We start from the raw sequence: 53,486 nt of genomic DNA, 5'->3' as shown, positions 1-53,486 counted from the left end.
GTATGGATCTTTGCAAAATTGGAAGCCCTCAAGCTAGGCAGCAGCGCACTCGCGGCTGCTGCCAGGGCTGCGCGTGCCCGGATGCCTCGCTGCCAGTTATCTGACCACCTCGCTCCATCTCACAACTGCCTGAAAGCAAGTGCATGGATCATTCCCCATCGCTCAATAGAACGGTGCGTGCCGAACAGTACTGGCAAGAGTGCCCGCATCACTTACTTCTTCTCGGCGTCCGATTTACCGCCTTTGATTTTCAGCAGCTCGTTTTCGATGCGCTTGCGGGCTTTTACGTCGGGGGTCTTGAGGGCTTCGGCGCGTTCGAGGTAGTTGAGGGCTTTGGCTTTGTCACCGAGGGCCTGGTGGGTGAGGCCGATGTGTTCGAGGATTTCGGCGTCTTCCGGAGTGACGGGCTGGATGAGGGCTTCGGCGCGCTGCAGTTCCTTGAGGGCGCCGGGGTAGTTGCCCTTCTTGTAGTGGAACCAGCCGAGGCTGTCGATGTAGGCGGGCTGGTCGGGCAGCAGTTCGTTGGCCTTGGTGATGAGTTCGCCCGCTTTGTCGAGGTGCGTGCCGACATCCAGCCACATGTAGCCGAGGAAGTTCATGGTGTTGGCTGCGGCCCTGGCTTCTTCGCGCGGAGTCAGGGTGATGGATTTTTCCAGCATGCGTGAGGCGTCCTCGTAGCGTGCCAGGCTTTCGAGCGTGATGCCTTACTGAAAGAAGAACAGGTGGTCCAGCAGTTCGCTCTGGGTGGAGCTGGCGAACTGCTCGGCTTCGGCGAAATGCTGCACCGACGGGCCCCATTCCTCGCGCGCACGATGGGCGATGGCGAGCTGGTAGTGGACGAGGGGATGATCGGGAAACAGGCGTGCGCTGCGCTGGCCGACACGCACCATGTCATCGAACTTTTGCGTCTGGTAGAGCTCCCAGCCGAGCTTGACGTAGTCGCCGATCTCGCCGCCGCCGTTTTGAATGGCGGCCTGGAGGTGGGTGATGGCCTTTTCGGGCTGCTTGAGTTTGTCGTACTCAGTTGCCAGCAGGCGCTGCATCTCGGCGTCGTCCGGTGCTTGTTTGACGATTTGTTCCAGACTGGTAAGCGCCTTTTCTTTTTGTTCGGAGGCAACGTAGAGGCGGTAGAGCAGTTTGCGGGCGTCGAGGTTGTTGTATTCGGCCGCGAGTTTTTCACAGAGCTGCCGGGCGCGATCGAGATCGTTGGTCAGGAGATACTGACGGGCGACTTCGAGAGTGACCTGCTCGGCTTCGGCTTTGGAGGCGGTTTTGAGGGCGTTTTCAAAAAACGGGGCCACGCGCTGGCGGTACTCCGTGGCGAACTCGGCCTGACCGAGCGGCCAGACGCGTTCGGCGGTGTGGCCTGTGGCCAGCCAGTACTGCGGATCGCGGCTGTTCTGATTGGCGGCCTGCGTCATGACGGCGATGGCCTTGTCACGCTCGTTGTGGGTGAGGTGCAGCATGACGGCCGTCTCGTAGACCTCGGCATGAGAGGGGAACTTGGCCAGGGCTTCGGCCACGGCTTTGGAAGGGACGTCGTCTTTGACGAACAAGTCCTCCGGCGGGTAGGTGCTGGCGAAGCGCGCGAGATTGAGCAGCGGCGCGGGAGTGCGCGGGCTGGCACGCACGGCATCCTCGAGGATTTTGACGGCAGCTTCGCGCCCTTGGAACTGCATGGCAATCCCGGCGGTATGCGCTGCCAGATCCGAGTTGCCCGGGTCTGCTTTGAAAACGGCCAGATAATGGTCCAGCGCCTGCCTTAGTTTCCCAGAAGCTTCGAACTGGAGCGCGGCAGTGTAATGCGCCAAGACATCTGCCCGGGAGGCAGATGCTGGAGAGAGGTGGAGGTCTGATGTGTCTGCCGCTCTGGCTCCCAAGGACAGGTCCGCTGATGTTGCAGCGTGACCTGAGAGGAGGGAGCCAAAGAAGGCGGCAAGACCCATCGTGAGACAGGGCCGCAGAGCCCTGCCAACCGAGCCGTACCCGGGCATGACAAAGCTTCCTGCGTCTCGAAAAGATCGAATCGCACTGCGGAGAGGAGCCATGCCGGGAAGGCTAGCGGTTACGACTTGTAGCGCAAACGCTTCTTGTGACGGTTCGCGCGCATGCGCTTCTTGCGCTTGTGCTTGTTGATCTTCGTTTTTCTCCGCTTTTTGAGCGATCCCATGTTCGTGTTCTCCTGTTTGTTGGCGTTGATCTAGTGGACGACTTTATTGAGGGGGTATTCCACAATACCCTCGGCCCCCAGCGACTTCAGTCGTGGGATGATGACCCGCACGGTGGCTTCGTCGATGACCGTTTCCACGGCCACCCAATCCTGGCTGGCGAGTGTAGAAACGGTAGGCGAGCGCTGGGACGGCAGGCATGCGACCACCTCCTGCAGCTGTTTCGAGGGGACGTTCATTTTGAGACCGACCTTGTGGCGGGCCTCGAGCGCACCTTTGAGCAGCAGCACGAGTGTCTCCATCTTCTGCCGCTTCCATTCATCACGGGCGGCAGGTTTGCTGGAGACAAATTGGGGGTAGCTTTCCATCAGCGTGTCCACGATGCGCAGCTTGTTCGCGCGCAGGGACGAGCCGGTTTCGGTGATGTCCACGATGGCATCCACCATTTCGGGCACCTTCACTTCGGTGGCGCCCCAGCTAAATTCGACTTCGGCCTCGACGCCATGGGCGGCGAGGTATTTTTTGGTCATCTCCACGGCTTCGGTGGCGATGCGCTTGCCCTGCAGGTCCTTGACGGACTGCACCGGGGAGTCATTCGGCACCACGAGCACCCAGCGGGTGGGCCAGGAAGTGGCCTTGCTGTAGCGCAGGTCGGTGATGACTTCGACATCCGCGCCGTTTTCCACGATCCAGTCGCGGCCGGTGATGCCGCAGTCGAGGAAACCGTGATCGACATAGCGGCCGATTTCCTGGGCGCGCAGCAGGCGGAGCTCCAGTTCGGAGTCATCCACCGAAGGGCGGTAGGAGCGGGAGGAGACGACTATGTTGAACCCCGCGCGCTTGAATAGTTCAAGCGTCGGCTCCTGCAGGCTGCCTTTGGGCAGTCCCAGGCGGAGGATATTCTTGGGTTCGGACATGGTTGGGGGAAGGGGGCGCGCATCCTAGTGGCATTTTTTCGGCTGGCGAGGGGAAATTTCACGGCAAAGCCTTCCGCCAGCCCAAAGCGGCGTTTTTTAGGCGTTCGGCGGTGTCTTTTTCGGTCTCGGCGAGGTTGATGGTTTCGTTGGGGTCGCGAATGAGATGGTACAGCTCGATTTGGGTGCCGTCTGCGTTAACGAGGAGCTTCCAGTCGCCGTCGCGGATGGCAACGTTGGGAGATTTGGAATCTGGTTCTTTGGGGTAGGGAAAGCCGCTCTTCACCTTGCCTGCCTCGCCGGGTTTACGACCGTATTCCCAGAGGAGGGATTTGTGGCGGACAGTTTTTTCGCCGCGCAAGGCGGTGCTCATATCTTCGCCGTCCTGATCGGACGTGGAGGCTTTGATCTGAGTCAGGGCGCAGAGGGTGGGCATGAAATCGACGCTGCTGACGACGGTGGACTCATTCACGGTGCCTGCGGGCACTACGCCGGGCCAGCGGACGATGAGGGGCGTGCGGATGCCGCCTTCGTAAAGACTCCATTTCATGCCGCGCAGGCCTTTGGTGCGGGTATGCTCCAGGGTGGGCTCAGGGCCGTTGTCACCGCAGAGAAGAATGAGAGTGTTCGGGGGCAGTGCGTCGATGAGGCGGCCGATCTGGTGGTCTGTTTCGACGAGCACGTCGCGGTATTTCGCTGGCAGTGGACGATCATCCCTGGCCTCGCTGGGACGATAGGGGGTGTGAACGTCATCGAGCCACAGATTCACGAAGCATGGCTGACTTGAGTGCTGCTGCATGAACTTCAGTGTTTCATCGACCATCCAGCGCGTGCGCTCATGCCGGGGCACCTGCTGGGGTTCGCGTTTGGTGTCCCAGGGCATCGTTTTCAAGCCGAGGGCTGCGGCGGGTTCCGGGCTTTCATAGGTGCCCAGGCCCAGATCGTAGCCATAGGCGGCGAATTTGGGGGCGTCGGTCACATCGCGCCCGCCGCCGAGGTGCCATTTGCCGATGTGGGCGGTGGCGTAGCCGGCGTCATGGAAGGCGCGGGGCAGAGAGGGGGCCTGCGGATCGAGGTAGTCGGCCTGTTCACATTCGCGATTGCCCGCCCGCGTTTGCAGATAGCTGGTGATCCGCCAGCGAGCCGGAAACTGCCCGGTGATCATGCCGCAGCGTGAAGCGGAGCAGATGGGAGAGGCGACATAGAACTGCCGGAACTGCATGCCTTCTTTGGCCAGCCGGTCCATGTTCGGCGTGGGTACCTGCCCACCAAAACAGGAGACATCTCCCCAGCCCATGTCATCGACGACGAGGCAGAGGACGTTGGGTCTTTCGGCGGCGGCAGAGCCGAGGAGAGAACCCAGGAGTGTCAGGAGCAAAATGGTACGCATGCGAGGTAAACGAGGTCCTGGGACGGCCTTATCTGGGACAAATCCGCCTGCACCTATCGAGATCGCACTCTGTCGTGAGCGTGAAATCCACATTGACGCCCCCGGTTTGGGGAATACTCTCCCCGCTTCACAAGACGCATCATCAAATCATGATTCGTCCATATAACCCACACGACCACCATCATGTCCCGTAGCTACATCTTCTCGTCCGAGTCCGTCGGCGAAGGCCATCCTGACAAAGTTTGCGACACCATTTCTGACGCCATCCTCGACGCATGCCTTGCGATCGACCCGAAGAGCCGCGTTGCCTGCGAGACCTTTGCGAAGAGCAACGTGGTCGTCGTCGGTGGTGAAATCACCATTCCGAAGCTGCAGAACAAGAAGCTTGGCACCACCAAGCCGATCGACGAAGTCATCAACGTCGGCAAAGTCATCCGTGACGCTGTGCGCGGCATTGGCTACACCAATGACGACGATGTGTTCCACGCCGACAAGCTTTTCATCAACAACTACCTCACCATCCAGAGCCCGGACATCGCGCAGGGCGTGGACGCCGCTGAAGCCGAAGGCAAGAAGCACGGTGAGCAGGGCGCTGGTGACCAGGGCATCATGTTTGGTTTTGCCTGTGACGACACGCCGGAACTCATGCCTGCGCCGATCATGTATGCTCATCGCCTCGGCCGTGAGCTGACCCGCATCCGCAAGGCTGGCAAGCTGGCCAAGTGGCTGCGCCCTGACGCGAAGAGCCAGGTGTCCGTGGAATACGTGGACGGCAAGCCGACACGCATCGTGAACGTCGTCATCTCCACGCAGCACGCTGCGGATGTGAGCCACGCGGAGATCGAGAAGTTCTGCATCGAGCAGGTGATCAAGAAGGTGCTGCCGAAGAACATGCTCACCAAGGACACCGAGTATCTCATCAATCCGACCGGCAAGTTCGTCGTCGGTGGTCCTCAGGGCGACAGCGGCCTGACCGGACGTAAGATCATTGTGGACAGCTACGGCGGCATGGGCCGTCACGGCGGTGGTGCCTTCTCCGGCAAAGACCCGTCCAAAGTGGACCGCAGCGCCGCCTACATGGGCCGCTGGGTGGCCAAGAACGTGGTGGCCTCCGGCCTTGCCACCCGCTGCGAAGTGCAGTTCGCCTACGCCATCGGTCATCCTGAGCCTGTGAGCGTGCACATCGACACCTTCGGCACCGGCACGATCGGTGATGAGAAGATCCTCGACGCCGTCTTGAAGGTGTTCTCCTTCAAGCCTGCGGACATCGTCAAGCAGCTCAACCTGCTGCGTCCGATCTATTCGAAGAGCACCAACTACGGTCACTTCGGCAAGATCGACGATCCAGACCTTACCTGGGAACTGACCAACAAGGCCGAGGCGCTCAAGAAGGCTGCGAAGTAAGCTGACATTAGGCCTTTGCCCCAGCATCAATAAAGACCAAGCCGCGCAGGGAAGCCTGCGCGGCTTTTTTTTGCCAGCTTAGAGAAATCCGTGCGTAAGATGAGATCCAATCCATCTGTGCCCCATGTCTGAAATGCGTTTCAATCCCATCACCCTGGACTGGGTGGTCATGGCTCCGGGGCGCATGCTGAGGCCGGATGATTTTCATCCGCAGGTGGTGTCGCATCCAACGCGGCCCGTGCATCGTGACGACTGCCCTTTCTGCACCGGCAATGAAGCGATGACTCCGACGGAGATCGCCCGCGTGACAGCCCCGGATGGCTCCTGGCTGGTGCGTGTGGTGCCCAACAAGTATTCCGTCTTTGATGCCACGCTGAATATGCAGCGGAAGAGGCATGGGACGTTTCGCTCCATGTCCGCCTCCGGGGGGCATGAGGTGGTGGTGGAGCATCCGCGGCATGATCTGGACCTCGGAGAGATGGATCCGGCGCATCTGGTGCTGGTGCTGCGAATGTACCGGGAACGCTATCAGATGCTGCGTGAGCATCCGATGGTGGAGAGCATTGTGATTTTCAAAAACCAGGGGCAGCGCGCGGGCAGCTCCCTGGAGCACTCACATTCGCAGATCACTGCGGCTCCGGTGCTGTCCTCGCAGGTGTGCATGCGTTTGCAGGAGGCGCGGCGTTTTCATGAACTGGAGGGCGGGTGCTTGTATTGCGCGGTGCTGCACGAGGAGCTGCTGGCCGAAGAGCGCATCCTCGAAACCGGCGAGGCGTTTGTCGCCTTCATGCCCTACGCAGCGCTGTCGCCCTATCACACCTGGATTTTTCCGCGCAAGCATCAGGCGGCCTATGATGAGATCAGCGATGCGGACATCGAGGAACTGGCGGGCTTGCTGAGCCGCCTGCTGCGCCGTCTCAAGGCCGCCGCAGGTGCGCCGGACTACAACATTACGTTTCGTTCCACACCCGTGGGAGAAGTGTCCGGGTGCTTCCACTGGTACATTTCCATCGTGGTACGCATCTCCCAGATTGCCGGCTTTGAACTCGGCAGCGGCACCTACATCAACAGCATGCGGCCTGAGCGCTGTGCTGAACGTGTGCGGGGCATCGTGCTCTAACAGGGCACCAGCCAGGTGTGTGCCAGACGGTCATGCAAACCGCGACCACGCGTGGCGATGGTGTGAAACTCACGTGCGCCGGGGGCGATGGAGTCATTCATGCTGATTCATACCACGCCGGACAGGCTCAGCAGAAGACGATCACCAATATTTGCCATTTTTTTGAATCCAGAAGAAAGGGCCAGACGCAATAGGAGGCGTGAATAGAGAAAGCACTGTCAATCAACCCCAAAACCGGAACCTCCTCTGGCAGATTGCCGTGATGATGAGGCAGTGGTTTGACTCCGACTACCGCCCGCCGGGGTGGGAGGGGGATGACAAGCTGACAGACGGGATCGACTGGCGGCGCTGCCTGCCGTTCATCGTGCTGCATGTGGGGTGTCTGAGCGTGCTGTGGGTGGGATTTAGCTGGGCGGCGCTGGTGGCGGCGCTGCTGCTCTATGTGGTGCGCATGTTTGCCATCACGGCCTTTTACCATCGCTATTTTTCGCACCGGAGCTACCGCACCTCACGCGGAATGCAGTTCCTGTTTGCGGTGCTGGGGAACACCTCCTGCCAGCGCGGGGCTTTGTGGTGGGCCTCGGTGCACCGCCACCACCATCAGCATTCGGATGAAGCGCCGGATACGCATTCGCCACGGGTGCGTGGCTTCATCTGGTCTCACATCGGCTGGCTGACGAGCCCCAAGAACTTCCCCACGGACTACAGCCGCATTCGGGATCTGGAGCAGTTCCCGGAACTGGTGTTTCTCAACCGGCATGACCAGCTGGTGCCGATTTTGTATGGTGCGTTTTTGTGGCTCGCAGGCTGGCTGCTGGAGCGCCATGCGCCTGGACTCGGGACGAATGGAGCGCAGATGTTTGTCTGGGGATTTTTCATCAGCACGGTGATCCTGCTGCATGCGACGTTTTTCATCAATTCGCTGGCCCATGTGTTTGGCTCGAAGCGGTTCAAGACCAATGACGACAGCCGCAACAGTCTGCTGCTGGCGCTGCTGACACTGGGAGAAGGCTGGCACAACAATCACCACCGTTATGCGGGCTCTGCGCGGCAGGGTTTCTTCTGGTGGGAGATCGATGTGTCCTACTACCTGCTCAAGATGCTTTCATGGATGGGCCTGATCTGGGACCTCAAGGGGGTGCCGCCGAGTGTGTATCGTGAGGCGGCACAGCTTAAACAATCAGCCCAAAATCCTGGCGTATGAAACGACCACGTCTTGCCATCATTGGAACGGGTGTCGCTGGCCTGGGCTGCGCCCACTTTCTGCATCCGCATTTTGATCTGACGATCTTTGAGCAGAACGATTACGCCGGTGGACACACCAACACGGTGACGGTGAAGGAAGCGGGGCGCGAGCTGCCGGTGGACACGGGATTCATGGTGTTCAACTACGTGACGTATCCGCTGCTGAGCCGCTTGTTTAAAGAGCTGGACGTGGCGACGAAGCCGACCTCGATGTCCTTCAGCGTGTCGCATCTGCAGAGCGGCATTGAATACAACGGCACCTCGTTGAATCATTTGTTTGGGCAGCGTCGCAATCTGATCAGTCCGCGATTTTGGAGATTCATTCTCCAGATCAATCGATTCAATGCCGAGGCTGTGGCGGCGCTGGACGATCCGCGCTTTGCCCGCATGACTCTGCGTGAATACGTGGAGGCGCGGGGGTATGGCAGTGACTTCCTCAATCTCTACATCATCCCAATGGGGTCTGCCGTGTGGTCCACGCCACCGGAGCTGATGCTGGAGTTTCCCGCGCTGACGTTGATCCACTTCTGGCACAATCATGGATTCCTCGGACTGAACACGCAGCACCCGTGGCGGACGGTGACGGACGGGGCGCGTTCATATGTGAAAAAACTGACCGCGCCGTTCAAGGATCGCATTCGGCTGGGGGCGCCTATTGTCAGTGTCGAGCGGGATGCGGAAGGCGTGAAGGTGTTTCCTCGTGATGGAGCGGCTGAGGTTTTCGACAAAGTCATCTTTGCGAGCCATGCGGATCAAACGCTGCGCATGCTGGCGAAACCGACGGATCTCGAAAGCGAGTTGCTGGGCTGTTTCAAATATCAGCCCAACATCGCCACGCTGCACACGGACGAGAGCTTCATGCCCAAGTCGAAGAAGTGCTGGGCCTCGTGGAACTACCGCATCAAGCCCACGGCGGGCGGCGGCATCGAGCCGAGCACGCATTACTGGATGAACAGCCTGCAGGGTGTGTCCGACAAGACGAACTACTTTGTCGCGATCAACGCGGCGGATGAAATTGCGCCGGACAAGGTGCTGAAGCGCATCAACTACGAGCATCCGCTTTTCGACCTGGCGGCGATTGATGCGCAGAAGAGATTGCCTGACTTGAACAGGCTTGCCCCTGACCAGAGCACGTATTTCTGCGGCAGTTACTTTCGTCATGGATTCCATGAAGATGCCTTTGGATCGGCGGTCGCGCTGTGTCGTGATCTCCTCGGAAAGGAGCCGTGGTGATGCAAACCGAAGCCGCCATCTATGAATGTGCGGTGATGCACCACCGGCTGCAGCCGAAGGTGCATCGGTTCAATTACAATGTCTTCTACCTGTGGCTGGATCTGGATGCGATCGACGATCTCGCTTCGAAGCTGCGCTGGTTCAGCCGCAACCGCTTCAACCTGTTTTCTTTTTATGACCGCGATCATCTGGATCTCGGTGCGGGGGATGTGAAGGCGAACATCCTGAAGTATCTGGCGGAGAACGAGGTGGATGAGGCGCGCATCGCCAGCATTCGTCTGCTCACTTTTCCACGGGTGCTGGGGTATATCTTCAATCCTGTCTGCTTTTATTATGCCTTTGATGCCGCCGGAGAGCCGGTGTGTGCGGTGGCCGAGGTGACGAACACCTTTCATGAGCAGAAGCCTTACCTTTTGAAGAAGTGTGACCGGGCACAGCGCTTCCGCCTCATCACGCCGAAGCACTTTTATGTGTCGCCGTTCTTCGCGCTGGATCTGAGCTTTGATTTCAAGCTGCAGGTGCCGGATGAGAAGCTGGAGATTCACATCGACGACCGGAAAGAGGATGAGCGCATGCTGCTCACCTCGCTCACTGGCAAGCAGCGACCGCTGACGGACGCCGCGCTGCTGCTCTGTGCGGTGAAGTATCCACTGCTCACGCTGCGCGTCATTTTTCTCATCCACTGGCATGCGCTGCGGCTGTGGCTGAAGCGCATCTCCTGGCATCGCAAATCAGACAATGCCGGGCTGCAGCTCGGAGTTCTCCATCCGCACGAATCCATCGCCCCCACCAAACCATGAACGACATCATCACCTGCGACACTGACATCTCCGTCTCCACACCTGAGGCGGCGAAGCCTGGATTTTATGAGCGGCTTTTCATGCTGTCGCTCAAGCCCTTCGTACATGGAGGCCTTCGGATGGTGCACCCCGATGGCCGGGCTCATGTGCTGGGAGAGCATGGTGCCAAGGTCACGGCCGAGATGCGCATTCGCAGCCGGGACTTTTTCAAGCGCTGCGCTCTGTTTGGCAATGTGGGCTTCGGGGAAGCCTACGTGGATGGTGAATGGGAGACTGATGACATCGCAGCGGTGATCGAGTGGTTCATTTTGAATCTCTCCAAGACCCAGGGATCGCGGAGCTCTTCCGGGAAGGTGGCGTTTGTGAACCTGCTGAACTTCGTCAATCGCGTGCAACATCTGCTGCGGCCCAACAGTGTGAGCACCAGCCGGCGCAACATCGCGGAACACTACGATCTGGGGAATGAGTTCTACTCGCTCTGGCTTGACGAGACGATGACGTACTCCGCCGCGCGCTTCGAGCATCCCGGACAGACGCTGGCAGATGCGCAGTATTCCAAATATGAGGCGCTGTGTCAGAAACTTCAGCTCAAGCCGGGAGACCATGTGCTGGAAATCGGCTGCGGCTGGGGTGGGTTTTCCTGCCATGCGGCCAAGCATCACGGCTGCCGTGTTACGGCGGTCACGATCTCGCAGGAGCAGCTCAAGTATGCCACCGAGCGTGTGGCGCGTGAAGGGCTGGCTGAGCAGGTGGAAATCCGCCTGCAAGACTACCGTCACATCACGGGTCAGTTCGACAAGATTGCGTCGATTGAGATGCTCGAAGCTGTGGGAGACAAGTATCTGGAGACTTACTTTGCGAAGTGCGCTGAAGTTCTGAAGCCCGAGGGTCTGCTGGCCTTCCAGATGATCACGGTGGCGGACTGCCAGCACAAGGACCTGCGCAAGGGGGTGGACTGGATTCAGAAGCACATTTTTCCTGGATCGCTGCTGCTCAGCGTGGGCCGCGTCAATGAGGCCATCAACCGCACCAGCGAGCTGTTCATGCACGGTCTGGAAGATCTCGGCGCGTCGTATGCCAAGACACTGGGGGTTTGGTTTGAGCGCTTCAACGCCAAGGTCACCGAGGTCAAGGCGCTCGGGTTTGATGACCGGTTTGTCCGCAAGTGGAACTACTACCTGCAATACTGCGAGGCGGCTTTTGCCTCGAGGAACATCAGTGTTGTGCAGGCCGTGTACACCCGCCCCAACAATGCCACTCTGCATCGCACCTTCTGAACGTCATGATCTGGTTTCTTCGAATCTTCTTTGTCGTAGTTCTGGTGTCCATGCTTGGCGTCACGAGCTGGGCTTCGCAGCAGTGTGCGTTGTGGGCCATCCCGGGTTCGGTGGGCGGGCATCCGTGGTTCATTGCCACGTTGTTTGACACTTACTGGGCCTTTCTCACGTTCTACTGCTGGGTCGCTTACAAGGAGCGCTCGTGGTTCGGCCGCATTGGCTGGCTGCTGGGCATTCTGCTGCTCGGCAACATCGCCATGGCGGTGTACATGCTCATCCTGCTTTTCCGGGTGCCATCCAATGCGCGCATGGAAGACATTCTTCTTCGAACGGCATGACGGAACCCCTCCAGCGCGAATCTTTGTGGCGCCGATGGGTGGTGAAGCCGGTCGTTGCGCAGCTCGCGCAGGGGACGACGCCTGCCAAAATCGCGCAGGCCATCGCCTTTGGTGTCACGACGGGTGTCTTTCCGCTGCTGGGCACCACGACCGTGCTGGCGCTGGGAGTGGGCGTTGTTTTGAAGCTGAACCAGCCGGTGCTGCAGGTGTTTCGAGAGCTGACGTATCCGCTGCATCTGGCCAGCATCCTTCTCTTCATGCGCGCCGGTGAGTCGCTCTTCGGTGCTGAGCATGTGCCGCTTTCCATTCCCATGATGATGGAGCGGTTCTTTGCCGCCCCAGGGCAGTTCATGGCTGAATTCGGCATGATCGGTCTCTACGGCGTGGTCGTGTGGCTGCTGCTGGCGCCGCTGCTCATCGGTGTGGTCTTTTTCGTCAGCAAACCCCTCGTCGAGAAACTCGCCAAACACCTCAACTTCTCAAAACATGATGCATGATTTCTGGTTCCTGATGGGCATGGGCACGGTGGTGGCATTTGTGCTGTTTGCACTCACCTGGCTGCTGAGTTTGAAGCTGAACAACTTCAGCTTTGTCGATGTGACGTGGTCTTATGCGCTTGCTGTGATGGCGCCGCTTTATGCGTGGCTGGGTGGAGGATTCACGGAGCGCAAAATCATTGCGGTGACGATGGGGGTTCTGTGGAGTGTGCGGCTGGGGACGTACCTCCTGATCCGAGTCAAAGGCCACCATCCACACGAAGACGTGCGCTATGCGGTGCTGCGTGAGAAATGGAAGGATGGGCTGGCGAAGAACTTCTTCTTTTTCTTTCAGGCGCAGGCTTTGCTGATCGTGCTGCTGGCGGTGCCCGTGCTGCTGGCGTGTTTGAATCCAGCACCGAAGCTAAACCTGATTGAAATGGGAGGAGCCATTGTGTGGCTGATCGGTCTGAGTGGAGAGGCCTTGAGTGATGCGCAGATGAAGAGGTTCAAGGCTGATCCTGCGAGCAAGGGGAAGGTGTGTCAGGTTGGGCTCTGGCGCTACTCGCGGCATCCGAACTACTTTTTTGAGTCTGTCGTGTGGTGGGGGTTCTGGCTGTTTGCCTGCGGTTCACCGTGGGGCTGGGCCACGGTGTATGCCCCTGCGTTGATCCTGTATTTTCTGCTGCGTGTCACCGGCATCCCGCTCACGGAGGAATGCGCCGTGAAGAGCAAGGGGGACTCCTACCGCGAGTATCAGCGCACCACGAGCGCCTTTGTGCCGTGGCCGCCAAAAAAGTGAATCCAGTCTGCATCCAAGATCGCAAAACTCACCAAACCGCATGAGCACCATCAACGTCATCCTCGCCAAGAACATCCTCCCGGACAGCATGATCCGGATCGGCATACGCCAGCGGCTGGCCGAGACGCTGAAGGAGAACAAGCAGCCCTCCGTCGAGGCCCAGCGCGCGGCCCTGATGCGCTACGTGCAGGATCTCAAGCAGATGCCCGTGGCCATCGCGACGGATGAGGCCAATGAGCAGCACTATGAGGTGCCCACGCGGTTCTATCAGCTCGTGCTCGGCAAGCATTTGAAGTACAGCTCGGGTTACTGGCCGGATGAGAAAACCACCTTTGATGAATCCGAGGCGGCGATGCTGCAACTGACCTGTCAGCGCGCGGAGCTGCAGGATGGACAGCGCATTCTTGAGCTCGGCTGCGGCTGGGGTTCGCTGTCGCTGTGGATGGCGGAGCATTATCCGAATGCGCAGATCACCAGCGTTTCGAACTCGCGCACGCAGAAGCTGTTCATTGATGCCGAGGCGGCGAAGCGAGGCCTGAAGAATCTGACGATCATCACCGCGAACATGATCCACTTCGAAGGCGTGGGCGAAGGCATCTTCGACCGCTGTGTGTCGGTGGAAATGTTTGAGCACATGAAGAACTACCAGGAGCTGCTGCGCCGTGTCTCCACCTGGCTGAAGCCGCGCGGCAAGCTCTTCGTTCACATCTTCACCCACCGCGAATACGCCTACCACTATGAGGTGCGCAGCGATGACGACTGGATGGCAAAATACTTTTTCACCGGCGGGCAGATGCCCAGCGATGACCTGCTACTGTACTTCCAGGACGATCTGAAAATCGAAGAGCACTGGTGCGTGAGTGGTCAGCATTACTCAAAAACGAGCGAGGCCTGGCTGGCGAACATGGACGCGCACAAGGCGGAGATTTTGCCGCTGTTTGCCGAGACCTACGGCAAAGATCAGGTGACGAAGTGGTGGGTCTGGTGGCGCTTATTTTTCCTCGCCTGCGCCGAGCTGTGGGGCTACCGCGGCGGTGAGGAATGGATCGTTTCACACTATCGCTTCATCAAACCATGAGAACGACACTGATACTCGCGGCTGTTATGTTGATAGCTGGACATGCTTTCGCAGACTTCACGGAACTCGTGAAACAGGGCGATGCGTATGATGCCCAGTTCAAACCGGAGGCGGCGCTGCAGTACTACCTGCCGGCTGAAAAATTGAACGCCAAGGATGCGTCGCTGCTGGTGAAGATCGCGCGGCAGTATGTGTATCGCATGGCGGATCTGTCTGGCAAAGCGGATCAACTAAAGTCGGGACGTACCGCGCTGGCCTATGCCGAACGTGCGGTGATGCTGGCTCCCAAGGAGTCTGATCCGCATCTGGCGGTTGCCATCTGTCTGGGCAAACTTTCACCGCTGCTGGGCAACAAAGAAGGCATCGAGGCGTCACACAAGATCAAGGCGGAGGCGGAGACGGCGGCGAAGCTCAATCCTAAAGACGACTTTGCCTGGCATCTTCTGGGGCGCTGGAATCAGGAGCTGGCGCAGATCGGCGGCATGACGCGTGCGGTGGCCATGATCGTTTATGGTGCCTTGCCAAGCGCCTCGTATGACGAGGCGGTGAAGTGTTTTCAGAAAGCCATCGCGCTCAACCCGAACCGCCTGATTCATTACGTCGAACTGGGACGCACCTATGCGCTCATGGGACGCAAAACGGAAGCGAAGCAGTTCATCGAAAAAGGACTCGCGATGACGAACCGTGATCAGGATGATCCGGGGACGAAAGAGCGTGGGCGCAAGACGCTGCAGAGCCTCTGATAGCGCTGGCGCTGTCACTTGCCCGCTTTCGCGGGTGCCGCATGGCCATCTCCTTCCACACCCGGAAGGAACATGGTCAGCAGGCCCAGCAGAGGCAGGAAGGCGCAGGAGTGGAAGACGAAGTCGATGCCCTGGTGGTCCGCCAGTTTTCCCAAGACGGCGGCACCGATGCCTGCGATGCCAAAGGCCAGGCCAAAAAACAGGCCCGCGATCATGCCGACTTTTCCGGGCATGAGTTCCTGCGCATACACCAGAATGGCTGAGAAGGCGGAGGCGAGGATCAGGCCAATGATGACCGTCAGCACCGCTGTGAGGGCGAGTCCGGCATGCGGCAACCAGAGGGAGAAAGGAGCGGCTCCCAGAATGGAAAACCAGATGACGCGCTTGCGGCCAATGCGGTCACCCACGGGGCCGCCCACGATGGTGCCGACGGCCACGGCGAAGAGGAACAAAAAGAGGTAGTACTGCGAGGTCTGTACTGAGACATGGAAGCGCTCCATGAGGTAGAAGGTGTAGTAGTTGCTCAGGCTGACGAGGTACACGTACTTGGAGAAGATCAGCATGACGAGGATGGCCATGGCAAAGGCAATCCTGCCGGATGTCGGGTGGGATTGAGCCATGGCTGAGCGCGCCGATTTGCGCTGGATGCGGTGCAGATTCCGCGCCTTGCCAGAGGCCGATCTGCCACAGCACAAAGACACCCAGCATCGCGATGATGGAAAACCATGACAGGGCGGCCTGACCATGAGGCACGATGAACCACGCCGCCAGCAAGGGACCGATGGAGGAGCCCGCATTCCCACCCACCTGAAACAGCGACTGCGCCAGACCGCGCCGCCTGCCGGCCGCCATGTGGGCGATGCGCGATGCCTCGGGATGGAAGATGGCGGAGCCTGACCCCACCAATCCGGAGGCGATGAGGATGGCCGGGTAGCTGTGGGCTCTGGAGAAGGCGAGCAGGCCGATCAGAGTCAGACCCATGCCGACAGGCAGGGAGTAGGGCAGGGGCCGCTTGTCCGTGATGTAGCCCACCAGAGGCTGCAGCAGGGAGGCGGTGACCTGAAAGGTCAGCGTGATGTAGCCGAGCTGCGCAAAGCTCAGTCCGTAGGTCTCCTTGAGCAGCGGATAGATCGCAGGCAGCAGGGCCTGGATGGTGTCATTGAGCATGTGGGAAAAGCTGATGGCAAAGAGCAGCGCGAAGACGGTCTCTTTTGCGTCCGGCGCTGCGGCGGGGGAGATCGCGTGAGGTGATTGGTCCTCGATCATCGTGTCATTCATAAGGACCGCTCTTCTTCAGGTGCTTTCATGGATATGCTCAAAAAATTACGCTGTTCACTCAACGTGGGACGTGCAGACAAAAAGAGAGGCTGTTGCCAGCCTCTCTTCGTGAGTTTTCAGACTAGAGCGTGGCGGTCAGCTCATGCGAGCGCAGCGGCCACGGCTTCGGCGGTGATGCCGAGTTCTTTGAAGACGGTGTTGCCGGGGGCGCTGATGCCGAAGCGATCAATGCCGATGATCTGGCCCTGGGTGCCGACGTATTTCCACCAGAGTCCGGTGACACCGGCTTCGATGGCGATGCGCTTGGTGCAGGCGGCAGGGAGAACGGACTCGCGGTAGGCGGCATCCTGGCGGTCGAAGCGCTCAAAGCATGGCAGGCTGACGACGCGGACGCCGGGCTTGCCCTTGGCACCTGCGACGGCCCACTGCACTTCGGAACCAGTGGCGATGACGATGGCCTCCAGCGGAGCGGTTTCCTTCACAAGGATGTAGCCGCCTTTGAGCGTGCCTTCGCGACGGGTGGCGGCGCTGGCGATGCCCTGATGGGGCAGATCCTGGCGGCTGAGTGCGAGCAGTGTGGGGCCATCGGCGCGGCTGAAGGCAGCAGCGAAGGCGGCGGCGGTTTCCTCGGCGTCGCCGGGGCGGATGACGTCGAGATTTGGGATGACGCGCAGGCCGCTGACGGTTTCCACCGGCTGGTGGGTCGGGCCGTCTTCACCGACGCCGACGGAGTCGTGCGTGAAGATGTAGGTGACGGGCAGCTTGGCCAGTGCGGCGAGGCGGATGCTGGGGCGGCAGTAGTCAGCGAAGACGAGGAAGGTCGCGCCGCTGGCGAGGAAGAGGCCGTCGTAGGCGATGCCGTTGCAGATGGCGCCCATGGCGTGTTCACGGATGCCGAACCAGATGTTGCGTCCGGTCGGATTGGCGGCGCTGAAGTCGCCCATGCCGGTGAGGTAGTTCTTCGTGGAGCCGAAGAGGTCGGCGCTGCCGGTGATGAGATGCGGCACCGCTTTGGCGATGTGATTGAGGATCTCGCCACCGCTGTTGCGGGTGGCGGCCTTGCCTTCGGCGGGATATTCAGGGATCACCTTGAGGAGGTCTTCGGCCTTCAGGCTGCCGTGACGTGCGGCGTCCAGTTCCTTGGCCAGCGCGGGGTTGGCGGCGCTCCAGGCGAGGAAAACTTTGTTCCATTCACCGTGGACTGCTCCGCGCTTGTTCTTCAAATCTGCGAAGTAGGCTTTCACCTCGTCGCTGACGTAGAAGTGCGTGCCTTCGGGGATGCCGAGGCCTTTCTTGGCGGCATCGACGAACTTCGCGCCGCCTTCGCCGTGGCCCTTGGCGGTGCCGGCCACTTCGGGGATGCCTTTGCCGATGATCGTCTTGGCGATGATGATGGTGGGCTTGCCGTTGTCGCTCTTCTTGGCGGTGTCGATGGCGGCCTGGATGGCGTCGAGGTCGTGACCGTCAATGGTCACGGCGTTCCAGCCGAGGGCGGTGTACAGCGCCTGGGTGTCTTCGCTCTGCGTGACCTTGGCCATCGCATCCAGCGTCACATCGTTGGAATCATAGATGACGATGAGGTTGTCCAGGTGGTTGTGCGCGGCGAAGGCCACGGCTTCACGTGCCACGCCTTCCTGAAGGCAGCCATCGCCAGCGAGGGCGATGATGTGGTTGTCGATGATCTTGTGCTCAGCGGTGTTGTACTTCGCCGCGGCCATCTTGCCGGAGAGCGCGTAGCCCACCGCATTGCCGATGCCCTGGCCCAGAGGACCTGTGGTGGACTCGACGCCGGGGGTTTCATGGAACTCAGGATGTCCCGGCGTGATGGAATGCAGCACGCGGAATTTGGAGACGTCATCGATGGACACCGCATAGCCGCTGAGGTGCAGCCAGGAGTAGATGAACATGGAGCCGTGGCCGGCGCTGAGGATAAAGCGGTCGCGGTTGAGCCATTTCGGATCGGCGGGATCGCACTGGAGGGTTTCGCCGAAGAGGACGGCACCGATTTCAGCGGAACCGAGGGGGAGGCCGAGGTGGCCGGAAGAGCACTTGTGCACGGCATCCATGGCGAGACCACGGGCTTCGTTGGCAGCTTGAGCAAGGAGGGTTTTATTCATGTAGAGAGGTTCAGGGGCAATGAGGGACGGAAACGCGCTAGATGCGGCCAGGCGCGGGACGCCTTCCTTACTGGCGCAGGGGTCGGTTTCAAGGTCGAAAACTGGGGGGAATCGGTCATCATCGCCCCTTGCCAGAATGAAATTTGCCCCGGATGGTACGGCGTGAACAAAGGAAACTTCCCCTTCTGGATTGCCGGAGCCGTCCTGCTGTACATCGGCTGGATCGCCTTCGACATGCTGCGTCCGGTCTCGGGCGGGGGAGCTGGCAGCCTTACGACCATCAGCGCCGTCCGAACGGCGAAGGTGCCGGTGCTGGTGGAATTTTACGCCGACTGGTGCGGTCCCTGCAAAGTCGTGGGTCCGATGGTGGAAGAGCTGGCGCAGGAACTGAAGGGCAAGGCGGTGGTGATTCGCATCAACATTGATGAGGATCCGAGGCTGGCGCGTGATCACGGCGTGGGGTCCATCCCCACCTTCATCGCTTTCAAATCAGGGCGCGAAATTGGGCGGCAGATCGGGGGCATTCCGAAGGATCAGATGAGGCAGCTGCTGGGGCTGTGAGCGTCCCTTGAACACGCCCTACTTCTTTTTGTTGTTCTTCTTCTTGTTCTTTGCCGGAGGCTCCGCCGCATCATCGGCGGCAGGCGGGCTGCCGGTCAGATCCGCGAGCAAACGTGCGACGTAGCCATTGAAGCGGGGATCGGGGGATTCGCCTTTGGCTGGGAGTTCTTTGAGCTGGGCGGCGATGGGCTGGGCTTTGTCGCCGAGATCGTCGATGGCATTGAGGGCGCTCAGGGAGGTGAAGACATCGTGCTGGCTCCAGTTGGCGAGACTCACGAGTGCGGGCAGGGCGGCGGCGCGCTCGGCATCGCTGCCGTATTTGGCCAAGGACCAATTGGCGACGACCTGCACGTAGGTTGAGGTGTCCTTGGCGGCGTGGGTGATTTCATCGTGGGCTGCACTAACGCCATCGCCGCCGCGCATGAGGATACCCATGGCGGACCAGTAGCGGAGGGCGCTGTCTTTATCGGCAAATCCGGCTTTGAGATCGGCCATGGCGTCAGGCTTCATGGAGGACGCTGCGCCTGCGGCTTTCAGGATGCGGGCGAGTGGATACATGGAGTCATCATGCGCCATGTCGTAAGGCGTGGTGCCTTCGGCGCGGTGGTGCATCTCGCCTTCGGCGATCATGCCGGCGTCGCGGATTTTCAGCGCGAGGTTTTCCTGCGCGGCGCGCATCTTGGCGAGTGTCGCTGCGTGCTCGGGCTGGGCGGCGAGGTTGTGGACTTCATCGGGATCGCTTTGCAGATCGTAGAGTTCTTCGGGGTCCTTCGGCGTCTTCCAAAAGATCGACTGCTCAGGGGTGAGCTTGCCCGCGTCATACATCTCCCGCCACACGCGGGTGCTGGGTGTTTCAAACTGGTAGTTCACATGCTGGCCCTGGGAGAGGTGGGGCATGTAGTTGCGCAGATAGACGAAGCGGCCGTCGGTGACGCTGCGCACGCAGTCGTAGCGCTCGTCCATGCGGCCACGGAAGCCGTAGACGAAGGGCTGCGGCTCGGTCTGGAACTTGCCGGCGAAGGCGTGCCCCTGCATCCATTCTGGGGGCTGGACGCCGATGAGGCTGAGGAGCGTGGGGGCGAGATCGACAAAGCTGACAAGGCGGTCTGACTTCACGCCTGCGCCGTATTCCTTGGGGGCGAGGTGTTTCCAGTTGGGCGGGAAGTAGACGACCATGGGCACCTGCAGGCCGGAGTTGCAGGGCCAGCGCTTGTTGCGCGGCATGCCGCTGCCGTGGTCGGCGTAGTAGAAGACGATGGTATCGGCAGCGAGGCCTGCGGCTTCGAGTTCTTTCAAACGCCTGCCTGCGGAGGCATCGGCCAGTGTGACCTGATCATAGTACTGCGCCCAGTCCTGGCGCACTTCGGGAGTGTCGGGGTGGTAGGCGGGGACGCGGGCTTTGGCGGGATCATGGATGGCCACGTGCGGGCGCTTGCGGAGCTGGCTTTCGTGGCTGCACTGCTCGTTGAAGATGGCGAAGAAGGGCTGGCCGTCCTTGCGGTTGTTCCAATGCGCCTTGCCGTTGGATTCGTCCCACACGCCCTCGGGCTTTTGCAGGTTGTAGTCCTCCTTGCTGTTGTTGGTGCAGTAGTAGCCCGCCTCGCGGAGGAACTGCGGATACATCTTCGTGCCCTTCGGCATGGCCACCATGCTGCGCATGTGCTCGCCGCCGGTGGAGGGGGAGTACATGCCCGCGATGATGGTGGTGCGCGCTGCGGCGCACACCGGCGCGCAGGACCAGGCGTGCTTGAAGAGCATGCCTTTGGCGGCGAGAGCATCGACGTTTGGTGTGTCGGCATAGGTGTCGCCGTAGCAGCCCATGTGCGGCCCGTGGTCTTCGCTGGTGAGCCAGAGGATGTTGGGGCGGTCCGCGGCGAATGAGGAAACCAGAATAAGGAATGACGAAAGAACGATGCTCAGCTGCTTCATGGGGCGGGTGGAACGGTGGCAGCAGGAACGATCCTTCATGTCAATGTGACTGCATGGACAAAGCTGCCGCCGGGATTGTGCTGCGCAACCCGTGCGGATAGACCGCATCGACCCCGGACGATTTCTATGCGTTAATCCATGCGCATGACTCTCCGCCACGAACTTCAGGCCGAATACGCCCGCTACCGCACCCGCCGCTGGTTTTTCAAAGACTGCGGCGTGGGTTTGGCGAGCATTGCGGCGATGGATCTGATGTCGCGCACGGCCAGTGCGGCGGCGCCGGTGAGTCCGCTGGCGGTGAAGAAGCCGCATTATCCCGCGAAGGCGAAGCGGGTGATTTATCTTTTCATGGGCGGGGCACCGAGCCATCTGGAGTTGTTTGACAACAAGCCGGAGCTTTCGAAATGGGATGGCAAGCTGCCGCCGCCGGACCTGCTGAAAGGTTATCGCGCGGCGTTCATCAATCCGAACAGCAAGCTGCTGGGGCCGAAGTTCAAGTTTGCACGGCATGGCCAGAGCGGCGCGGAGCTGAGCGAGCTGCTGCCGCACACGGCGAAGATGGCGGATGATCTCACGATTGTGCGGTCGATGAAAACGGACGCCTTCAATCACGCACCGGGGCAGATTTTGATGAGCACGGGCTCGCAGATTTTTGGCAGGCCGAGCTTTGGGGCGTGGACGCTCTACGGCCTCGGCACGGAGAACCAGGATCTGCCGGGCTATGTGGTGATGCAGAGCGGCCAGAAGGGGCCCAGCGGCGGCATGAGCAATTTCGGCTGCGGCTTTCTGCCCACGGTTTATCAAGGCGTGCCCTTCCGCAGCAGTGGGGAGCCGGTCTTGTTCCTGAGCAATCCAGAGGGTGTCAATGATGCGACGCAGCGGGAAACGCTGGATGTGCTGAAGCAGCTTAACGAGGAGCGGCTCAGCGTGGTGGGTGATCCTGAGATCGCCAGCCGCATCAACAGTTTTGAGCTGGCCTATCGCATGCAGCAGACGGCGCCGGAGCTGATGGACATCAGCCAGGAGCCCAAGCACATCCTCGACATGTATGGTGCGAAGCCGGGCGAGGCGTCCTTTGCCAACAACTGCCTGCTCGCGCGCCGTCTCGTGGAAAGTGGGGTGCGCTTTGTGCAGCTCTTCCATGAGGCCTGGGATCATCATGGTGGTCTGGTGAATGGCTTGAAGACACAGTGCGGCCTCACGGACCAGCCTTGTGCCGCTTTGCTGCGGGATTTGAAGCAGCGCGGTCTGCTGGAAGATACGCTGGTGATTTGGGGCGGTGAGTTTGGCCGCACGCCGATGGTGCAGGGTGGCAACGACGGGCGCGACCACCACCCAAACTGCTTCAGCATGTGGTTCGCCGGTGGTGGCATGAAGCCCGGTCTCACGCTGGGTCAGAGCGATGAGTTTGGGTTCAACGTCACCGAAGACCCCGTGCATGTGCACGATCTGCACGCCACGCTGCTGCACGTGCTTGGCTTTGAGCACACGAAGCTCAATCAGCGCTTCCAGGGCCTTGATATGAGGCTCACGGGAGTGGCCGGGGAGCTGGTGACGAAGATGCTGGCGTAGTCGCTTTCCCAAACCTCACACAACCGGGACGGTTGTGCTACGTCAGATGCCGTAACCGGCGCGATAGGCCTTGTGGATGATCGCGTCGGCTTCGGGGGTGTTGGGGGATTTCATCGCCTTGGTGTCCCATTCGACGCGTTTGCCGAAGCGAACGGCGAGGAGGCCGACGAGGAGGGATTCGGTGAAGGGGGCGGAGTACCAGAAGCCGGACTTGGCATCCTGCGGGTTGCCGGTTTTGCAGGCTTCGAGGAACTCCTTGCGGTGGCCGCTGAGGCAGCGGGGGATGGTTTTGGCGGGGATGACGAACTGCTGCATCTTGGTCTCAGGCACGATGCGCGGGGTGCCGGACCAGCCGCCCGCGAGGATGCAGCCTTTGTCGCCGACGAAGTAGATGCCGTTGTCGCCGAGGTTGCGGGTTTCTTCGAGACCTTCCGGACGCGGGGGCAGCTTGCCGCCGTCATACCAGACCATCTTCACGGCAGGGCGGTCGCCTTTGGCGGGGAAGTGGTAGGTGATGATGCTCCACACGGGGTAGGACTGGTTGTTGTTGGGGCCGCTTTCGGCTTCCACCCAGTCGGGGGCATCGAGATCAAGGGCGTAGAAGGCAGGGTCGGCGTTGTGCACGGCCATGTCTCCTAAAGCACCGCAGCCGAAGTCCCACCAGCCGCGCCATTTGCGCGGGCAGAAGTCGGGATGGTAGGCGCGTGCTTTGGCGGGGCCGAGCCAGAGGTCCCAGTCGAGATTTTTCGGCACAGGCGGCGTGTCGGTGGGGTAGGCCTTGCCTTGGGAATCCCAGAATTTGCCGGGGCGGTCTGACCACACGTGCACCTCGGTCACTTTGCCGATGGCTCCTGCCTGAATCCACTCGCGGGTGAGGCGGATGCCTTCGCTGGCGTGGCCTTGGTTGCCCATCTGCGTGACGCGTTTGGTCTCTGCGGCCACATCACGCATGGCACGTGCTTCGGCGATGGTGTGGGCCAGCGGCTTTTCCACATAGACGTGGCGTCCGGCGCGCATGGCCATGATGCTGGCGGGGGCGTGCACGTGGTCCGGCGTGGCCACGAGGACGGCGTCGATGTCCTTCTGCTTGTCGATCAGTTCGCGATAGTCGCGGTAGAGCTTCGCCCCGGGGTATTTTTTGATGGTGCCGGCGGAGTGATCGAGATCGACATCGCAAAGGGCGACGATGTTGGCGAGGCCCGAGTCATCCAGGTCCCGGATGTCGCCCCCGCCCTGTCCGCCGATGCCGATGCAGCCGAGATTGATTTTTTCGCTCGGCGGAGTGAAACCGGTACCACCAATCACGTGACGAGGCACGATTTGGAAGCCGAACACTGCGGCGGCGGTGGATTTAATGAACTGGCGACGAGGAAGCTGGGACATCTCAAGAAAACGTAAAATAAAAACAAGCTCTTGCGTAGAGTCTGCCCGCAGGCTCGTATAAGTCCTTATGAAGCGACCTTGGAAAGATATCTCCGTACCCCTGCGTGACGGCATGATACACTGGCCCGGTGATCCCGAGTGCCACATCAAACGTGTGGTCAGCATGGATGATGGCGCCGTATGCAACCTGACTCACCTCAGCATGAGCGCTCATACGGGAACGCACATGGATGCGCCGCGACATTTCATCGCCGATGGCATGACGATGGAGCAGATGCCGCTGGAGCCCGTGATCGGCCGCTGCCGCGTTTTTGAGCTGCTGGACTGCGGAGATCAAATCACGGTGGATGATCTGAAGAAGCTCAAGATAGCCCCGCGCCAGCGCGTGCTGTTCAAGACACGCAACTCGACGCGAAGCTGGGCGATGAACGAGTTCGACAAGGACTTCGTCTCCATCCGTGCGGACGCTGCACGGTACCTTGTGGATCAAGGCGTGGTGACCGTGGGCGTGGACTACCTCAGCATCGGCGGCTTCAACAAGGATGGAGTCGAAACGCATCAGATCATGCTTGGTGCTGGTATCTGGGTGATCGAGGGCCTGAATCTGGCCGAGATCAAAGCCGGCTACTACGAGCTGATCTGCCTGCCGCTCAAACTGGAAGGTGCCGATGGCGCGCCGTGCCGGGTGGTGCTGCGTTAACCTGCGCGCCGCTTCATCTGATCGCTCGCCTGGTCGAGGATGTGGCGCTCCTCGGCGGTGAGGCTGTGCATGCCTTGGTGGCTGATCTTGTCGAGGATGTCATCGACGGTGGGAGTGCTGCTTTTTTTCGCGGGCTTCCGGGTCTGCGGCGGCGAACGTTTGGGCAGGGAGGGGAGCTTCAGCGCGCCTGTTTCAAAGCGGATGAAGGCGTAGGCGGTGCCGACGTTGGCGGCGAGGAGGAGAAGCGAGGACCAGTCGCGGCCGCCAATGCAAGCGAGAGCATTGATGCCCACAAAGACGGCGGCGAGCACCCAGGCCTCGACGGCAAGAATGATGACGTTGAGCTTCGCATTCGGATACAGCGTGGCGAAGGCGATGAAGACGCCGAACTCAAGCTGCGTGATGCCCATGCAGGCAAGGCCGCGACTGCCTAAGAGGCTGAACAATGTGATGAACAGAGGTGAAACCAGCAGCAGCAGGAGAAGCAGCCGGACAAAGGCGCGGCGGCCAAGGTGACGCTCCACAGCTTCGCCAAAGTTCCAGAGCAGGAGGCAGCCTACGAGAGTCCAGAGACTGGGGGGATTGACGAAGATATAGGTCAGAGGCGTCCAGAGATGGAACTGACGGAAAGCGTTGTCGTAAGTGAAGACAAAATGCCCCATCAAGTCGTAACCGAGCACCGCAGTGATGATCATGCTCGCAGCTCCGACGAGTGCGATGACGGCGGCGAGATAGACGGGGTGCGTTTTCCACCACGTCAGCGGAAGGTGGTCTTTGGATTCGGGGAGCCAGGAGTTGAACATGAGTTTTGATTTCTACTTACGCACACGATCGACGAGAACAGCGCCGAGAATGACGAGGCCGAGGACGATTTTCTGCGTGTTGCTTTCGACGTTGGTGAGGTTCATGCCGTTTTGGATGACGGCGATGATGAAAGCGCCGATCAATGTGCCGGGCATGGTTCCCCGGCCACCGCTGAGGCTGGTGCCGCCCACCACGACGGCGGCGATGACATAGAGCTCATACATCTGGCCGTAGGTCGGGGAGCCGCTTTTGAGCAAGGATGCGGTGACCACGCCGCCGAGGCCGGCGAGCAGCCCGCAGATGACGTAGGCGATAAGGATGACGCGCTGGACGGGCACGCCGGAAAGGTGCGCGGCTTCCACATTGCCACCGACGGCGTAGAGGTTTCGGCCGAGGCGGGTCTGCGTCATCACGATGTGGGCGGCGGCGTAGAGCAGCAGCATGAGCACCACGGCATTGGGCAGGCCCAGAAGATCGGAGCCTCGGCCCAGCCGGGCAAAGGAATCCGGCACCTGGTAGACGGATTGATTTTCGGCGAGCCGATAGGCGAGGCCGCTGCCCACGAGCATCATTGCCAGGGTGACGATGAAGGGCGGCATGCGCAGGCGTGTGATGAAGGCGCCGGAGAGCAGGCCGCACGCACCGCATACCGCGATGCCACCGAGCCCGGCGGCGAACATGCCAGCGGCTCCAGCATGCACACCGCCGCAGAAATCACGCACGATGATCGTGGTGATGACGGCGGAGAGGGCGATTAGGCTGCCCACGCTGAGATCGATGCCTGCGGTGATGATCACCAAAGTCATGCCGATGGCGAGGATGGCGATGACGGCGATCTGATTGGCGATGTTGAGCAGGTTGTCGGTCTTGAGGAAGACGGGCCAGGCATGGGGCCTGGGCTGTACCACACGGGTGTTTTTGAGCGCGGGGAAGTCGGTGGGAAGATCGCTGAACACGAGCCAGGATGCGGTGGCCTGATTGCAGGCGATCACATCAAGGCCGCCCGATGCGGCGGCACGCAGCAGCGCGGCGCGTGCGTCCTTGGGTTCGCCCTGAACGATTTCAGCGCGGGAGCCGAGCTCTGCCTGGAGGGCTTTGGCGAAGGCGGTGTCTGCGGTGGTCGGGCGCACGACGATGAGGACTTTCGCCTGCGGGGTGATTTGCGTGGCGACGTCCCTGGCAGCGGCGGCATTCTGCGGGTATTGTGTGGTCCAGGTGGCGATGCTGAAGAAGACGCAGAGCAGCAGCAGTGCGATGAGCATGCCGGAGCCGGCGAGGTGGTGGCGGATGGAGGCAGGGAGACGGCTCATGCGGAAAGAACGATCATGAGGGGCGGAAGAATGCAGTTCAAGACCAGACGTTCATGATTGACCCCGGGCTGAGTTTCAGGGTAACCTGCGGCACTTATGAAAACGCGCTTTCTTTCTTTGATTGTCCTGCTGCTGGCCGCCACTCATTCCCGCGCCGACTGGGTGCTGGTGCAAAAGACTGATGCAGAGGGCAAGGAGACCGTGGTCACCACGAAGATCAAGGGAGAGCAGGCACGGGTGGACATGGGAGACAAGATGTCCGCCATCCTGGGGGCTGAGGGCATGGTCATGATGATGCATGCGCAGAAAATGATGATGAAGATGGATCTGGCGACGCTGAAAGCTTCCCTGGAAAAGACGGGAAAGGGTCCGGGCGGACAGCCAGCGGCCAAACCGGTGGCGACGGGGCAGAAGGAGAAAGTCGGGGAGTGGGACGCGGAGATTTACACCTGGGAAGGGACGCTGGGCAAAGGCCGCTTCTGGGTGGCCAAGGATTTCCCGAAACACGCGGAGATCAGCGCCATCAGCGACAAACTTGGCAAGGTGATGGGCGGCGCGGTGTCCGGCATTTCACCGCAGGCTTCGGATTTCGACGGCATGGTGGTGAAATCCGAGATGACGATGATGGGCAAGAGCGTGGTCTCTCACCTGGTCTCTGCCAAAGAAGAGACTTTGGCTCCGGAGGAGTTTGTGCCGCCTGCCGGCTACAATGAAATGAAGATGCCCGGAGCGCCGAAATGAGCTAGGGCGTCAGCACGCAGGAATAAGCGGCGGTGTTGGAGCCGGGCATGGAGATGACCACCGGCTGCTGCGTCTGCCGCACGGCCAGCGTTCCCAGCACAAGCTGCAGGGCGCTGCTGGCACCCATGCTTTCACCGAGGACGTACTTCGGGCTGAGCACGGCGTCCCAAGTCCGCCCGGACCAGGCCGCGATCTCTGTGTGGTCCAGTTTGGCGATGCCGGTGCGGTCATTGATCAGCGTGGCGGGGCCCTGGAGCTGCGCGAGTGTTTGCGCGGCCAGTTCCGGCAGCCGTTCGCAGCGCTCCTGCCAGGAGAGATAGCCCAGCGGGCCGATGATTTCGCGGACGCGAGGGCCGCCGCCGCTGGCGGAGAGCAGGAGTGCCCCGGCACCTTCGGAGCCGATGAGCTTGGGATGGTAGTAGGTGAGTGCCTCGGCGCTGAGCCAGTCGCATTCTTCCGCAGCGATGAGCAGGCACTCCTGCACGATGCCGCTGCCGATCCAGAACGCGGCGGTGTCGAGCGCCTCCATGATGGAGTTGGGGCTGCCCAGCAGCGTGCTGACTGCGCCATCCACTCCGAGGAATGAGGCGACATGGGAGGCGGGCGCGTTGAACACGGTTTCAGGAAAGATCAGCGGGCTGGCCTGCGCGGGATTTTGCAGCACCTCGTCGTAAAAGCGGCCGGTGTAGTTTACGCAGCCGTTCATCATGACGAAGAGAATGCCCAGACCCGGGGGAGGGGCGGCTGGGTCGTGCCCGGCATCTGCCAGGGCCTCCAGGGCCGCAGCCACGGAGTAGCGTGTGATCGCGCTGGAGCGGCGGAGGCGCGGATGACGCGCGACCTTTTCCGGCGGGGCAGGTGGGGCAAAGCGGGATTCGCAGGGCCAGTTCCGGACATCCCCGGGGCGGGCGCAGGATCGGGAGGGCAGCGGTGTGCCCGCCAGCACGGCCGCGTGCATGGCGGCGGCGCTCCAGCCGGCGGAGCTCACGGCACCGACACCACGGATGCAGATGTTGCGCGCGTTCATGCGGACCTCCTTTGCAGCACGAGGGTTGCGTTGGTGCCGCCGAAGCCAAAGGAATTGGTCAGCGCATAGTCGAGCGAGGAGCGGCGGAACTGGCGCACCAGATCAAAGTGAACGGCGGGATCGACTTCGCGCACGTTCAGGCTCCCGGGCAGCCACTGACCCTGCAGGGCCATAAGGCAGATCACGGCTTCGACTGCTCCAGCGCCGCCGAGCAGATGGCCCATGCAGGACTTGGTGGAGCTGACTGGAATCTTCGACACGGCATCACCCGCCCAGGCGGCGATGGCGGAGGCCTCGGCCACGTCATTGAACGGTGTGCCGGTGCCGTGAGAGTTGATGTAGCCGATTTGAGCGGGTGAGACACCGGCCTGGGCGCAGGCGGCGGTCATGGTGCGGATGGCGGCTTTGCCAGCGGGGTCTGGCTGCGTGAGGTGATGCAGGTCGGTGGCGGTGGCATAGCCGGAGACGTTTCCCAGGGCTGCGCTCTGGCGCACCTCTTCGGCTTCCAGCAGCATGACGGCGGCGCCTTCACCGAGCGCGAGCCCGTCCCGCTGCGCATCAAAGGGCCGCGGGATGCCGCTGGGTGCGAGGGCGTGCAGGGTGTCAAACCCGGCAAACACGAGTTTAGCGAGCGCATCGTAGCCGCCTGCGAGCACGCGTTTGGCGCGGCCGGAGCGGATCATGTCCGCCGCCCAGCCAATGGCGTTGGCACCGGAGGCGCAGGCATTGGAAACGATGATGACCGGGCCGCGCCAGTCAAACTCGGCGGCGATGCTGCTCATCTGGCGCTGCGGCTGGTAATATTCGGCACGTGAAAGCTGGGTCGGGACGCGGGCGGCATCCTGATGCGCATGCTCGAAATAGGCCTCTCCCAGAGGCATGGCCCCGGCGGAGGTGCCGATGACCATGGCGTCGATACCCTCCATGTTCTCCCGGCCCGCCTGCGCGAGCGCCTCACGGATGGCCATGAGCAGCATGCGCGTGCCACGGTCAAAGTAGGTCTGCTTGTGGGAGGGGATGCGGCGGAAGAGGCTTTCTGCGGGCAGGTCCACCACGCCGGCGGTTTTGGCGATGAATTCGCGGGTGTCGAAGAGTTCGACCGGCTTGAAGGCGGTGCGGTCCGCCGCCAGCGCCATTTCATTCGCCTGCCAGCCCATGCCCAAGGGTGAAACGATCCCCGCTCCGGTGATAGCGATGTTCTTGCTTAAAGGTGGAGGCACTAGGGGGGACAGGATGAGATTCGTTGTGTGGAGGGTTGAACTGCTAACGCAAGTGTTCATTCTACCGCACGGCGCGGGCTATGGTTTACGCTTCGCCGCAAGGACTGCAAATGTTTGGTGAACGCTGGGATCGTATTGTGGCTGAGCGCGGCGCGCAGGCGGCTTTGTATCTGGCTGACGGACGTGCGACCACGTTCCGCGAGCTGGATGTCGAGGCGCGTGCTGCCAGGCCGACCGGTGATTACGTGCTGGTGCAGGGGGAGGTACCACAAATTTTGCGGCAGCTGCTGGCCGGATTTTTGCACGGCGTGCCGGTGCAGCTGGTGGAAAAGGACCGCTCCCGCCGCATTCCTGCCAGGCCGCCGCCTGCCGGCACGGCCCTGATCAAGCAGGCCGTGGGTGGCTCGGGGGTACGCCGCTGCCAGTTTTTCACGTTTGATCAAATCGCTGCGGATGTGGACCGGCTGCATGCGGTGCTGGATCTCGGCGCACGCGGGACGGGGGTGGCGGCGATTTCCTGCGCGCATTCCTTTGGCCTGACGATGACAGTGCTGCAAACGCTGTTCAACGGGGTGCCCACCTGCTTTGCGCCGCAGCCGTTTGCGCAGCCGCTGATGGAGACGATGCAGCACCACCGGCGGCTGTTCCTGCCGGGTGTTCCGGCCCTTTGGAAGGCCTGGCTGCGGGGCGATGTCTGCTTTGACAACATCAGTCTGGCGATCTCCGCCGGATCTCCGCTCACGCTCGATCTGGAGCGCCTGGCGCTGGAGCAGCATGGGCTGAAGATTCACAATCTCTACGGGACGAGCGAGTGCGGTGCGGTGTCCTGGGACGAGACGCTCGATTTGCGTGAGGATGGGAGCGATCTCGGCACCCTCCTGCCCGGCGTGCAGACGCACACCGATGCCGAGGGCCGTCTGGTGGTGAGCAGCAGCTCCGTGGGGCTGGGGTATGATGACCAGCTGCCGCAGGAAAACTATGGCTCCGGGGTTTTCACCACGAGCGATCTGGTGGAGCGGCACGGCCAGCAGCTGCGGTTTCAGCAGTGCAGGGGTGCTGGAATCAACGTGGCGGGCCGCAAGCTCAGCCCCATCGAAATCGCCGAAAAAATCATGCGGGCCTCGAAACTGGACCAGGTGACAATCTATGGTGCCCGGAGTCGCGATCCGGAGCGCTGCCAGGACATCGTGGCGGAAGTCGGCCTGCCTCAGGCGGAAATTGATCCCGCTTTCAAAATCACCGCCTGTTCATTGCTCGCACCCTGGGAAGTCCCGCGTAAATGGATCGGCAGACCATGAACACCCGTTTGCCATCCAGTGCCCTAAAACGCATCACCCAGCTTTGTGTCAGGCGCCATGAGCGCTTTTACTCCGTGGTGAAGCTGCGTTCTGATCCCGTTTACGCTGCCGTTACCAAAGAGCTGCTGGGTGCCCCGCTGCCGGTGCTGGACATCGGCTGCGGCATCGGCCTGCTGGCGTTTTACCTGCGCGAGTCAGGCTTTGCGCCTGCCATCGCCGGGTTTGATTACGATGCCGAAAAAATCTCCTGTGCGCAGAGCATGGCCGCCCTCAGCAGCTGCGAAGGGCTCAGCTTCATGACCGGGGATGCACGCGCCGGACTGCCGGAATGCAGCGGGCATGTGGTGATCCTGGACATCCTGCAGTTTTTCACGCGGCAGGAGCAGGAGGCGCTGCTCAAAGCGGCCGCATCCCGCGTGGCGCAGGGCGGGAAGCTGATCATTCGCACCTGCCTGCAGAACGACTCCCTGCGCTTTCGCATCACGGTGGCGGGAGACTGGCTGGCCAAGCTGACGTTTTGGATGAAGGACGCACCCGTGTGCTATCCGGACCGTGCGTTATTTGAGTCCGTGCTGGGCGCCGCCGGGCTGCGGGTGCGGGTGCAGCCGCTATGGGGCGGCACGCCGTTCAACAACCATCTCGTCGTCGCTGAACGCGAGTGAGGCAGCTTTACCCGATGACTTCATACTCGCAATTGCGGAGTTCTTGCCCGATAACCAGCATTGGGTCTACTACGTCCGCATACCGTTCCAGCGAGAGCCGGATTCGGCGTGACGAGCGCGAATTATGATTTTAGTAAATTGCTTGCTAATGGAAGCCCTCTGCCATGAGAATCTCTGAAGTTCAACTCACCAACTTTCGCTGCTTTGAATCGCTCACGTTGCGATTCGACCCGGGCGAGAATGTGCATGTCTTCGTTGGCGATAATGGTGCGGGGAAGTCGGCCATTTTAGACGCCATCGCTCTAGGATTGGCACCCATTGCCCGGCGCTTCGGGCAACCCCCTGGAGGAAGCCGGAGAAACTTGCTCGACATCACCGAATCCGCTCATCACGCAAACACTGTTGCTGCCGTTCTTGATAAGACTCCGCCTAAACCTTTCTGCCATCTAAGATTCAAAGGTCAACCCAACGGGCATGTCGTCGAATGGGACGCCCATCTGCTGCGTGATAAATCCAAGCGAACCAAGGCGGCCTTGCCGCCACTGATCGGTAACAAACATTTGAATGATGCTTTGGATGAGGATGTTTTCCGGATTGCCGAAGACCCGGCTGGCGAGGCTGGAATTGTGCCAATGTATGCTTATTACGGCACAAGTCGCGCGGTCCTCGATATTCCGCAGCGGCAAACGAACTTCGAGAGTGCTTTTTCGCGCAGTGCCGCATTGAAAAATGCCCTTGATCCCGTAAGCCGTTTCAAGGACGCATTCGAGTGGTTCTTTGCGATGGAACGTGACGAATTAAAAATTCGCAACGAGCGGGAAGACTTTCGCTACAAACTGCCAGTGCTGGAAGCGGTGCGCCGCGCAATTCTTGCGATGCTCCCTGAGTTCTCCGACCCGCGTATCACTACGCACCCGCTTCATTTCCAGCTTAGTCGCAAGAACGCAGACAACTCGGTTACTGATCTTTATGCGGAGCAGCTTAGCGACGGCTATCGCACGATGCTAGCCCTCGTCATGGATTTCGCCCGCCGTCTTGCCCAAGCGAATCCGCAACTTCAAGACCCCCTCGCCACTGAAGCGGTGCTGCTCATCGACGAGGTGGATTTGCATCTGCATCCCGACTGGCAACAGAGGATTATTCCAGATTTGCAGCGGACGTTCCCCAACACGCAACTTATTCTCACCACGCACAGCCCCCAAGTCCTGACTTCGATCCACAGCAAGAGTGTGCAGATTGTCCGCGATGGAAAACTTTACCCTTCCCCTGGTGGCATTTACGGTGCCGAAAGCAAACGGACCTTGGAGCGGGTGATGAGAATCCCCAGCCGCCCGCCAGACAACGAGCGAGTGAAGCGTCTGGAGGAACTGTTTGCCCACATCCGAAGCGAGCGCTTCCCCGAGGCGAAAGAACTCGCCCTCCGCCTTGCTCAAGAATTCAACAGCAACGAGCCGGCGGTGGATGAAGCGCTCACGGAAATTGAAAATCGTATGTGGGAAAAGGAGGTCGGTCTGTGAAGCGGTGCCTGAAATCAGACCCCGAGCCACTGTGCCTCGCGACTTACCGCAACGCATGGCCGCAGGGAACGTGGAACGAGTTTCGGGATACCCAATGCTATCAAACCGTCCGGTCCACAAGTCGGACGGATCAAGGTGGTTTGTGTGCCTACTGCGAGCGGTTGTTACCCGAAAACGACCGACAAATTGCCCACTTCCATCCGAAGTCAGATACAAACGGAAGCGTCAACTGGGCGCTTCTTTGGCCGAACCTCTGGTTTGCATGCTGCGGTGGCGATCAGGCGACAATGGTCCACCCGGACTCTTACCTGCCCCCGACTGTCGAGAACCGAAGCTGCGATGTCGCAAAGGAAGACAATGTCGTTGATGGGCATGTGTTTTCTCCAGCTGAGCTTCCCGCATTTCCGAGACTTTTTCGCTACGAGCAGCGCACGGACTGCATGGACATCGCACCGGACGACGTGAACTGCGCTGCTGCTGGCGTGGCGGTGAACCTCGCAGAATCCACCGTCACGACCTTCAACCTCAACTGTCGGCGGTTATCCGAGGCGCGAATGCGCGTCCACAAGGCCATTGAGAGCCAAATCAAACGTCTACGCGAAAACTCGCCACAGGCTGCAACGCACTATCAAACCCTCGTGCAAAGACACCTCTCCAAGGGCGTGGACGGTAACTGGAAACCATTCTTCACCATGATCCGGTGGCGCTTTGGCACTACGGCGGAGGCTTATCTTCAATCCATCAATTACCAAGGTTGACGACTTCCGCCAAGCACCAGCTACTGAAAAAATCTTTTCAGCAGGCTCCCTCTTCGCAGCCTCCATCGTCGCTGAACGCGATTGAGGCGGGCGGTACGCATGGAAGGCCGCTGGCCACCATCATGGAGGCGACGGCTTCCGCCACCTCGACGGCCACGGGGGTGCCTTCGTGAATCAGCACGATGGCGCCGGGTTTCAGCCGGTGGGAGATGCGCCGGGTGATGGTGGGCACGTCGGTCAGCACACCGTCAAACCCGCGCGCGGTCCACAGCATCATTCGCAGCCCCAGGGAGCGGGCGATCAGCGCGGTGAAGAGGTTGTGATGGCCTGCGGGAGGGCGGAAAAAACGTGGCGGCTGGCCGGGGCAGAGGGCGGCCAGCGTCTCCTGACAGCCTGCGATCTCGCGCCACAGTCGCGCCGGGCGCAGCATCCAGAAGGTGCTGGCAGGATGCGTCTGCGTGTGGTTGCCGATCTCGTGGCCGCGCGCGAGGATGTCGCGCACGAGTTCCGGATGTTGCATGGCACGTTCGCCCACGAGATAGAAGAGCGCCTTGATGCGGTGGCGGTCCAGGATGTCCAGAATTGCCGGGGTGTGTTCCGGGTGCGGACCGTCATCAATGGTGAGCAGCACCGGGTTTCCAGCCTGAGGCAGCCGTTTGATCATGCGGCCAAACAAGGCGCAGCGTGGCACCAGGGTGCCGATCGTCATGGTGGTCAGGACGGTGCAAAACAGCAGCACCGCCGCGAGGGGCTGCCCGTGCCCAGCCAGCCAGATCACCACCGGCACGGGGAGGAGGCCCAGGGCGAAGCGAAAGTACGCCTGCCGCAGGGTGCTGGCACGCACGGCTGCATTCATGCCGGATCGCGGGTGACGAGCGGTTCAAAGACAAACCATTGGTCCCAGTGCTGGAGAAGAAAGTGATGCATCACCGGGATCCAGGCGGCGCTGATCTCGGCGGCCCTGGCCTTGCGCCCGCCTTCGAAGAAGGGTTGGCCAATCTCAATGCGGTAAGCCAGCCGCCCCCTGCGGCTGAGGAACACCGGGTAGCACGGCACGCCGGTCACCTCTGCGAGGACCAGCGGCCCGCGCGGGATCTTATAAGTCACGCCGTCAATGCGGGCCAGCGTGGGGGTCACCTCACCCAGGACACGGTCGCCCTGCACGCAGACGACTTCACCTGCGAGGAGCAGGCGGCACAGCTCCATGCCGAGATGGCCGCCGGGTTCGTTGTAATGAACGTGCAGATTCGGCTCACGGCGCTCCTCGTCACAGAGCTCCTTGCCGCGCAGCTTTTTCAGCGAGTCCGAGGCCTCCGGCATGCGGACGGTATGGACGGGCCGGGTGAATTTGCGGGCGAAGAGGCTGGCACCGATGTCGTAATTTCCCGAATGCACGGTGAAGATCAGCGCGCCTCCCGGGTGTTTTTCCAGATCCTCGAAGTCGCCTGAGCCGATGATCTCCCAGTCGATCTTGCGCTGAAAATGCAGATACCAGAGCCGGTCGAGGTAGGTCAGCGAAAACTGGACGAAGACCTGAAATCCTGCCAGCCCGCTGGAGCCTTTGCCGGGGATGAGGGCGCTGAGATTCGCGCGGATGGCCTCACGCTGTTCTACCGCCAGGATGTAAGCGATCAGAGAGAGGGGATAGGCGCACAGGGTGAAGACCGGCGCGGGCAGCCAGCGCATGCAAAACAAGATGGCCTGCGTCCAGCATGCATCATGCAGACCCATGCGCGGGGGAGTGGAGGGCGCGTTCGGCTCGTGGGTTGCAGAATCAGCGGACAGCATTATTTAAAGGCGTACTAAAAAACTAAGGGAGACGTTCTGTTTCGACCGTCACACCGCCTCCCACAACTGACTTTTTTCACCACTTGCCCCCATGACCTCAACTAACACCGATTACGACGTGGTCATCATGGGCGGTGCTTTTTCCGGCGCGTCGGCGGGAATAATGCTCAAACGCGAGCATCCGGAGATGCGAATCCTGATCGTGGAGCGCACGCTGAAGTTTGACCGCAAGGTGGGGGAAAGCACTTCCGAGCTGGCGGGCTGCTTCCTCACCCGCGTGCTGCATCAAGGGCACCACCTGAGTGCGCACCACTACCAAAAGCATGGTCTGCGCATGTGGTTTTGCAAAACGCCCGAGGACGATGTGGGCTGCCTCACTGAGATCGGGCCGCGCTACCAGTCACGGCTGCCCACCTTCCAGCTGGACCGGGCCATCCTCGACGAGCACCTGCTGAAGGAGGCCTGTGACTTCGGCTGCGAGCTGCTGCGCCCGGCCACCATCAAAACCATCACGCTCTCGGAGGATGAGGCACCGCACACGCTGGAAATCATGCCGCAGGAAGGGCAGATGCGCACGGTGACCACGCGCTGGCTGATCGACGCCTCCGGCAAGGCCGCCGTGCTGTCGAAGAAACTCGGGCTGCACCGCTCTCTGGAGAGCGAGCACCCCACCTCCTCCATTTGGTGCCGCTTTCGCAATGTGAACGGGCTCGACAGCTTCAAGAGCCGCAAGATGCATCCCTCGCTGATGAAGGGTGTCAGCCAGCTCCGCACCACGGCCACGAATCATCTCATGGGTCATGGCTGGTGGTGCTGGATCATCCCGCTGTCTGATGGCAGCTACAGCGCCGGCGTGACGTGGGACCGGCGTTTTTTCACCCTGCCGGAGGGGCCGTCTCTGCTGGCCCGCCTGCAGGCTCACCTGATGACGCACCCGATTGGTCGGCTCATGTTTGAAAACGCCGTGCCGGATGCCGATGACACCTTTTACTACAAGAACCTCGCGTACCGCTCCGAACGCATCGCGGGCAACCGCTGGGTGATGGTGGGTGACGCGGCCGGGTTCATGGATCCGCTGTACAGCCATGGCCTCGACTACTGCGGCCACACCGTGTCTGCGGCGGTGGATCTGGTGCAGAAGAATCTGGCGGGTGAAAACACGCAGGCGATCACCGACTACCTGAACACGGCCTACCCGCGCAGCTACCGCCTGTGGTTCAACTCGCTCTACAAGGACAAGTACTCCTACATGGGCGATGCGGAACTGATCAACGCGACGTTTCTGCTGGACCTCTCCGCGTATTTCCTCGGCCCGGTGCGGGGGGTGTATGACAACCCGGATGATGAATGGATTCACATGCCATACGAAGGGAAGGCGGGTGGTTTTTTTGCCGGCTTCATGGCCTTCTATAACCGCCGCTTCGTGCACCTCGGGCAGGAGCGCCGGCGCAAGGGCATCTACGGACGCGCCAACAACGGGCACGTGTGGATGCCGTTCATGAGCCTGTCGCCAGACCACACCGCTGCTCGTCTGCTGTGGGCGGGGATCAAGGTCTGGATCAAGGCGGAGATCACCACCTGGCTGGCACCCACACCGTCCACGGTGCCGGTGATGATGATGGAGGGGAAGCTGATGGCAAAGACGACGGAGGCGTGAGCGGGGTCTGCCGGTAAAGTGAGGAAACGTACGGATAGCCGCCCCCCTCACCCAGCCTCTCCCCGAAGAATCCCTGGAGCTATCAAGCCACCGGCGGGGAGAGGAGATTCGCGCTCGGGCACTTTGAAAACTCTATCGGGGTCGCAACGCGTTTCCCCTCTCCCCGTCGAGGACTTTGTTGGTCAGTTGTTTGTTCGGGGAGAGGCCGGGTGAGGGGTCAGCTTAGGCCGCCGCAAGCAGGCCGCAGGCCCCTCTTTCACTCCGCCACGAAAAACATACCCGCAAAGGTGTTGGAGGTGAACTTGGCGTCAGGCTTGGGATCGACGAGCATGTTGGAGATGTCGCCGTCGAGGTAGAGGGCGTCTTCGCAGCCGAGGTGCTGGAAGAAGCGGGTGAACTGGTGAAACGTGACGCGCCCTTTCACGGCGTCTTCGCGGTCGCTCATCACAAAGAGGATCTGGCCGTCTTTTTTGCGCACGCCCACGGCATTGCGCAGGCGTTTGTTGGGTGAATTGACCTGGAAGGCGGGATGGATCACGCCCTGGCGCAGCATCAGCGGGCCGGACTGCGTGGCGAGGCGTGGCTTGAGTCCGCTTTGGGCAAATTCCGCCGCTTCCATCACGCCGGGGCCGGTCTGGTCGTCGAGGTAGAAGACGCCGTTCGGTTTGAGGAAAAAGTTGCCTTCGCCTGCGCTCAGATTCAGCGGCACCAGCTCTTTGCCGGCGCAGATGGTCAGGCCGCAGGGCTTCGGGCCGCGTTCGTAGATGCCGGCGTTGGTGGCGAAAATGATCTGCTTGCTGCGCGCCGCGAGCTGCCGGCGCAGGCCGTTGAAATCTCCCAGCGGCTGGCCGTTGTCGCCCAGCCAGGCGAGCTGCAGGCGTGACCAGTCGGCCTTGTCCACGCGGTAAAGGTGATAGCGCCCGCCTTCGTAATCCACCGTCTCCGCGCCGTGCAGGTGCGAGGTGATCGTGGCGCAGCCGAAAAGGGTGAGAAGCCAGCGGGGAAAGGTCATGCCACAGGATGCTGAATTCAGGCCAGCGCACAACCATCTTGAACCCGGGACGGATTGCCCCATGATGATCTTCACATGTCCAGCAGTCTAGGCACCCTTTTCCACATCAGCACCTGGGGCGAATCCCACGGCATCGGCGTCGGCGTCGTCATCGACGGCTGCCCGCCACGCATCCCCCTCACGGTGGAGGATATTCAGGCGGAGCTGGACCGCCGCCGCCCCGGCCAGAGCAAGATCGTCACGCCACGCAAAGAAGACGACAAGGCGGAGATCCTTTCCGGCGTGCTGGATGGCCTCACGCTCGGCACGCCCATCGGCATTCTGGTGCGCAACACGGATCAGCGCCCCTCCGCCTACACGGAGATGCAGCAGGCCTACCGGCCCAGCCATGCGGATTACACTTATGACGCCAAGTACGGCATCCGCGCCGTCTCCGGCGGCGGGCGGTCCAGCGCCCGCGAGACGATCGGTCGCGTGGCGGCAGGTGCCATCGCGCGCAAGGTGCTGCAGCACTCGCTCAGCGGCTACGAATGCCTCGCCTATGTGAAGACGGTTCAGAACATCGAGGCGAAGGTGCCCGCGGGCACGGAGCTCACTGCGGCGGTGATCGAATCCAACATCGTCCGCACCTGTGACCCGGTGGCGGCGGAGCAGATGATCGAGCTCATTGAGAAAGTCCGCAGCGAAGGCAACAGCGTGGGCGGCGTGATCGAGTGCGTGGTGCGCGGCGTGCCGCCCGGACTTGGCGAGCCGGTGTTTGACAAGCTGGAGGCCGATCTGGCCAAGGCGATGATGAGCCTGCCTGCGACGAAGGGATTTGAAATCGGCAGCGGCTTTGGCGGCACGGCGATGACGGGCCTGGAGCACAACGATGAATTCTACATGGACGGCGACAAGGTGCGCACCCGCACCAACCGCAGCGGCGGCATCCAGGGCGGCATCAGCAATGGCGAGGAGATCGTCTTCCGCGTCGCCTTCAAGCCCACCGCCACCGTGCTGCGCGAGCAGAAGACCGTGACCAACACCGGTGAGGACACCACCCTTTCCGCACGCGGTCGCCACGATGCCTGCGTGCTGCCACGCGCCGTGCCGATGGTGGAGGCGATGGTGCATCTGGTGCTGGCCGACCATTTCCTGCGCCAGCGCGCCATGCGGGGGTGATGGGATGATGAGGTGGCTTGCCTGGCTCTTCACCGGCACGACGTGCCTGGCTGGCCTGGGTGCGCCCTTGCCAGAGATTGCGGTGGGAAGCAGCGGACGGGAACGGATCATCCAGAGTGCGCCGAGGCCCCCGGAAAAGGGAGCGCCGCCGGCGTTTCTGGTCGGCACGGTCACGGAGGTGTCTGCGGAAGAGGACCGCCAGCCGCAGCAGACCCGGCTCTCGGAGTCCTGCACGCTGCGGGTCGAATCCGCCTACGGGCATCTGGAGGAGGTCGTCGGGATTCGAACGGCGGTGCTCCAGGCTGACTACGAGCAGTCGCCTTACGTTCCCATTGACGAAGACTGGGGCAGGCTGTGGCACTTCAAAAAGGGGCAGAGACTGCTCGTGATTCTTCACCGGAGTGACGGGGAGCCATGCTTTGATGGGGAGGAGCTGATGCTCCTCAATGAGCGCACGGCTTCGCTGCCGGAGATCCTGCGCCGGACTGGGATGTTGCCGCAGGAATTCACCGATGAAGATCTTGAGGTGCTCAAGGAGGCCTCGCCCTCCTGGCATCGGCGGGTTTTCGCCGAGGGCGCGGCAGCGCGTGCCGCCCGCGCCGAAGAGGCCGGGCGGTGGCGTGCAGTGATGCAGGCCGCCGCAGGCATCGGCCTGCTGATTGGACTGGGCGCCTGGGGCATGCGCCAGAGGCGGAGGTGACGGGCGCATCCATCCACGCCCCATCCTTCCGCTCCTTGCAAAGCGATAGACAAGCACGGGCCTGCGCGTTAAACCTCGCCCGACCACCACAACCATTCATGAAACTGCACCTCGCCCTCGCCGCCTTGTTCGCCACCCTTTCCTTCGCCAGCGCGGATGAAAAAGTAATCTTCAACGGCAAGGACCTCACCGGCTGGGAGGGCAACAAGGAGCTCTGGAGCGTGCAGGACGGCACCATCACCGGCAAGACCCCTGCTGACCCCGCCAATCCGGCCAAGAGCATCCTCAAGCACAACACCTTCCTCGTCTGGAAAGGTGGCAAGGTGAGTGATTTCGTGCTGACGTTTCAATACCGCATCGAAAAAGGCAATTCCGGCGTGCAGTACCGCAGCATCGAACTGCCCGCTGGCGCAAACGGCCCCATCGTCAGCGGCTACCAGGCCGACTTTGAAGCCGGCAAGACCTACAGCGGCATCCTCTATGAGGAGCGCGGTCGTGGCATCCTGGCCAAGCGCGGTGAAAAGACCGTGATCAAGCCCGCCGCAGACGGTGGCAAGAAGGCCGTGGTGGAAGTGACCGGCAGCGTGGGAGACAGCGCCGCCATTCAGGCCTCCATCAAAAACGAGGACTGGAACGAGTACCGCATCGTCGCCAAGGGCAACCACGTGCAGCATTTCATCAACGGCATGCAGACCATCGACGTGACCGACGAAGACGCCGCCAACGCGCCGAAGGAAGGCATCCTGGCCCTGCAGATCCACGCCGGCCCGCCGATGGTCGTGCAGTTCAAAAACTTCAAGCTCGTCGAAACGAAGTAGTCGTGCTTTCTTAGCCCCATCATGACCCGCCTGCTTTTCACCACGCTTCTTCTGCTCACCAGCGGCCTTGCCACCAAGGTTGCTGCCGACACCGAATACCTCGTCGTCAGCGGCGGGCCTGCGGTGCGTCAGTTTGAAGACCTGCGCCGGCCCGGAGAGCAGCACGACCGCTGGTGGGGCAACTTCATCCGCACCGCCCGCGTGCGCATGCAGGAGATTCACAAAACCGTCCCCGCCAACACCCGCATCACCTGGCTGGTGTACCGGGACGCGTATGTGCGCCGCGCCGCCGCCGAGCACCAGCCGCTGATGCAGAATGTGGAGTCCGTGACGAAGGCCTACCCCTACATCAATCTCGTCTGGTTCCGCAGCACGGACGAACTGATCAACTACATCAACCACGGCCAGTCCGGGCGCAGCGGCCTGAAGATCTCCGGCTTCGAGTACTTCGGCCACTCAAACAAGTACAGCTTCATGTTTGACTACAGCTCGGACGTGTACGCCACCTCCACCGCGTGGCTGCATGAGAACGACCTGCGCAAGATCAGCCGCTGGGCCTTCAGCGGCAAAGCCTACTGCCAGAGCTGGGGCTGCCATACGGCGGAAAGCTTCAGCAAAGCCTGGAAACGCGCCACCGGCACCAAAATGGTGGGCGCCCAGGGCAAGACCGACTACTCCGACATGCACCTGCGCGACTGGCACGTGGGCCTCTCCAGCGGCGCCCGCTGGGTGCGGTAGGAAAAGCTGCCTTGTTGCTGTGCAACAAGGACGCCCTCTTGTTCCTCCAGAAAGAGGGCTGCATGGACGAAGGACGGTCGTGGCGAAGCCCGCTCGTCTGTCAGCATACGGCAGGCACTTCGGCGTACGAACGTCCTCGCAGTCGGGCGGTTTGGCGGAGGGGTCGATGGGCGGTGAGCACGCGCTCGACGCCAAACACGGCCGACCTACGGCCAGAGGGCGCGCAAGATTACTTCGCGCCCCACACAAAGGTCACCGGCTTGTCGATGTCCGGGTGCACGCTGTGGTACACGGGGCAGCCGAGGGCGGTGGCTTCGAGGAGTTTGCGGTCGGGGTGGTCTTCCGGCAGCGGGATCTGGATGGTGATGGGCAGGCGCACGATGCGGCGCGGGCTGTCCTCACTCATGTGCTTTTCCACGCTGACTTTCATGCCGGCGACGTCGTAGCCCTTCTGCTGCACCTTGATGCCGATGACGGTGGCCATGCACGAGGCCAGCGCCGTGGCCACGAGATCGGTGGGGCTGAAGGACTCGCCTTTGCCGTGGTTGTCCACCGGTGCATCGGTGATGAACTGGTTTTGCGAAGGGCCATGCGTGGCCCGGCAGCGCAGGCCGCCTTCGTAATCGATGCTGATGGAGACGGCCATGGCGGGGAGGAAGTGGAGTGTTTGAGTACTCGGGAGTGCGGGAGCGAGGTGGAATGGGGCGTCTGTTTCAAGACTCCGTCATTCCACCGCTCCACCCGCTCAGGGCAGGGCTTACTGCGCGGTGAGCGTGCCGTTCATGATGGCCACGTGGCCGGGGAAGGTGCAGAAGAAGGGGTACTCTCCGGCGGCAGGCACGGTGAATTCGATGGTCTCGCTGCTGCCGGGCTGAAGCAGCTTGGTGTGGGCGAGGATGTCCGGGGAGTCGGGGATGTAGCCTTTGTCCACCAGCGTCATGGCGCCCATGGCGATGGCCATCATCTTGTCCTTGGTGCCGAGCTTGCCGATCACGATGTTGTGCGGCTGGGGCAGGGTGGGGTGGGTGTTGGTGAAGGTCAGCTTGATCTTCTGGCCGGCCTTGGCGCTGATGGTCTTGGTGTCATAGGCCAGCGGGTTGGCGGCGTCTGGCTTGATGATGACTTCGAGCACGGGCAGGTCTGCGGCGGCAGCAGCAGGGGCCGCAGAGGCGGCAGCGGCGGCAGGGGCAGCGGCAGCCGGAGCAGCAGCCTCGGCTTTCGCCTTCGGGCGCAGGGAGCCCAGACCGTCAAAGATAAAGGCCAGCACCCACAGCAGGACGGCACCGCCGAGAGCGGATCCGATGATCAGATTGATAACAGACCAGATGGAGGACGATTTTTCCGAAGTAGAGGAGGGCGCGGACATGGGCTAGTGGGTGGGGATTGAGCGCCCATCAGAGCACAGCAGCGCCCGAAAGCAACCACCGTGTGACTCACGGCTTGGCACCCGCCGTCACCTCCGCCATCGCCCGCCCGATCTGGGGCGAAATCAGGTCCAGCAGGTCATTGTGGTGCCCGCCGGGAACGGCGTGAAAGGTCACGGCCTGCGGGTGGGCCGCCGCCAGCTCCGCCCCCATGCGCACGGGGATCACCTCATCCTCCGCGCCGTGGAAAATCACGAACCGGGCCCCGGCACGGGAGGCCACGTGGCGCAGCGTGGTGCGGTTGTCGAAGCGGTGCCGGTTCAGGTAGCAGAGCGGCCAGCCGAGCACGATGCGGCCCATGTCCGTCATCGTGGTGAAGGGAGACATCAGCACCCCGCGCCGGATGTCCAGGTCATCCGCTGCCATCAGGGCCGCCGCAGCGCCCAGGGAATGGCCCAGCACGGCCAGGCGGGGCAGCAGCTCGGCCTGGGTGGTGTGCAGGTGCCTCGCCAGCGCCTGCACGGCCGCCTTGCCGCTCTCCCGGATTCGCTCCGGGTTCGGGGCGCCCTCGCACTCGCCATAGCTGGGGTAATCGACCAGCAGGTAGGCAAAGCGGCCATCCCACGCGTCGGTGTCATAGAGCCAGTCGAGCGCCAGCGAGCCATTCCCGGCAAAGCAGAGCCAGAGCGTCTGCGGCAGGCCGCTGGCAGGTGCGCGCGGGGGGATGTAGAAGGCCGTCTGGTGGCCCTGAGACGTCTCAAAAAGCACGCGCTCCCCCTGGCCGGCTTCCAGCATAGATTCATGCTCCGCCCGGTAAGGATTCGGGTGGTAGATCAGGCTGGACTGGCCGCCGAGCAGAAAGATCACGGGTGTAAAAATGAAGATGGCGCCGAGGCGCAGCAGGCGCTTCCAGAGGGGCATGGGGATTCAGTCAGGGGAATACGTTTTTGACTTCAGCTTCCCGTTCTCGAAACCCAAAAAGATGCCTTCGCAGTTCGGCTCCGCTGAATGTTCCGGGTGCATAAAGAAGGTCAGGCCCTTCTCATCTTCAATGATGATCTGCGGCTTTTGCCGGGGGCCGCCTTCCGGGTAAAACTGCGTCTGCAGGGCCATGATCTCATCCCGCGTCATGCCCAGCCGGATGCCTTCGTAAAAGGCTTTGTAGCTGCGGTAGCGGGCGTCCATCCACTCCGGGTGCATGGCATACACCACCAGCCCGGCCGGGGCCAGCGTCGTTAGCGCGATGAGCCCCAGCAGCACCTTCAGCCCCCAGCTGCGCACGCGGAACACGGTGATCAGCATGATCACCGAGGCCGCTGCACCGAGCACCGCGATGATGAAAATGGGATGGGGGGAGGAACTCATGCGCCAGGCATGCTGAGTGGTGCCGCTGGGAAAGGCGATCAAAAAAATTCCCACGCCGCCCCGCTTCAGCCCCATTTCAGCACCGCCGGCTCTGCTGTCCCTGGAGTCCGGCACCTGCGAGAGCAGGCAGCCTGCCAGCCGTCCCGTGCTGGTCATTCCCAGCGTGCCTGCTCCAGAGAGCCATCTGGTGAAGATGGCCGCCCGGAAAGCCCAGCTCGCGCGGGTGGTGTCGTGCCCGCTCCGATTTGATTGCAGGACGAAAAGGAAAATGATGATCATCCGCCGCCTACCATGCCTGCATCCGGCTGCGTCATCCGCGCAGGGTCCAGCGCCTCGTTCAGCTCCGCCTCCGTGAGGCCGAGCTCTGCAAGCCGCTCCAGGCAGAGCTCCCGCACCGGCGTCCCCGTTTGCGCGCTCTGCTTCGCGATTTCAGCGGCCTTGTCATAGCCGATCTTGGAATTCAAACCGGTCACCATGGCGAGGCTGTGCTCGATGAAATTCGTGCAGCGCTCCCGGTTCGCCACGATGCCGCTCACACAACGTGTGGCAAAGAGCGCGGTGGCATTCGTCAGCAGCTCGATGCTTTCCAGCAGCGCCGCCGCGAGCGCGGGCATCATGACGTTGAGCTCCAGATTCCCGCTGGCGGCGCACCAGGTGACGGTGGCGTCGTTGCCCATGACCCGGGCGCAGACCTGCATGAGGCTCTCGCACATCACGGGGTTCACCTTGCCGGGCATGATGGAACTCCCGGGCTGCGTGGCGGGGAGCCTGATCTCGCCAATCGCACACTGCGGGCCGGAGCTGAGCCAGCGCAGGTCATTGGCGATCTTGAAGAGGCTGGTGGCGATGGTCTTGAGCTGGCCGCTTGCCTCCACGAGGGCGTCCTTTGCCGACTGCGCCTCGAAGTGATCCTGCGCCTCCCGGAAAGGCAGGCCCGTCTTTTCAGCGAGCAGCGGGATGGCGCGGGCGGGCATCTCCGGGTGGCTGTTCAGCCCCGTGCCCACCGCCGTGCCGCCCAGCGGCAGCTCCATGAGGGCGTTCAGCGCCTTGTGCACGCGGCTCGCCGCCAGCTCCGCCTGCCGTGCGTACCCCCTGAACTCCTGCCCCAGGCGCACGGGCGTGGCATCCATCAAATGCGTGCGGCCGATTTTGAGCACCTCCCAAAACTCCTCCGCCTTCGCCGTCAGCGCCTGCTGCAGCGTCTCCAGCGCCGGGAGCAGCCTCCGGTTCAGCTCCTGCGCCACGGCGATGTGCACCGCCGTGGGAAAGGTGTCGTTGCTGGACTGCCCCATGTTCACATGGTCATTCGGATGCACCGGGTCCTTTGTGCCGAGGGGCCTGCCGATGATCTGGCAGGCGCGGTTCGCGACCACCTCGTTCACATTCATGTTCGTGCTCGTGCCGGAGCCGGTCTGATAGATGTCGATGACGAAATGCGCATCGTGCCTGCCCTCCGCCACCTCCAGGGCCGCCTGCTCGATGAGCGCCGCATGGTCCTGCGGCAGCAGTCCCAGCTCATGGTGCACACGCGCCGCCGCCCATTTGATGAGCCCATAGGCATGGATCACCGGCAGCGGCACACAGCGCCCGCTGACCGGGAAATTGAGCACCGCGCGCTGCGTGCTCGCGCCATACAGCGCCTCCGCCGGCACGTCCAGCGCCCCCATGCTGTCTGTCTCGGTGCGCGTCTTCATGGCAGAGGATACGTTGGGGAAATCGTGCGCGCCTCAAAGTCTCAAAAACAAAGCCGGGGATCGTTTCCGATCCCCGACTTGTACCAAACAACACACTAAAAAAACCAGATCACTTCACCTCGGCCAGCACGCGCTTGATGTCAGCGGCCTGCTGGTCGGTGGCGGCCTTGTAGTCCTGCCAGACGACCTTGCCATCCTTGATGAGGAAGCAACTCCGTGAGGCGAGTGAGAGCAGGCCTTTGAGCATCTTCTTCACTTTGAAAGCCTCGACGATCTTGCCTTCAGGATCGGCGATGAGGTCGTAGGGCAGCGTGAACTTGTCCTTGAACGCCTTTTGCGACTCCGACTTGTCAAAGCTCACACCGAGCACCTGCACGCCTTCTTTGGAGAGATCCGCAAAGGCATCCCGCAGGGAGCAGGCCTGCTTGGTGCAGCCGGGGGTGTCGGCCTTCGGGTAGAAGAACACCACCGTGGGGCCCTTCTTGTAGACATCGGCGAAGTTCACCGTGGCACCGTCCTGATTGATGCCAGAGACCGCCGGGGCGGGGTAGCTGACTTTTTCGCCTTCGCCAGCCTGGGCGGTTCCAAAGAGTGCGCTGAGCATGGACATGGTGGTGAGGAGGAAGAGACGCGTTTTCATGGAGGACCTACGGATGGGGTGGGTTATTCGATGCTGACTTTGATGCCGGGGATGGCGGCGCTGAGTTGATTTACGCCGGGCTTGGTGGCCTTGGACTGCCAGAGATGGACATTCTTGAGGCTTTTGATCCTGGCCAGGTGCTTCAATCCGGCGTCCGTGATCTCGGTGCCGTAGAGATTCAGCGTCTCGAGTTTTTTCAGACCGACGAGGGATTCGAGGCCGGCATCGGTGATTTTCGTCTGACGCAAATCGAGCGATACCAGGCGCGGCATCTGGCCGATCGTCTTCAAGGCGCCGTCGGTGATGATGGTGCGCCCCAGATCCAGCTGCACGATGTTTTCCTTGAGCGGCAGGATCTCGGCCACCTTGGCGTCATCGCACTTCGAGACTCCCGTGAGGAAATCCACCCGCACCAGCGGGCTGTCCACCTTCACCGGAGAGACCTGGGCACCGGCGGCCTTCGCCTTGGCCAGCACGCCGTCAGCAAGGGGCTTCACCTCTTTTTCAAGCGCCGCATAAAACAGATCATGCGGACGTGGCTTGTACGGTTTCGCGGATTCCGTCATCGCGCCTGCGGGCATGCCTTCCACGCTGCCCACCCAGCCGCCGAAGTCCGCGCCTTCCTCGATCCACTTCTTGAGCAGGGCGATTTCCTCCTTGGTCAGATCTTCGCCCTTGGAGGGCATGTGGCCGTCGTCATCCTTCGGCAGCATCACGGACTCGTAGATGCCGCTCTTGTCGGGCGCGCCGGGCGTGAGCACCGGGCCGTTTTCACTGCCTTTGAGGATGGCCCAGGAGGCATCCAGCCGCAGGCCGGCCTTGGGCTCCTTCTTCTGGCCGTTTTCCACATGTGGAGCCTTATGACAATCCACGCATTTCTTGGTAATGGCGGGCAGCAGGTCTTTTTCGAAGCTGACCGCTGAGTAGGCTGAGGACGCAATCAGGCAAACGCTGATCATGCAGGGCAAACGAAACGTCGGGGTGGACATGAGTGGGATGAAGGTGATAAGAACGGGATCGCTCGCGAGGCGCGTCAGCCCGCAAGATTTGGACAGGGATAACGCTTGCTTGTTCTCCTTGTTGCAGAGAATTAATGACAACCATCTTAGGACAATGAGCACACTCCCCACCGCCACGGCCCCCTCGTCATCCAAAGTCCAGATCGAAGCAGATACTCTCCTACGCCGCAATACTCTGGCGATCGTCATGGGGGGTGGCGCAGGCACTCGTCTTTTCCCACTGACTGAAAACCGCGCCAAGCCCGCCGTGCCCCTCGCCGGCAAGTATCGCATCGTCGACATCCCGATCAGCAACTGCATCAATTCCGGGCTGCGTCAGGTCTACGTGCTCACTCAGTACAACAGCGCGTCGCTCAACCGCCATCTCTCCCGCACCTACCGCTTTGATCAGTTCACCCGCGGCTTTGTGGAGGTGCTCGCAGCCCAGCAAACCCCCGATGGTGAGCGCTGGTACCAGGGCACCGCCGACGCAGTGCGGCAGAACTTGCGCTACTTCCTCGAAGGCGACTACGACTACTTCCTGATCCTCAGCGGGGACCAGCTCTACCGGATGGACTACCGCATGCTGATGCGCCAGCACGTCGCCACCAATGCGGACATCACCATCGCCACCATTCCCGTGGATGCCGAGGCCGCCACCGGGTTTGGCATCATGCACTCGGATGAAGAGGGGCGGATCTACGAGTTCATCGAGAAACCCAAGGATCCTGAAGTCCTCGAAAAGCTGCGCATCCCGCCGACCACACTGAAGACCATGGGCATCGAGCCGACAGAGGCGCGCTTCCAGGCCTCCATGGGCATCTACCTCTTCCACCGTGATGTGCTGATCGATTGTCTCGACAACACGCTCAACGATTTCGGCAAGCACATCATCCCCACCGCGATCAAGAACAAGCGCGTCTTCAACTTCAACTTCCAGGGCTACTGGGAGGACATCGGCACCATCCGCAATTTCTTCGACGCCAACCTCGACCTCTGCCGCCTGGTGCCGCAGTTCGACTTCTTCGAAAGCTCCGCGCCCATCTTCACCCACGCCCGCTTCCTGCCGGCCACCAAGATCAATGGCGCCACCATTCGCGGCGCGCTGATCGCCGACGGCAGCGTGCTCACAGACGCCCACATCGAAACCGCTGTCATCGGACTGCGCGCCAAGATCGAGCCCGGCACCACCATCCGTGACTGCATCATCATGGGCGCGGATTACTATGCAGGAGCCGTCGGCACCGATCCGAACCGCCCGCCTCCCGGCATCGGCCGCAACTGCCGCATCGAGCGCGCCATCATCGACAAGAACGTCCACATCGGCGACAACGTGGTCATCACTCCCGAAGGCAAGCCGGACAACATGGATGGTGAAAACTTCTACATTCGCGACGGCATCATCTGCATTCCGAAAGATGCCATCATCCCGTCCGGGACGTGGATCTGAGACGCCCAAAAAAGTCCTAACACCTTCAGAGGCGGATGCGTTAGAACCGTATCCATGAAGCATGCCGCCAATGTTTTTCTAGCGCTGGGCCTGTCCCTTGCCGCCGCGTTTCCCCAATCCCCCGAACTCCGCACCTTTACCAATGCCCAGGGCAAGGCGGTGCAGGCAAAGCTCGTCGGCGTCAATGGGCCCAACGTGACGCTCGAACTGGCCACGGGGCAGAAGTACACCTTCGCCATCACGTCCCTCTCCGCCGCCGATCAGCAGTACATCAAGTCAGCTGGCATGCCCGCAGCCGCACCCTCGGCAACCTTCAAGCCCGGGCCTAATGACAAGCTGGAACCAGCAGAGGTGAACGAGGCCGCAGGCCAGCCGCTTTTTGCCGACACACTGCTCTGGGCTTCTTCCGCCGAGGAAGTCGCCGCCCGCCTCAAAATCCCCCAGGAGTCCAAGACCAAGAACACCAGCAGCTACCGCGCCTACACCAAGGACGACTACATGATGTTTGGTGCGCATCCCTACTCCGTGGCGATGTATGCCGAAAATGACAAGGTGACGGGCTTCTCCCTCGTCTTTGCCAACAAGGGTGACCTCTTCAGCGCCAAAGGCGGTGGCGAAATGCACTTCGACAAAAACACCCCCGGTGAAGAGGCGGCCAAGATCGTGAAAAAGGCCATGGACAAGGATCTGACTGCGATCGCGGCGACGCTCACCAAAAAACTCGGGACGCCAAAGGAGGCGCGTTTTGGCGAAGGCCCGAGCAACATCGGACGTCTGACCGTGCAGCGCTGGGACTGGCGCGGGCATGCGATTCTCCTGGCCGAGGCCAAGGGTGTGTACGTCGGTGTGCAAGTTGTCACCACCGCCTTCGCCGATGCCGGTGGGAAGGTGGAGGACACCACGGACAAGATCATTCGTGCCCAGGCCCTGGCCAATCTCGAAAAGCGTGAGAACGGTGACGTCGTCGTCGGGGACATTCCCATGGTGGACCAGGGCCCCAAAGGCTACTGCGCGCCCGCCACCGCCGAGCGCGCCATGCGCCATCTCGGAGTGCCTGCGGACATGTACATCCTTGCCAACGCCGGCAATTCCGGCTTCGGCGGCGGCACCAGTGTCTCCGCACTCCTCGAAGGCATCGCCCCTCAGATCCGCAACAAACGCCGCTCCTTTGACGCGTGGAAAAGCGAGCTCAAGATCAAGGACATCGCCAAATACATCGACAAAGGCGTGCCGCTTATGTGGTGCCTTTACAGCACCAAGGAATTCAACGACGTCGCCAACAAGCGCACCAAGGAGCGCAAAACCATCACCAACTGGGCTGCCTGGAAAACCAAAGTCACCGAGGAAGCCGCCGCCAGCACATTGGCCGAAGACAGAGAGTCCAGCCATGTCGTCCTCATCATCGGTTATAACAAGGACACCAATGAAATCGCCTTCAGTGACAGCTGGGGCGAAGACTACAAAGAACGCTGGATCACCCTCCCCGAAGCCGAAAGAGTCTCCCAGCAGTACTTTTACGTCGTGGGATTCTGAGGTGAAGTCTGCTATACACCGCCTGTCATGGCACTCCCGCGCTTCCTCTCGTCTCCCCTGCTTTGGCGTTTTTTGGTCGTGCTATGGTTCGGGTTGCTGTTCTGGCTTTCCTCTCAGACGCATCTGCCATCACCCGCGAGCTTTGATGGCGTGGACAAGCTGGAGCACGCGATCTTTTTCTCGGCCGGCGGCATGGGCTTCCTGCTCAGCCTGCGCCTCGCGGGGCGTGCCAGAGCCCCAGCCGTGGCCATTCTCGCCCCGGTCCTGTTCTGCGGTGCCATCGGCGGCTTTGATGAGTGGCATCAAACCTACACCCCCGGCCGCAGCGGTGGGGATGTGTGGGACTGGGCGGCTGATTTGTGTGGCGGCTTGATTGGGGCCTTTCTCGCGTTGGTCGCGGAGCGGTGGCTGGTGAGAGAGCGGATCAAGCAGCCTCTGCCGTAAGATGGGTGTGGCGACAGCCCGCCCGCCTGTCAGCGTGCCGCAAACACCTTAGCTTGCGAGCGTCCTCGAAGTCGGGCGGTCTGGCGGATGGACATGATGAAGCGTGGATGCACCCGTCGCGCCAGACAGATCGAACTTAGGAATGGAACTCCAAACCCAGTTGCAGCACAACTGGGCAACTTGGCTTACTTCAGCGGAAACCAGTACATCAGCAGCGCGGTGAGGAACACGTTTGCGAGGGCGAGCTCGAAGAACACTTTCCAGCCGAGGGCCATGAGCTGGTCAAAGCGGAAGCGGGGCAGTGTCCAGCGGATGATGATGAAGAAGACGATGAAGCCGAAGACCTTGGCGAAGAAGGTGCCGATGTGCAGCAGGCCGGTGTAGAGCGGCGTGGTGTCTGGCGTGTAGTGCAGCTGCAGCGGGATGATTTTTTCCAGCAGCGGCCAGCAGGGGATGCTCCAGCCGCCAAGGAACAGCGTCACCGCCATGCCTGAGCCGATGATCATCGCGGCGTATTCACCCATGAAAAACAGCGCGAACTTCATGGAGCTGTATTCGGTGTGGTAGCCGGCCACCAGTTCCGTCTCGCACTCAGCGAGGTCGAAGGGCAGGCGGTTTGTCTCGGCAAACATGGAGACGGTGAAGATGACGAAGGAGATGACGATGGGGATCAGCAGCACCCAGCGGGAGAGGCTCAGGCCTTCGCCCCAGAGCGGCAGCAGCAGCCAGCCGTTGGCGTCCTGGAAGGCGGACATCTTGGTGAGGTTCAGCTCGCCGAAGATCATCAGCACCGGGATGATGGACAGGCCCAGCGAGATCTCATACGAGATCATCTGCGCACTGGCGCGCACGCCGCCGAGGAAGGGGTACTTTGAATTGGAGGACCAGCCGGCGAGGACGATGCCATACACGCCGAGGGAGGCGATGGCGAAGGTGAAGAGCGGCCCGATGCTCAGGTCTGCGATCACCATTTTGACGGGCTCCACGACTCCGATGAAGGAGAGGTTCAATTCACTGCCGAAAGGCAGCACCACGCAGGTGAGCAGCGCAGGCACCACCGTCAGGCACGGGGCCAGCCAGTAGTAAAACTTGCGCACATGGGAGGGCACAAAGTCTTCCTTCAAAATGAACTTCAGGCCGTCTGCCGCCGCCTGGGCCAGACCGCCGATGCCGAAGGGCTGCCAGTCTTTCTTGAAGCCGAGCAGTGTCAGCGGCACGCCCACGCGGTTCGGACCCACGCGGTCCTGAATTACGGCGGAGATGCGTCGCTCAAAGTAAACCGCGATCGAAACCAGCGGGAGGATGACCAGGAAGGTGAGAAACACGATCTTCCCCACCGAGACGGCGAGCGCAATGAGATCGAAAGTGGCGAGCGTGGGAGTGAACATCGGCAGGGCGATTATCAGGACGCAGCGAGGGGCGGCAACCCGATTTTGTGAAAAATTTCACAAGCTCCTTGTTTCGCCGCTGTATTTGCGGGCTGTCAACGCACCTGATCGGTGAACGAAGCCGGCTTCCGCGCAGGATTGGCCGCAGTGTCATCTGCCATCGGGGCGATGCGCTCCGCGATGCGGAAGACCGCCAGGATCAGCTCCACCGTCACACGGGCGATGATCAGGTAGAGCAGAAAGGCCGCAGGGGCGATGATGATGCCCCACCAGCTGTAGAAGAGCCAGGAGAGTGCATACATGAAAGCCGCCAGCAGACTCAGCACATACAGCATGCGCACAAGGTGCGGTGTGACGAAGCGCTTGAAGGAGAGGTCCAGCACCAGATCAAGCACGGCACGGATCTGCTGCCACAGGCTGGAAAGCGCGGAACTGGAGGGGGGCTCGGCATTCATGAGGCGAGAGTAGGCTTTGACCGGTCAGGCGCAACCCGCCAAATGAGCCTGAAACGGGAACCTTGGGGAGGCATTGGAATACTGGTTGCGTGTTTTGACAACCGCAGGCAGAATCCGCGCCTCTTTTTCCGCCCTGTGGCCAGGTGCATTAACAGAGAAGTTCATCGACAACCCAACACCGTCAAAGCCATGCCTGCGAAATCCAAGAAACCCGCAGTTAAGAAGCCCGCCGCCAAGCCCCTGAAAAAGGCTCCTGCCAAGACGGTGAAGTCGAAGAGCAAGCCCGTTCCCGCCAAGCCCGCCAAGCCGGCGGTGAAGCCCAAGAGCAAACCCATTTTGAAGAAGGTGGCGCCGAAAAAGCCCGCCCCGAAGAAAACCTCCCCCATGCCTGTGAAGAAAACCGCCCCGACAAAAGC

53 protein-coding genes and 1 pseudogene are annotated in these 53,486 nt (G+C 61.3%); 28 read left to right on the top strand and 26 right to left on the bottom strand.

The features are described 5' to 3' along the window. Positions 1–212 precede the first annotated feature (212 nt). From ACILSL_RS19430 to ACILSL_RS19410, 5 genes are all read right to left on the bottom strand, one after another. The gene (locus tag ACILSL_RS19430; protein WP_395733719.1) at positions 213–659 is read right to left on the bottom strand and encodes a tetratricopeptide repeat protein; all 447 of its coding nucleotides are present in this window, start codon (positions 657–659) and stop codon (positions 213–215) included. A gap of 45 nt (positions 660–704) precedes the next feature. Further along, positions 705–1,811: a tetratricopeptide repeat protein gene (locus ACILSL_RS19425; protein ID WP_395733718.1), complete on the bottom strand. Its 1,107-nt coding sequence runs from the start codon at positions 1,809–1,811 to the stop codon at positions 705–707. A gap of 254 nt (positions 1,812–2,065) precedes the next feature. Further along, positions 2,066–2,170 carry an AURKAIP1/COX24 domain-containing protein gene (locus ACILSL_RS19420; protein ID WP_133796641.1) on the bottom strand — a complete coding sequence of 35 codons (105 nt, stop codon included), beginning with the start codon at positions 2,168–2,170 and terminating at the stop codon, positions 2,066–2,068. 30 nt (positions 2,171–2,200) lie between these two features. After that, positions 2,201–3,085 (bottom strand): ATP phosphoribosyltransferase, encoded by an 885-nt coding sequence (hisG, locus tag ACILSL_RS19415; RefSeq protein ID WP_395733717.1) that lies wholly within the window; start codon positions 3,083–3,085, stop codon positions 2,201–2,203. A gap of 58 nt (positions 3,086–3,143) precedes the next feature. Beyond that, complete coding sequence (locus ACILSL_RS19410; protein ID WP_395733716.1) at positions 3,144–4,472, bottom strand: sulfatase-like hydrolase/transferase; 1,329 nt, start codon at positions 4,470–4,472, stop codon at positions 3,144–3,146. A 183-nt stretch (positions 4,473–4,655) separates the two neighbouring features. Between ACILSL_RS19410 and metK the strand changes: the two genes are divergently transcribed. From metK to ACILSL_RS19355, 11 genes are all read left to right on the top strand, one after another. Next, positions 4,656–5,876, top strand: coding sequence for a methionine adenosyltransferase (gene metK / locus ACILSL_RS19405; protein WP_395733715.1), 1,221 nt, complete (start codon positions 4,656–4,658; stop codon positions 5,874–5,876). Positions 5,877–6,000: 124 nt separating this feature from the next. Then, the gene (gene galT, locus ACILSL_RS19400) at positions 6,001–6,996 is read left to right on the top strand and encodes a galactose-1-phosphate uridylyltransferase (protein ID WP_395733714.1); all 996 of its coding nucleotides are present in this window, start codon (positions 6,001–6,003) and stop codon (positions 6,994–6,996) included. A gap of 265 nt (positions 6,997–7,261) precedes the next feature. Next, a complete protein-coding gene (locus ACILSL_RS19395; protein WP_395733720.1) occupies positions 7,262–8,200 on the top strand; it encodes an acyl-CoA desaturase in 939 nt (312 codons plus the stop codon). Further along, the gene (locus ACILSL_RS19390) at positions 8,197–9,474 is read left to right on the top strand and encodes an NAD(P)/FAD-dependent oxidoreductase (RefSeq protein WP_395733713.1); all 1,278 of its coding nucleotides are present in this window, start codon (positions 8,197–8,199) and stop codon (positions 9,472–9,474) included. The genes ACILSL_RS19395 and ACILSL_RS19390 overlap by 4 nt, the downstream gene beginning before the upstream one ends. Next, positions 9,474–10,274: a DUF1365 domain-containing protein gene (locus ACILSL_RS19385; protein ID WP_395733712.1), complete on the top strand. Its 801-nt coding sequence runs from the start codon at positions 9,474–9,476 to the stop codon at positions 10,272–10,274. Before ACILSL_RS19390 ends, ACILSL_RS19385 begins: the two co-directional genes overlap by 1 nt. Then, positions 10,271–11,551 carry a class I SAM-dependent methyltransferase gene (locus ACILSL_RS19380; RefSeq protein ID WP_395733711.1) on the top strand — a complete coding sequence of 427 codons (1,281 nt, stop codon included), beginning with the start codon at positions 10,271–10,273 and terminating at the stop codon, positions 11,549–11,551. Before ACILSL_RS19385 ends, ACILSL_RS19380 begins: the two co-directional genes overlap by 4 nt. A 5-nt stretch (positions 11,552–11,556) precedes the next feature. Further along, entirely contained in the window at positions 11,557–11,889 is a 333-nt protein-coding gene (locus ACILSL_RS19375) for a DUF1475 family protein (RefSeq protein WP_395733710.1), read from the top strand. Continuing rightward, positions 11,886–12,386 carry a DUF2062 domain-containing protein gene (locus ACILSL_RS19370; protein WP_395733709.1) on the top strand — a complete coding sequence of 167 codons (501 nt, stop codon included), beginning with the start codon at positions 11,886–11,888 and terminating at the stop codon, positions 12,384–12,386. Before ACILSL_RS19375 ends, ACILSL_RS19370 begins: the two co-directional genes overlap by 4 nt. After that, a complete protein-coding gene (locus ACILSL_RS19365; protein WP_395733708.1) occupies positions 12,376–13,167 on the top strand; it encodes a DUF1295 domain-containing protein in 792 nt (263 codons plus the stop codon). The genes ACILSL_RS19370 and ACILSL_RS19365 overlap by 11 nt, the downstream gene beginning before the upstream one ends. 40 nt (positions 13,168–13,207) lie before the next feature. Continuing rightward, entirely contained in the window at positions 13,208–14,245 is a 1,038-nt protein-coding gene (locus tag ACILSL_RS19360; protein ID WP_395733707.1) for an SAM-dependent methyltransferase, read from the top strand. A 26-nt stretch (positions 14,246–14,271) separates the two neighbouring features. Continuing rightward, the gene (locus tag ACILSL_RS19355; RefSeq protein WP_395733706.1) at positions 14,272–14,988 is read left to right on the top strand and encodes a tetratricopeptide repeat protein; all 717 of its coding nucleotides are present in this window, start codon (positions 14,272–14,274) and stop codon (positions 14,986–14,988) included. 14 nt (positions 14,989–15,002) lie between these two features. Here ACILSL_RS19355 and ACILSL_RS19350 read toward each other — a convergent pair whose 3' ends face one another. The 3 genes from ACILSL_RS19350 to tkt all read right to left on the bottom strand — a co-directional run bounded on the left by ACILSL_RS19350 (position 15,003) and on the right by tkt (position 18,383). Then, positions 15,003–15,488: an MFS transporter gene (locus ACILSL_RS19350; protein ID WP_395733705.1), complete on the bottom strand. Its 486-nt coding sequence runs from the start codon at positions 15,486–15,488 to the stop codon at positions 15,003–15,005. After that, positions 15,388–16,266, bottom strand: a complete 879-nt coding sequence (locus ACILSL_RS19345) for an MFS transporter (protein WP_395733704.1) — start codon at positions 16,264–16,266, stop codon at positions 15,388–15,390. Before ACILSL_RS19345 ends, ACILSL_RS19350 begins: the two co-directional genes overlap by 101 nt. A 140-nt stretch (positions 16,267–16,406) precedes the next feature. Continuing rightward, a complete protein-coding gene (gene tkt / locus ACILSL_RS19340) occupies positions 16,407–18,383 on the bottom strand; it encodes a transketolase (protein WP_395733703.1) in 1,977 nt (658 codons plus the stop codon). A 162-nt stretch (positions 18,384–18,545) separates the two neighbouring features. Between tkt and trxA the strand changes: the two genes are divergently transcribed. After that, a complete protein-coding gene (trxA, locus tag ACILSL_RS19335; protein WP_395733702.1) occupies positions 18,546–18,944 on the top strand; it encodes a thioredoxin in 399 nt (132 codons plus the stop codon). An 18-nt stretch (positions 18,945–18,962) separates the two neighbouring features. On the opposite strand, the gene ACILSL_RS19330 is transcribed toward trxA, so the two are convergent. Then, entirely contained in the window at positions 18,963–20,873 is a 1,911-nt protein-coding gene (locus ACILSL_RS19330; protein ID WP_395733701.1) for a sulfatase-like hydrolase/transferase, read from the bottom strand. A 144-nt stretch (positions 20,874–21,017) separates the two neighbouring features. Here ACILSL_RS19330 and ACILSL_RS19325 point away from each other — a divergent pair, with 144 nt between their 5' ends. After that, a complete protein-coding gene (locus ACILSL_RS19325) occupies positions 21,018–22,445 on the top strand; it encodes a DUF1501 domain-containing protein (protein ID WP_395733700.1) in 1,428 nt (475 codons plus the stop codon). Between the two features lie 42 nt (positions 22,446–22,487). Here the strand turns inward: ACILSL_RS19325 and ACILSL_RS19320 are convergent, their stop codons facing one another. Continuing rightward, the gene (locus tag ACILSL_RS19320) at positions 22,488–23,828 is read right to left on the bottom strand and encodes a Gfo/Idh/MocA family protein (RefSeq protein ID WP_395733699.1); all 1,341 of its coding nucleotides are present in this window, start codon (positions 23,826–23,828) and stop codon (positions 22,488–22,490) included. 67 nt (positions 23,829–23,895) lie between these two features. On the opposite strand from ACILSL_RS19320, the gene ACILSL_RS19315 reads away from it, so the two are divergent. After that, positions 23,896–24,528, top strand: a complete 633-nt coding sequence (locus ACILSL_RS19315) for a cyclase family protein (protein ID WP_395733698.1) — start codon at positions 23,896–23,898, stop codon at positions 24,526–24,528. On the opposite strand, the gene ACILSL_RS19310 is transcribed toward ACILSL_RS19315, so the two are convergent. Then, positions 24,525–25,331: a rhomboid family intramembrane serine protease gene (locus ACILSL_RS19310; protein ID WP_395733697.1), complete on the bottom strand. Its 807-nt coding sequence runs from the start codon at positions 25,329–25,331 to the stop codon at positions 24,525–24,527. The two genes, ACILSL_RS19315 and ACILSL_RS19310, sit on opposite strands and share 4 nt — an antisense overlap. A 12-nt stretch (positions 25,332–25,343) precedes the next feature. Then, positions 25,344–26,642: an ABC transporter permease gene (locus tag ACILSL_RS19305; RefSeq protein ID WP_395733696.1), complete on the bottom strand. Its 1,299-nt coding sequence runs from the start codon at positions 26,640–26,642 to the stop codon at positions 25,344–25,346. 96 nt (positions 26,643–26,738) lie between these two features. Between ACILSL_RS19305 and ACILSL_RS19300 the strand changes: the two genes are divergently transcribed. Beyond that, positions 26,739–27,383, top strand: a complete 645-nt coding sequence (locus tag ACILSL_RS19300) for a DUF4412 domain-containing protein (RefSeq protein ID WP_395733695.1) — start codon at positions 26,739–26,741, stop codon at positions 27,381–27,383. A gap of 1 nt (position 27,384) precedes the next feature. Here ACILSL_RS19300 and ACILSL_RS19295 read toward each other — a convergent pair whose 3' ends face one another. Both ACILSL_RS19295 and ACILSL_RS19290 read right to left on the bottom strand, forming a co-directional pair. Continuing rightward, positions 27,385–28,410, bottom strand: coding sequence for a hypothetical protein (locus tag ACILSL_RS19295; RefSeq protein WP_395733694.1), 1,026 nt, complete (start codon positions 28,408–28,410; stop codon positions 27,385–27,387). Further along, positions 28,407–29,630 (bottom strand): beta-ketoacyl-[acyl-carrier-protein] synthase family protein, encoded by a 1,224-nt coding sequence (locus tag ACILSL_RS19290; protein WP_395733693.1) that lies wholly within the window; start codon positions 29,628–29,630, stop codon positions 28,407–28,409. The genes ACILSL_RS19295 and ACILSL_RS19290 overlap by 4 nt, the downstream gene beginning before the upstream one ends. A gap of 110 nt (positions 29,631–29,740) precedes the next feature. On the opposite strand from ACILSL_RS19290, the gene ACILSL_RS19285 reads away from it, so the two are divergent. The 4 genes from ACILSL_RS19285 (at position 29,741) to ACILSL_RS19270 (ending at position 33,865) form a co-directional block, all read left to right on the top strand. Continuing rightward, a complete protein-coding gene (locus tag ACILSL_RS19285) occupies positions 29,741–30,928 on the top strand; it encodes an AMP-binding protein (protein WP_395733692.1) in 1,188 nt (395 codons plus the stop codon). Next, on the top strand, positions 30,925–31,590 hold the full coding sequence (locus ACILSL_RS19280; protein WP_395733691.1) for a class I SAM-dependent methyltransferase: 666 nt from the start codon (positions 30,925–30,927) through the stop codon (positions 31,588–31,590). The genes ACILSL_RS19285 and ACILSL_RS19280 overlap by 4 nt, the downstream gene beginning before the upstream one ends. Before the next feature lie 164 nt (positions 31,591–31,754). Further along, a complete protein-coding gene (locus tag ACILSL_RS19275) occupies positions 31,755–33,107 on the top strand; it encodes an AAA family ATPase (protein WP_395733690.1) in 1,353 nt (450 codons plus the stop codon). Continuing rightward, on the top strand, positions 33,083–33,865 hold the full coding sequence (locus tag ACILSL_RS19270; RefSeq protein ID WP_395733689.1) for a retron system putative HNH endonuclease: 783 nt from the start codon (positions 33,083–33,085) through the stop codon (positions 33,863–33,865). The genes ACILSL_RS19275 and ACILSL_RS19270 overlap by 25 nt, the downstream gene beginning before the upstream one ends. Before the next feature lie 37 nt (positions 33,866–33,902). Here the strand turns inward: ACILSL_RS19270 and ACILSL_RS19265 are convergent, their stop codons facing one another. Together ACILSL_RS19265 and ACILSL_RS19260 are read right to left on the bottom strand one after the other, a co-directional pair. After that, positions 33,903–34,721, bottom strand: coding sequence for a polysaccharide deacetylase family protein (locus ACILSL_RS19265; protein ID WP_395733688.1), 819 nt, complete (start codon positions 34,719–34,721; stop codon positions 33,903–33,905). Continuing rightward, complete coding sequence (locus ACILSL_RS19260) at positions 34,718–35,596, bottom strand: hypothetical protein (protein ID WP_395733687.1); 879 nt, start codon at positions 35,594–35,596, stop codon at positions 34,718–34,720. The genes ACILSL_RS19265 and ACILSL_RS19260 overlap by 4 nt, the downstream gene beginning before the upstream one ends. A 148-nt stretch (positions 35,597–35,744) precedes the next feature. Between ACILSL_RS19260 and ACILSL_RS19255 the strand changes: the two genes are divergently transcribed. Next, positions 35,745–37,310 (top strand): NAD(P)/FAD-dependent oxidoreductase, encoded by a 1,566-nt coding sequence (locus ACILSL_RS19255; RefSeq protein ID WP_395733686.1) that lies wholly within the window; start codon positions 35,745–35,747, stop codon positions 37,308–37,310. 256 nt (positions 37,311–37,566) lie between these two features. On the opposite strand, the gene ACILSL_RS19250 is transcribed toward ACILSL_RS19255, so the two are convergent. Further along, the gene (locus ACILSL_RS19250) at positions 37,567–38,322 is read right to left on the bottom strand and encodes a phosphodiester glycosidase family protein (RefSeq protein ID WP_395733685.1); all 756 of its coding nucleotides are present in this window, start codon (positions 38,320–38,322) and stop codon (positions 37,567–37,569) included. Positions 38,323–38,397: 75 nt separating this feature from the next. Between ACILSL_RS19250 and aroC the strand changes: the two genes are divergently transcribed. From aroC to ACILSL_RS19230, 4 genes are all read left to right on the top strand, one after another. Next, positions 38,398–39,483, top strand: coding sequence for a chorismate synthase (aroC, locus tag ACILSL_RS19245; RefSeq protein WP_395733684.1), 1,086 nt, complete (start codon positions 38,398–38,400; stop codon positions 39,481–39,483). A gap of 4 nt (positions 39,484–39,487) precedes the next feature. Continuing rightward, a complete protein-coding gene (locus ACILSL_RS19240; RefSeq protein WP_395733683.1) occupies positions 39,488–40,183 on the top strand; it encodes a hypothetical protein in 696 nt (231 codons plus the stop codon). 98 nt (positions 40,184–40,281) lie between these two features. Then, on the top strand, positions 40,282–41,001 hold the full coding sequence (locus ACILSL_RS19235; protein WP_395733682.1) for a DUF1080 domain-containing protein: 720 nt from the start codon (positions 40,282–40,284) through the stop codon (positions 40,999–41,001). Between the two features lie 21 nt (positions 41,002–41,022). Further along, on the top strand, positions 41,023–41,739 hold the full coding sequence (locus ACILSL_RS19230) for a hypothetical protein (protein WP_395733681.1): 717 nt from the start codon (positions 41,023–41,025) through the stop codon (positions 41,737–41,739). A gap of 229 nt (positions 41,740–41,968) precedes the next feature. Here ACILSL_RS19230 and ACILSL_RS19225 read toward each other — a convergent pair whose 3' ends face one another. The 7 genes from ACILSL_RS19225 to ACILSL_RS19195 all read right to left on the bottom strand — a co-directional run bounded on the left by ACILSL_RS19225 (position 41,969) and on the right by ACILSL_RS19195 (position 47,791). Further along, positions 41,969–42,385 (bottom strand): OsmC family protein, encoded by a 417-nt coding sequence (locus ACILSL_RS19225; RefSeq protein ID WP_395733680.1) that lies wholly within the window; start codon positions 42,383–42,385, stop codon positions 41,969–41,971. Positions 42,386–42,496: 111 nt separating this feature from the next. Continuing rightward, entirely contained in the window at positions 42,497–43,105 is a 609-nt protein-coding gene (locus ACILSL_RS19220; RefSeq protein ID WP_395733679.1) for a plastocyanin/azurin family copper-binding protein, read from the bottom strand. A gap of 67 nt (positions 43,106–43,172) precedes the next feature. Continuing rightward, positions 43,173–44,024, bottom strand: a complete 852-nt coding sequence (locus ACILSL_RS19215) for an alpha/beta fold hydrolase (protein WP_395733678.1) — start codon at positions 44,022–44,024, stop codon at positions 43,173–43,175. A gap of 6 nt (positions 44,025–44,030) precedes the next feature. Further along, positions 44,031–44,747, bottom strand: a complete 717-nt coding sequence (locus tag ACILSL_RS19210; RefSeq protein ID WP_395733677.1) for a hypothetical protein — start codon at positions 44,745–44,747, stop codon at positions 44,031–44,033. Continuing rightward, a complete protein-coding gene (locus ACILSL_RS19205; protein WP_395733676.1) occupies positions 44,744–46,162 on the bottom strand; it encodes a class II fumarate hydratase in 1,419 nt (472 codons plus the stop codon). Before ACILSL_RS19205 ends, ACILSL_RS19210 begins: the two co-directional genes overlap by 4 nt. Positions 46,163–46,271: 109 nt before the next feature. Continuing rightward, positions 46,272–46,802: a peroxiredoxin gene (locus ACILSL_RS19200; RefSeq protein WP_395733675.1), complete on the bottom strand. Its 531-nt coding sequence runs from the start codon at positions 46,800–46,802 to the stop codon at positions 46,272–46,274. Between the two features lie 23 nt (positions 46,803–46,825). Then, the gene (locus tag ACILSL_RS19195; RefSeq protein WP_395733674.1) at positions 46,826–47,791 is read right to left on the bottom strand and encodes a c-type cytochrome domain-containing protein; all 966 of its coding nucleotides are present in this window, start codon (positions 47,789–47,791) and stop codon (positions 46,826–46,828) included. 124 nt (positions 47,792–47,915) lie between these two features. On the opposite strand from ACILSL_RS19195, the gene ACILSL_RS19190 reads away from it, so the two are divergent. The 3 genes from ACILSL_RS19190 to ACILSL_RS19180 are packed head-to-tail and all read left to right on the top strand — an operon-like array spanning position 47,916 to position 51,227. Then, positions 47,916–49,250, top strand: coding sequence for a glucose-1-phosphate adenylyltransferase (locus tag ACILSL_RS19190; protein ID WP_395733673.1), 1,335 nt, complete (start codon positions 47,916–47,918; stop codon positions 49,248–49,250). 54 nt (positions 49,251–49,304) lie between these two features. Further along, positions 49,305–50,783: a C39 family peptidase gene (locus ACILSL_RS19185; RefSeq protein ID WP_395733672.1), complete on the top strand. Its 1,479-nt coding sequence runs from the start codon at positions 49,305–49,307 to the stop codon at positions 50,781–50,783. A 27-nt stretch (positions 50,784–50,810) separates the two neighbouring features. Further along, positions 50,811–51,227 (top strand): VanZ family protein, encoded by a 417-nt coding sequence (locus tag ACILSL_RS19180; protein WP_395733671.1) that lies wholly within the window; start codon positions 50,811–50,813, stop codon positions 51,225–51,227. Between the two features lie 185 nt (positions 51,228–51,412). On the opposite strand, the gene ACILSL_RS19175 is transcribed toward ACILSL_RS19180, so the two are convergent. Continuing rightward, positions 51,413–52,615 carry an NADH-quinone oxidoreductase subunit H gene (locus ACILSL_RS19175; protein ID WP_395733670.1) on the bottom strand — a complete coding sequence of 401 codons (1,203 nt, stop codon included), beginning with the start codon at positions 52,613–52,615 and terminating at the stop codon, positions 51,413–51,415. A gap of 95 nt (positions 52,616–52,710) precedes the next feature. Next, positions 52,711–53,070, bottom strand: coding sequence for a DUF4282 domain-containing protein (locus tag ACILSL_RS19170; protein WP_395733669.1), 360 nt, complete (start codon positions 53,068–53,070; stop codon positions 52,711–52,713). Positions 53,071–53,259: 189 nt separating this feature from the next. Here ACILSL_RS19170 and ACILSL_RS19165 point away from each other — a divergent pair. Then, positions 53,260–53,486 (top strand): annotated as a pseudogene (locus ACILSL_RS19165) (hypothetical protein); the annotation flags it as partial.

The organism is Prosthecobacter sp. (assembly GCF_044222345.1).
In the GTDB taxonomy this organism is placed as follows: domain Bacteria; phylum Verrucomicrobiota; class Verrucomicrobiia; order Verrucomicrobiales; family Verrucomicrobiaceae; genus Prosthecobacter.
This window is presented reverse-complemented; position numbering and strand designations above follow the sequence as displayed.

Excerpts from the sequence above, each read along its gene's own strand:
- ACILSL_RS19430 (WP_395733719.1), bottom strand. The coding sequence starts at position 659 with ATGCTGGAAAAATCCATCACCCTGACTCCGCGCGAAGAAGCCAGGGCC.
- ACILSL_RS19420 (WP_133796641.1), bottom strand. The coding sequence starts at position 2,170 with ATGGGATCGCTCAAAAAGCGGAGAAAAACGAAGATCAACAAGCACAAG.
- hisG (WP_395733717.1), bottom strand. The coding sequence starts at position 3,085 with ATGTCCGAACCCAAGAATATCCTCCGCCTGGGACTGCCCAAAGGCAGC.
- ACILSL_RS19410 (WP_395733716.1), bottom strand. The coding sequence starts at position 4,472 with ATGCGTACCATTTTGCTCCTGACACTCCTGGGTTCTCTCCTCGGCTCT.
- metK (WP_395733715.1), top strand. The coding sequence starts at position 4,656 with ATGTCCCGTAGCTACATCTTCTCGTCCGAGTCCGTCGGCGAAGGCCAT.
- galT (WP_395733714.1), top strand. The coding sequence starts at position 6,001 with ATGTCTGAAATGCGTTTCAATCCCATCACCCTGGACTGGGTGGTCATG.
- ACILSL_RS19395 (WP_395733720.1), top strand. The coding sequence starts at position 7,262 with ATGAGGCAGTGGTTTGACTCCGACTACCGCCCGCCGGGGTGGGAGGGG.
- ACILSL_RS19390 (WP_395733713.1), top strand. The coding sequence starts at position 8,197 with ATGAAACGACCACGTCTTGCCATCATTGGAACGGGTGTCGCTGGCCTG.
- ACILSL_RS19385 (WP_395733712.1), top strand. The coding sequence starts at position 9,474 with ATGCAAACCGAAGCCGCCATCTATGAATGTGCGGTGATGCACCACCGG.
- ACILSL_RS19380 (WP_395733711.1), top strand. The coding sequence starts at position 10,271 with ATGAACGACATCATCACCTGCGACACTGACATCTCCGTCTCCACACCT.
- ACILSL_RS19375 (WP_395733710.1), top strand. The coding sequence starts at position 11,557 with ATGATCTGGTTTCTTCGAATCTTCTTTGTCGTAGTTCTGGTGTCCATG.
- ACILSL_RS19370 (WP_395733709.1), top strand. The coding sequence starts at position 11,886 with ATGACGGAACCCCTCCAGCGCGAATCTTTGTGGCGCCGATGGGTGGTG.
- ACILSL_RS19365 (WP_395733708.1), top strand. The coding sequence starts at position 12,376 with ATGATGCATGATTTCTGGTTCCTGATGGGCATGGGCACGGTGGTGGCA.
- ACILSL_RS19360 (WP_395733707.1), top strand. The coding sequence starts at position 13,208 with ATGAGCACCATCAACGTCATCCTCGCCAAGAACATCCTCCCGGACAGC.
- ACILSL_RS19355 (WP_395733706.1), top strand. The coding sequence starts at position 14,272 with ATGTTGATAGCTGGACATGCTTTCGCAGACTTCACGGAACTCGTGAAA.
- ACILSL_RS19350 (WP_395733705.1), bottom strand. The coding sequence starts at position 15,488 with ATGGAGCGCTTCCATGTCTCAGTACAGACCTCGCAGTACTACCTCTTT.
- ACILSL_RS19345 (WP_395733704.1), bottom strand. The coding sequence starts at position 16,266 with ATGAATGACACGATGATCGAGGACCAATCACCTCACGCGATCTCCCCC.
- tkt (WP_395733703.1), bottom strand. The coding sequence starts at position 18,383 with ATGAATAAAACCCTCCTTGCTCAAGCTGCCAACGAAGCCCGTGGTCTC.
- ACILSL_RS19330 (WP_395733701.1), bottom strand. The coding sequence starts at position 20,873 with ATGAAGCAGCTGAGCATCGTTCTTTCGTCATTCCTTATTCTGGTTTCC.
- ACILSL_RS19325 (WP_395733700.1), top strand. The coding sequence starts at position 21,018 with ATGACTCTCCGCCACGAACTTCAGGCCGAATACGCCCGCTACCGCACC.
- ACILSL_RS19320 (WP_395733699.1), bottom strand. The coding sequence starts at position 23,828 with ATGTCCCAGCTTCCTCGTCGCCAGTTCATTAAATCCACCGCCGCCGCA.
- ACILSL_RS19315 (WP_395733698.1), top strand. The coding sequence starts at position 23,896 with ATGAAGCGACCTTGGAAAGATATCTCCGTACCCCTGCGTGACGGCATG.
- ACILSL_RS19310 (WP_395733697.1), bottom strand. The coding sequence starts at position 25,331 with ATGTTCAACTCCTGGCTCCCCGAATCCAAAGACCACCTTCCGCTGACG.
- ACILSL_RS19305 (WP_395733696.1), bottom strand. The coding sequence starts at position 26,642 with ATGAGCCGTCTCCCTGCCTCCATCCGCCACCACCTCGCCGGCTCCGGC.
- ACILSL_RS19300 (WP_395733695.1), top strand. The coding sequence starts at position 26,739 with ATGAAAACGCGCTTTCTTTCTTTGATTGTCCTGCTGCTGGCCGCCACT.
- ACILSL_RS19295 (WP_395733694.1), bottom strand. The coding sequence starts at position 28,410 with ATGAACGCGCGCAACATCTGCATCCGTGGTGTCGGTGCCGTGAGCTCC.
- ACILSL_RS19285 (WP_395733692.1), top strand. The coding sequence starts at position 29,741 with ATGTTTGGTGAACGCTGGGATCGTATTGTGGCTGAGCGCGGCGCGCAG.
- ACILSL_RS19280 (WP_395733691.1), top strand. The coding sequence starts at position 30,925 with ATGAACACCCGTTTGCCATCCAGTGCCCTAAAACGCATCACCCAGCTT.
- ACILSL_RS19275 (WP_395733690.1), top strand. The coding sequence starts at position 31,755 with ATGAGAATCTCTGAAGTTCAACTCACCAACTTTCGCTGCTTTGAATCG.
- ACILSL_RS19265 (WP_395733688.1), bottom strand. The coding sequence starts at position 34,721 with ATGAATGCAGCCGTGCGTGCCAGCACCCTGCGGCAGGCGTACTTTCGC.
- ACILSL_RS19260 (WP_395733687.1), bottom strand. The coding sequence starts at position 35,596 with ATGGGTCTGCATGATGCATGCTGGACGCAGGCCATCTTGTTTTGCATG.
- ACILSL_RS19255 (WP_395733686.1), top strand. The coding sequence starts at position 35,745 with ATGACCTCAACTAACACCGATTACGACGTGGTCATCATGGGCGGTGCT.
- ACILSL_RS19250 (WP_395733685.1), bottom strand. The coding sequence starts at position 38,322 with ATGACCTTTCCCCGCTGGCTTCTCACCCTTTTCGGCTGCGCCACGATC.
- aroC (WP_395733684.1), top strand. The coding sequence starts at position 38,398 with ATGTCCAGCAGTCTAGGCACCCTTTTCCACATCAGCACCTGGGGCGAA.
- ACILSL_RS19240 (WP_395733683.1), top strand. The coding sequence starts at position 39,488 with ATGATGAGGTGGCTTGCCTGGCTCTTCACCGGCACGACGTGCCTGGCT.
- ACILSL_RS19235 (WP_395733682.1), top strand. The coding sequence starts at position 40,282 with ATGAAACTGCACCTCGCCCTCGCCGCCTTGTTCGCCACCCTTTCCTTC.
- ACILSL_RS19230 (WP_395733681.1), top strand. The coding sequence starts at position 41,023 with ATGACCCGCCTGCTTTTCACCACGCTTCTTCTGCTCACCAGCGGCCTT.
- ACILSL_RS19225 (WP_395733680.1), bottom strand. The coding sequence starts at position 42,385 with ATGGCCGTCTCCATCAGCATCGATTACGAAGGCGGCCTGCGCTGCCGG.
- ACILSL_RS19220 (WP_395733679.1), bottom strand. The coding sequence starts at position 43,105 with ATGTCCGCGCCCTCCTCTACTTCGGAAAAATCGTCCTCCATCTGGTCT.
- ACILSL_RS19215 (WP_395733678.1), bottom strand. The coding sequence starts at position 44,024 with ATGCCCCTCTGGAAGCGCCTGCTGCGCCTCGGCGCCATCTTCATTTTT.
- ACILSL_RS19210 (WP_395733677.1), bottom strand. The coding sequence starts at position 44,747 with ATGATCATCATTTTCCTTTTCGTCCTGCAATCAAATCGGAGCGGGCAC.
- ACILSL_RS19205 (WP_395733676.1), bottom strand. The coding sequence starts at position 46,162 with ATGAAGACGCGCACCGAGACAGACAGCATGGGGGCGCTGGACGTGCCG.
- ACILSL_RS19200 (WP_395733675.1), bottom strand. The coding sequence starts at position 46,802 with ATGAAAACGCGTCTCTTCCTCCTCACCACCATGTCCATGCTCAGCGCA.
- ACILSL_RS19195 (WP_395733674.1), bottom strand. The coding sequence starts at position 47,791 with ATGTCCACCCCGACGTTTCGTTTGCCCTGCATGATCAGCGTTTGCCTG.
- ACILSL_RS19190 (WP_395733673.1), top strand. The coding sequence starts at position 47,916 with ATGAGCACACTCCCCACCGCCACGGCCCCCTCGTCATCCAAAGTCCAG.
- ACILSL_RS19185 (WP_395733672.1), top strand. The coding sequence starts at position 49,305 with ATGAAGCATGCCGCCAATGTTTTTCTAGCGCTGGGCCTGTCCCTTGCC.
- ACILSL_RS19180 (WP_395733671.1), top strand. The coding sequence starts at position 50,811 with ATGGCACTCCCGCGCTTCCTCTCGTCTCCCCTGCTTTGGCGTTTTTTG.
- ACILSL_RS19175 (WP_395733670.1), bottom strand. The coding sequence starts at position 52,615 with ATGTTCACTCCCACGCTCGCCACTTTCGATCTCATTGCGCTCGCCGTC.
- ACILSL_RS19170 (WP_395733669.1), bottom strand. The coding sequence starts at position 53,070 with ATGAATGCCGAGCCCCCCTCCAGTTCCGCGCTTTCCAGCCTGTGGCAG.